43 protein-coding genes and 1 tRNA gene (2 of these 44 running past the window's edge) are annotated in these 57671 nt (G+C 61.2%); 20 read left to right on the top strand and 24 right to left on the bottom strand.

Annotated elements, in window-relative coordinates:
• From lon to A4R35_RS15475, 4 genes are all read right to left on the bottom strand, one after another.
• Window positions 1-1410, bottom strand: the 5' portion of a protein-coding gene (gene lon, locus A4R35_RS15490; protein ID WP_112430885.1) for an endopeptidase La. It extends 1242 nt beyond the left edge of the window; the window shows 1410 of its 2652 coding nt (coding positions 1-1410); the start codon lies at window positions 1408-1410; its stop codon lies off the left edge, out of view.
• A gap of 462 nt (window positions 1411-1872) precedes the next feature.
• Window positions 1873-3153, bottom strand: a complete 1281-nt coding sequence (gene clpX, locus A4R35_RS15485) for an ATP-dependent Clp protease ATP-binding subunit ClpX (RefSeq protein ID WP_112430883.1) — start codon at window positions 3151-3153, stop codon at window positions 1873-1875.
• Between the two features lie 51 nt (window positions 3154-3204).
• Window positions 3205-4680, bottom strand: coding sequence for a trigger factor (tig, locus tag A4R35_RS15480; RefSeq protein WP_112430881.1), 1476 nt, complete (start codon window positions 4678-4680; stop codon window positions 3205-3207).
• Window positions 4681-5329: 649 nt separating this feature from the next.
• A tRNA-Leu gene (locus A4R35_RS15475) sits at window positions 5330-5414 on the bottom strand.
• 307 nt (window positions 5415-5721) lie between these two features.
• On the opposite strand from A4R35_RS15475, the gene ppk1 reads away from it, so the two are divergent.
• Window positions 5722-7890, top strand: coding sequence for a polyphosphate kinase 1 (gene ppk1 / locus A4R35_RS15470; RefSeq protein ID WP_112434241.1), 2169 nt, complete (start codon window positions 5722-5724; stop codon window positions 7888-7890).
• Window positions 7891-7940: 50 nt separating this feature from the next.
• On the opposite strand, the gene A4R35_RS15465 is transcribed toward ppk1, so the two are convergent.
• Window positions 7941-8912 (bottom strand): class I SAM-dependent methyltransferase, encoded by a 972-nt coding sequence (locus tag A4R35_RS15465; protein WP_112430879.1) that lies wholly within the window; start codon window positions 8910-8912, stop codon window positions 7941-7943.
• A 7-nt stretch (window positions 8913-8919) separates the two neighbouring features.
• Window positions 8920-9768, bottom strand: coding sequence for a class I SAM-dependent methyltransferase (locus tag A4R35_RS15460; protein WP_112430877.1), 849 nt, complete (start codon window positions 9766-9768; stop codon window positions 8920-8922).
• A 416-nt stretch (window positions 9769-10184) separates the two neighbouring features.
• Here A4R35_RS15460 and A4R35_RS15455 point away from each other — a divergent pair, with 416 nt between their 5' ends.
• Window positions 10185-11078 carry a fumarylacetoacetate hydrolase family protein gene (locus A4R35_RS15455; RefSeq protein WP_112430875.1) on the top strand — a complete coding sequence of 298 codons (894 nt, stop codon included), beginning with the start codon at window positions 10185-10187 and terminating at the stop codon, window positions 11076-11078.
• A 166-nt stretch (window positions 11079-11244) separates the two neighbouring features.
• Window positions 11245-12690, top strand: a complete 1446-nt coding sequence (locus A4R35_RS15450) for an aldehyde dehydrogenase family protein (RefSeq protein ID WP_112434239.1) — start codon at window positions 11245-11247, stop codon at window positions 12688-12690.
• Window positions 12691-12790: 100 nt separating this feature from the next.
• On the opposite strand, the gene A4R35_RS15445 is transcribed toward A4R35_RS15450, so the two are convergent.
• From A4R35_RS15445 to A4R35_RS15430, 4 genes are all read right to left on the bottom strand, one after another.
• Window positions 12791-13465: a response regulator gene (locus tag A4R35_RS15445; RefSeq protein ID WP_112430873.1), complete on the bottom strand. Its 675-nt coding sequence runs from the start codon at window positions 13463-13465 to the stop codon at window positions 12791-12793.
• Window positions 13462-14760, bottom strand: a complete 1299-nt coding sequence (locus A4R35_RS15440; protein ID WP_189361876.1) for a GAF domain-containing sensor histidine kinase — start codon at window positions 14758-14760, stop codon at window positions 13462-13464. Before A4R35_RS15440 ends, A4R35_RS15445 begins: the two co-directional genes overlap by 4 nt.
• A gap of 348 nt (window positions 14761-15108) precedes the next feature.
• Complete coding sequence (locus A4R35_RS15435; RefSeq protein ID WP_112430869.1) at window positions 15109-15882, bottom strand: gamma-glutamyl-gamma-aminobutyrate hydrolase family protein; 774 nt, start codon at window positions 15880-15882, stop codon at window positions 15109-15111.
• Window positions 15883-16430: 548 nt separating this feature from the next.
• The gene (locus tag A4R35_RS15430; RefSeq protein WP_189361874.1) at window positions 16431-16880 is read right to left on the bottom strand and encodes an FtsB family cell division protein; all 450 of its coding nucleotides are present in this window, start codon (window positions 16878-16880) and stop codon (window positions 16431-16433) included.
• Between the two features lie 330 nt (window positions 16881-17210).
• Here A4R35_RS15430 and A4R35_RS15425 point away from each other — a divergent pair, with 330 nt between their 5' ends.
• Both A4R35_RS15425 and rho read left to right on the top strand, forming a co-directional pair.
• Complete coding sequence (locus A4R35_RS15425; protein ID WP_112430865.1) at window positions 17211-17720, top strand: hypothetical protein; 510 nt, start codon at window positions 17211-17213, stop codon at window positions 17718-17720.
• 685 nt (window positions 17721-18405) lie between these two features.
• Window positions 18406-19665: a transcription termination factor Rho gene (gene rho, locus A4R35_RS15420; RefSeq protein ID WP_112430863.1), complete on the top strand. Its 1260-nt coding sequence runs from the start codon at window positions 18406-18408 to the stop codon at window positions 19663-19665.
• Between the two features lie 1363 nt (window positions 19666-21028).
• On the opposite strand, the gene A4R35_RS15410 is transcribed toward rho, so the two are convergent.
• The gene (locus A4R35_RS15410) at window positions 21029-21613 is read right to left on the bottom strand and encodes a hypothetical protein (RefSeq protein WP_112430859.1); all 585 of its coding nucleotides are present in this window, start codon (window positions 21611-21613) and stop codon (window positions 21029-21031) included.
• Window positions 21585-21821 (bottom strand): FmdB family zinc ribbon protein, encoded by a 237-nt coding sequence (locus tag A4R35_RS15405; RefSeq protein WP_112430857.1) that lies wholly within the window; start codon window positions 21819-21821, stop codon window positions 21585-21587. The genes A4R35_RS15410 and A4R35_RS15405 overlap by 29 nt, the downstream gene beginning before the upstream one ends.
• Before the next feature lie 119 nt (window positions 21822-21940).
• Here A4R35_RS15405 and ychF point away from each other — a divergent pair, with 119 nt between their 5' ends.
• The gene (gene ychF / locus A4R35_RS15400; RefSeq protein ID WP_189361872.1) at window positions 21941-23113 is read left to right on the top strand and encodes a redox-regulated ATPase YchF; all 1173 of its coding nucleotides are present in this window, start codon (window positions 21941-21943) and stop codon (window positions 23111-23113) included.
• A gap of 74 nt (window positions 23114-23187) precedes the next feature.
• On the top strand, window positions 23188-24384 hold the full coding sequence (locus A4R35_RS15395) for a M20 metallopeptidase family protein (RefSeq protein WP_112430855.1): 1197 nt from the start codon (window positions 23188-23190) through the stop codon (window positions 24382-24384).
• Between the two features lie 103 nt (window positions 24385-24487).
• On the opposite strand, the gene A4R35_RS15390 is transcribed toward A4R35_RS15395, so the two are convergent.
• Window positions 24488-25837 (bottom strand): metallophosphoesterase family protein, encoded by a 1350-nt coding sequence (locus tag A4R35_RS15390; RefSeq protein WP_189361870.1) that lies wholly within the window; start codon window positions 25835-25837, stop codon window positions 24488-24490.
• A gap of 89 nt (window positions 25838-25926) precedes the next feature.
• Window positions 25927-26325: a hypothetical protein gene (locus tag A4R35_RS15385; RefSeq protein ID WP_112430852.1), complete on the bottom strand. Its 399-nt coding sequence runs from the start codon at window positions 26323-26325 to the stop codon at window positions 25927-25929.
• A gap of 390 nt (window positions 26326-26715) precedes the next feature.
• On the opposite strand from A4R35_RS15385, the gene A4R35_RS15380 reads away from it, so the two are divergent.
• Complete coding sequence (locus A4R35_RS15380) at window positions 26716-27267, top strand: hypothetical protein (protein ID WP_146747232.1); 552 nt, start codon at window positions 26716-26718, stop codon at window positions 27265-27267.
• Between the two features lie 7 nt (window positions 27268-27274).
• Here the strand turns inward: A4R35_RS15380 and A4R35_RS15375 are convergent, their stop codons facing one another.
• A complete protein-coding gene (locus tag A4R35_RS15375) occupies window positions 27275-27829 on the bottom strand; it encodes an O-acetyl-ADP-ribose deacetylase (RefSeq protein ID WP_112430848.1) in 555 nt (184 codons plus the stop codon).
• A 268-nt stretch (window positions 27830-28097) separates the two neighbouring features.
• Window positions 28098-28790, bottom strand: coding sequence for a Crp/Fnr family transcriptional regulator (locus A4R35_RS15370; RefSeq protein ID WP_112430846.1), 693 nt, complete (start codon window positions 28788-28790; stop codon window positions 28098-28100).
• Between the two features lie 179 nt (window positions 28791-28969).
• Between A4R35_RS15370 and A4R35_RS15365 the strand changes: the two genes are divergently transcribed.
• Both A4R35_RS15365 and A4R35_RS15360 read left to right on the top strand, forming a co-directional pair.
• Window positions 28970-29251, top strand: a complete 282-nt coding sequence (locus A4R35_RS15365) for a DUF2249 domain-containing protein (protein ID WP_223258354.1) — start codon at window positions 28970-28972, stop codon at window positions 29249-29251.
• Between the two features lie 25 nt (window positions 29252-29276).
• On the top strand, window positions 29277-30635 hold the full coding sequence (locus A4R35_RS15360) for a hypothetical protein (protein WP_112430842.1): 1359 nt from the start codon (window positions 29277-29279) through the stop codon (window positions 30633-30635).
• 46 nt (window positions 30636-30681) lie between these two features.
• Here the strand turns inward: A4R35_RS15360 and A4R35_RS15355 are convergent, their stop codons facing one another.
• The gene (locus A4R35_RS15355; protein WP_223258353.1) at window positions 30682-31014 is read right to left on the bottom strand and encodes a metal-sulfur cluster assembly factor; all 333 of its coding nucleotides are present in this window, start codon (window positions 31012-31014) and stop codon (window positions 30682-30684) included.
• Between the two features lie 392 nt (window positions 31015-31406).
• Here A4R35_RS15355 and A4R35_RS15350 point away from each other — a divergent pair, with 392 nt between their 5' ends.
• The 3 genes from A4R35_RS15350 to A4R35_RS15340 all read left to right on the top strand — a co-directional run bounded on the left by A4R35_RS15350 (window position 31407) and on the right by A4R35_RS15340 (window position 33682).
• Entirely contained in the window at window positions 31407-31649 is a 243-nt protein-coding gene (locus A4R35_RS15350; RefSeq protein WP_112430840.1) for a DUF2249 domain-containing protein, read from the top strand.
• Between the two features lie 81 nt (window positions 31650-31730).
• On the top strand, window positions 31731-32198 hold the full coding sequence (locus tag A4R35_RS15345) for a cupin domain-containing protein (protein WP_112430838.1): 468 nt from the start codon (window positions 31731-31733) through the stop codon (window positions 32196-32198).
• Complete coding sequence (locus tag A4R35_RS15340) at window positions 32198-33682, top strand: hypothetical protein (RefSeq protein ID WP_112430836.1); 1485 nt, start codon at window positions 32198-32200, stop codon at window positions 33680-33682. The genes A4R35_RS15345 and A4R35_RS15340 overlap by 1 nt, the downstream gene beginning before the upstream one ends.
• Window positions 33683-34017: 335 nt before the next feature.
• Here the strand turns inward: A4R35_RS15340 and A4R35_RS15335 are convergent, their stop codons facing one another.
• The 4 genes from A4R35_RS15335 to A4R35_RS15315 all read right to left on the bottom strand — a co-directional run bounded on the left by A4R35_RS15335 (window position 34018) and on the right by A4R35_RS15315 (window position 39083).
• Window positions 34018-34332, bottom strand: coding sequence for an HU family DNA-binding protein (locus tag A4R35_RS15335; RefSeq protein WP_112430834.1), 315 nt, complete (start codon window positions 34330-34332; stop codon window positions 34018-34020).
• Between the two features lie 258 nt (window positions 34333-34590).
• Window positions 34591-35667 (bottom strand): MBL fold metallo-hydrolase, encoded by a 1077-nt coding sequence (locus A4R35_RS15325; RefSeq protein WP_189361868.1) that lies wholly within the window; start codon window positions 35665-35667, stop codon window positions 34591-34593.
• A gap of 338 nt (window positions 35668-36005) precedes the next feature.
• Entirely contained in the window at window positions 36006-38105 is a 2100-nt protein-coding gene (locus A4R35_RS15320) for an MFS transporter (RefSeq protein WP_189361866.1), read from the bottom strand.
• A gap of 462 nt (window positions 38106-38567) precedes the next feature.
• Window positions 38568-39083 (bottom strand): hypothetical protein, encoded by a 516-nt coding sequence (locus A4R35_RS15315; protein WP_112430826.1) that lies wholly within the window; start codon window positions 39081-39083, stop codon window positions 38568-38570.
• Window positions 39084-39633: 550 nt separating this feature from the next.
• On the opposite strand from A4R35_RS15315, the gene A4R35_RS15310 reads away from it, so the two are divergent.
• Window positions 39634-40662 (top strand): ROK family protein, encoded by a 1029-nt coding sequence (locus A4R35_RS15310; RefSeq protein ID WP_189361864.1) that lies wholly within the window; start codon window positions 39634-39636, stop codon window positions 40660-40662.
• A 29-nt stretch (window positions 40663-40691) separates the two neighbouring features.
• A complete protein-coding gene (locus tag A4R35_RS15305; protein ID WP_189361862.1) occupies window positions 40692-41915 on the top strand; it encodes a protein kinase domain-containing protein in 1224 nt (407 codons plus the stop codon).
• A 205-nt stretch (window positions 41916-42120) separates the two neighbouring features.
• Here A4R35_RS15305 and A4R35_RS15300 read toward each other — a convergent pair whose 3' ends face one another.
• Entirely contained in the window at window positions 42121-43128 is a 1008-nt protein-coding gene (locus tag A4R35_RS15300) for an isoaspartyl peptidase/L-asparaginase family protein (protein WP_112430820.1), read from the bottom strand.
• A 284-nt stretch (window positions 43129-43412) separates the two neighbouring features.
• On the opposite strand from A4R35_RS15300, the gene A4R35_RS15295 reads away from it, so the two are divergent.
• Together A4R35_RS15295 and A4R35_RS15290 are read left to right on the top strand one after the other, a co-directional pair.
• On the top strand, window positions 43413-44594 hold the full coding sequence (locus A4R35_RS15295; protein WP_112430818.1) for a CaiB/BaiF CoA transferase family protein: 1182 nt from the start codon (window positions 43413-43415) through the stop codon (window positions 44592-44594).
• A gap of 178 nt (window positions 44595-44772) precedes the next feature.
• Window positions 44773-46065, top strand: coding sequence for a pyridoxal phosphate-dependent aminotransferase (locus A4R35_RS15290; RefSeq protein ID WP_112430816.1), 1293 nt, complete (start codon window positions 44773-44775; stop codon window positions 46063-46065).
• 54 nt (window positions 46066-46119) lie between these two features.
• On the opposite strand, the gene A4R35_RS15285 is transcribed toward A4R35_RS15290, so the two are convergent.
• Window positions 46120-46974 (bottom strand): class I SAM-dependent methyltransferase, encoded by an 855-nt coding sequence (locus A4R35_RS15285; RefSeq protein WP_112430814.1) that lies wholly within the window; start codon window positions 46972-46974, stop codon window positions 46120-46122.
• 276 nt (window positions 46975-47250) lie between these two features.
• On the opposite strand from A4R35_RS15285, the gene A4R35_RS15280 reads away from it, so the two are divergent.
• From A4R35_RS15280 to gyrB, 3 genes are all read left to right on the top strand, one after another.
• Window positions 47251-50286 (top strand): alpha-mannosidase, encoded by a 3036-nt coding sequence (locus A4R35_RS15280; RefSeq protein ID WP_112430812.1) that lies wholly within the window; start codon window positions 47251-47253, stop codon window positions 50284-50286.
• Between the two features lie 427 nt (window positions 50287-50713).
• A complete protein-coding gene (locus A4R35_RS15275) occupies window positions 50714-51337 on the top strand; it encodes a zinc ribbon domain-containing protein (protein WP_146747231.1) in 624 nt (207 codons plus the stop codon).
• A gap of 1391 nt (window positions 51338-52728) precedes the next feature.
• Window positions 52729-54744, top strand: coding sequence for a DNA topoisomerase (ATP-hydrolyzing) subunit B (gene gyrB / locus A4R35_RS15270; protein ID WP_112430808.1), 2016 nt, complete (start codon window positions 52729-52731; stop codon window positions 54742-54744).
• A 557-nt stretch (window positions 54745-55301) separates the two neighbouring features.
• Here gyrB and A4R35_RS15260 read toward each other — a convergent pair.
• Window positions 55302-57671: the 3' portion of an efflux RND transporter permease subunit gene (locus A4R35_RS15260; RefSeq protein ID WP_223258508.1), read on the bottom strand. The gene runs 834 nt beyond the window's last position; the window shows 2370 of its 3204 coding nt (coding positions 835-3204); its start codon lies off the right edge, out of view; it ends in the stop codon at window positions 55302-55304.

Genomic DNA, 57671 nt, shown 5'->3' with positions numbered 1-57671 from the left:
GTCCACGAACTGTGAGTTCTGCTCGGGATCAAGCACCTCTAGCAAGGCCGCCGCCGGGTCGCCGCGATACTCTGACGAGAGCTTGTCGATCTCATCAAGCAGAAAGACCGGATTGCGCACCCCTGCGGACTTCATCGACTGGATGATCCGCCCGGGCAGAGCGCCAACGTAGGTGCGGCGATGGCCCCGGATCTCAGCCTCATCATGCACCCCTCCCAGGGCAATGCGCACGAACTTGCGTCCCAGGGCGCGAGCAATCGACTGCCCCAAGGAGGTCTTGCCGACGCCGGGAGGGCCGATGAAGCAGAGAATCTGCCCCTGGCTGCCACGCTGGGGCTGGCCCTGCTCACTGGCGCGCTGCAGGCGCAGCTGGCGCACCGCCAGAAACTCAATGATGCGCTCCTTAATGCTCTCCAGGCCGTAGTGGTCCTCATCCAGAATGCGGCGCGTGCGCTCCAGATCGAAGCTATCCACCGTGCGCTCGTTCCAGGGCAAGGCAAGCATCCAGTCGATATACGAGCGGACTACGGCGATCTCTGCCGACTGGGGGGGCATATGCTCCAATCGATCGATCTCCTTGCGCACCTTGGCCGCCGCCTCGGGAGGCAGATTCTTCTGGCGCAAGCGCTCGCGCAGCTCGTCGGCCTCCGAAGGCGTCTCCATGCCCAGCTCCTCTTGAATGGCCCGCAACTGCTCGCGCAGATAGAACTCCTTCTGCGAGCGGTCGACCTGCGAGCGCACGCGATTGCGGATCACCGACTCCAGCTCCAGAATCTCGATCTCGTTGCCGATAAAGACACAGACCTTCTCTAAACGCGCCAGGGGATCGAAGGTCTCCAGAAGATCCTGCTGCTGGACGACATCGCTCACCACATGGGCGGCCAGCATATCGGCAAGACGAGCCGGTGACTTAATAGCCACAATCGAATTGATATCTTCGACTGAGAAGCGACGGTTGAGCTGGGCATAATGCTCGAAGAGGTTAGTGGCATGACGCACCAGAGCATCAGCCTGGGGACCCTGCACCTGCGGCTCAGGAGGGACCTCCACGCTCACCCGCATGAACGGCTCCAGATCCTGAAACTCCAACAGGCGCACACGGCGCAGGCCATTGAGCAGCACCTGCAGGCTCCCATCGGCCTGACGATGAACGGTGACAATTTCAACCAGAGCACCACAGCCATAGAGGTCCGCAGGCTGGGGATCTTCAATCTCCGACGAACGCTGCGCAACCGTGACCAGCATGCGGTCAGCACGTAACAGCGCCTCCTCGACAGCCCGCACCGACTTCTCGCGCGCAATCGCCAGGGACATACGCGTGCGCGGGAAGACAACCATGTTTTTGAGCGCTACCAGCGGATAGACCTCTATCGTCTCTGGCTCCACCGATGGGCGTTGCTGCTCATTCATGAGTTCCGCCTATCTACTATCTATTATTTCTCTTCTCTATATAGACTATAACAGGATAATTGTTGATTTTTTGCGAGAGCTTTCTCACAGAAGAGAAGCAAGCGGCTCAGCAATCAGACACATGGCAGCGAGCTATAGGCGGGCAGGAATGGACGGGCTGCGAGACCTCCCCAGAGGGGTCTCTGCCGCTTACCGGCTGCTTCCATCGCAGGCGGCCACTCCTGACAACTCCCACCATCGGCACAGCAGTCGGAGCGAGCGGGAGCGGCAACCAGAAGAGGCTACGCTCCAGCATCTCATCTCAGGCTTCAGGTCAGGGGCGGATCTTTCTTCTCCTGCCGCTATCACTTTCCAGCGCTTCCCTACAGTACCACTCTGGCCTTCTCCCTGTGCTTGACCGGGCCACCGCTCACCATCAAGCAGACAATTCGTCAAAGTTAGAGAAAAACAGATGAGTCTGCGTTATGCAGACTCATCCTCAGAATAGGCCGCAGAGCGCTCGCTGCGTGTCACAAGCAGCGGTTTATGCCGCTGGGCAATAACATCACCGTTAATGATCACCTTTTTGACATCGGCGCGCGAAGGGATCTCGTACATCACATCAAGGAGCACATCCTCGATAATGCTGCGCAGGCCACGCGCACCGGTCTTACGCTTCAGCGCACACTCCGCGGCAGCTTCGAGCGCATCTGGCGTAAAGACCAACTCAACGCGGTCGAGCTGGAAGATCTTCTGATACTGCTTTACAATCGCGTTCTTCGGCTCTGTCAGGATGCGGATCAGGGCCTCCTTATCCAGGTTATCGAGGGCCACCACCACGGGGAGTCGTCCGATAAACTCTGGGATCAGCCCGTACTTGAGCAGGTCTTCTGGAATGACCTGGGCAAGTACGGACTCCTGAGCGCGCTGCTCAGGCTCGGCCACCGTTTTCTTGAAGCCGATGGTGCGGTTGCTGCCCAGGCGCTGCTCGACAATCTTGTCGAGACCCTCGAAGGCGCCGCCGCAGATAAAGAGAATATTCGAAGTATTGATCTGAATAAAGTCCTGATGCGGGTGCTTACGGCCACCCTGGGGGGGCACATTAGCGATGGTGCCCTCGATAATCTTCAGGAGGGCTTGCTGCACACCTTCGCCGGAGACATCGCGCGTGATCGAGGGATTGTCAGACTTGCGGGCAATCTTGTCGATCTCATCGATGTAGACGATACCGCGTTCGGCTCGCGCTACATCGAAATCGGCAGCCTGGATCAGGCGCAGCAGAATGTTCTCCACATCCTCGCCCACGTAGCCAGCCTCGGTGAGGGCCGTGGCATCAGCGATGCAGAAGGGCACATCGAGGATTTTGGCCAGCGTCTGCGCCAGCAGGGTTTTACCGCAGCCGGTGGGGCCGATGAGCAGAATATTGCTCTTCCCCAGCTCCACGTCATCGATCTGCATGCCCACGCTAATGCGCTTATAGTGGTTATAGACGGCCACCGCCAGCGTCTTCTTGGCCCGTTCCTGCCCGATTACATACTGGCTCAATTGCTCATAGATCTTCTTCGGGGTAGGGATCTTCCCGGTCTGAAGACGCGGCTTGCTAAAGGTGGCCTGCTCCTCCTCGATGATCTCCCGGCACAGGTCAATGCACTCGTCGCAGATATAGACCCCTGACGGGCCGGCAATCAGCCGCTGAACCTGATCCTGGCTCTTGCCGCAAAAAGAGCAGCGATAGGTTGTACGAATATTCTTAGAGTTTGCCACGTCCGTTGTTACCTTTCCCTCAATTACGACGCTTGAGTCCTGGCTGGAGTCTTACGGCTGGCCTCCGGAGTCAGCCGGCGCCCCCGCGTCTTCTACTACTATTGTAGCAGGAGAGGAAGACGTCGCCTCGTCAGTCGGCCCGGCCCCCGGCTCCGACGCGGTGGCCTCTGGCTGAGCTGCGGTGGCCTCACTCTGCTGCGTCTCCTCTGGCTGCTGCGCTTGCTCTCCACTCTCCCCACCTTGCTGCTGCTCCGTCTCTTCCGCCGGACGTGTCGCCAGCTCCACCAGGCGCGAAAGCGCTTTTTCGCGCCGCAGCGTGATGATCAGCGCCCGCACCTGGGCCTCGCTGCGCTGCAGCGGCTGCCCCGCCTGGGCATACATGCGGAAAACGCCCTCCACTTCTTCCGGCGTAACCTCGATCCCCTCCCGCCTGGCAATCTCATCCAGGACCAGCTGCTGCTTGACGCGCCTCTCCGCATCCGGCTCCAGCTCCTTCATGTACTCCTCGCGGCTCTTGCGCATCAGCAGGAGATACTGATCGAGCGACATGCGCTGTCTCTCCAACATATGGGACAGCTCATGCAGCATGTCCTCGACCTCCTCCTTGACCAGGACCGGGTGGAGGACAATGTTGGACTGAGCCACCACGGCCTCCAGCACCTTATCGCGCAGCTCCTGGCGCTTCTGCCGCTCTTTGCGATCCTGGATAGCATCGCTGATGACCTTGCGCAGGTCCTCCAGGGTCTCGTACTGGCCGACGCGCGCGGCGAAGGCGTCGTCCAACTCGGGCAGCACCTTCTCCTCGACCTGACGAAGAGTCAGCTCATAGTGAGCCTCCTTGCCGGCCAGCTCCTCATTGCCATAGTCGGAGGGGATGGTCAGAGTGAAGCTCTTGCTCTCGCCGACCTGCATGCCAACAATTTGCTCATCCATGCCGGCGAAGAGACCGGGCCGATTCTCGGTCAGCTCGAAGGGATTCTCTTTGTAGTCGGAGATGGTGCGCCCCTCGACCGTCAGCTTGAGATCGACCGTGACGCGGTCCCCAATCTGGGCAGGGCGTTCGACCTTCTGCCAGCCAGCATACTGGTTGCGCAGCGCCTCCAGTTCCCGCTCAACCTCCTCTGATGTCACCATTACCTCTTCATCCTCAAAGTGCAACGAGCGGTAGTCACCCAACTCCACGGGAGTCAGGACGGGAACCTTCAGGCGGAAATGGTAAGGCTGCCCCATTTCAAACATGGGGGCATCCAGCTCTGGCTGCGCGAGCGGAGTAAGTTGGTGCTCCTGGAGCGCCTGGCGGTAGGCCTCGCTGATCAGGTCGTCAAGGCCTTCCTGATAAATGTACTCCTTGCCTAACTTACGCTCAAGCAAGGAGCGGGGAGCTTTGCCCCGACGAAACCCTTGAATATCAACCTGCTGCACCAGCTTACGATAAGCCTTATCCGAAGCCTTCTCCACCTCTTCCCAGGTGAGATCTACATCGAGGATGGCTTCGCTGGTCGGTAATTTCTCAACTGTGACCTTCACTGTTCCTCCAACACAAGCATCATCATCGTACGTACGTGCCGCCTGGCATGTCGCCTACTTGCCTGTCTCACTGACTGGCTGAGCGGTGTGATCTGATGTGACGACACAGGGCACAACAGAACAAGGCGCGACAGACAAATCTGGTCTTACAGCGATCGGCACAGGACTATCCCGCTATGCCACTCCTCGTCTGCATCCAGCGGGCCGCTGAGCAAGCTACTTGCTCAACGCGCTCGCTTCCAAGCTTCGGCGAGCTGTCTCCTCTGGCCAACCTGCACTGCACCCTCTGCTTTCCAGCAACCTCCGCCCGCCACCTGGAATGCAACCTGCCTCGCTTCTTCACCCGCCAGGACGACAAAACGGGAACCGCAGCGGGAAGTGGCGCTCAGGGGAGCCTGTTGGTAGCTTGTTGTCTTGCGCGGGCCTGCTGAGCAGGCAAGCTCACTGGGCTGATCAGCCACCCGGCCTCTAGTGAGAGAGTTTCCTCTCCTCCACCTTCGGGCCTGAGATAAAGCCTGCCTACCCGCCAGCCTTCATGCCGTTTGCTTGCTTTGCCTTGTCCTGTCCGTGCCACCGCAAGCAGGCGCTCCGCTCCGCTGGCGAATGGAAGGAGCCACCCCCGCTGCAGGTGACTCCGGGACCTTTGTGATGGTGGGCGGTGAGAGACTCGAACTCTCACGGTTTGCACCAACGGATCCTAAGTCCGTCCTGTCTACCAGTTTCAGCAACCGCCCATGTTGGCCTTGCAGCGTTTCCACGCTGCCAGCCGTCGTGCTTCAGGGGTGCTGCTCCTCGCTCCCACACCCCTGCTGTCTGGTAAGGGGATGAAACGCTCTCACCTGAGTGATGATACATCAGGGGGGCTATCAGTGTCAAGGTGAGCACTTCCTCCGGCCAAAGAGGGGGAGCACCAGGTTAGTCAGGGCAGGGCGTGAAGGCTGTGGCAGGCCGGGATCTTGCTCTCTCGCTGGACAATACGTGCTATCATAAAGCTAAGGAGACGCCTGCCAGGCTAAGGTGCAGAGGTCAGCTGAAGAGAGCATGGAGCAGCCGCCGCATTCCCCATCTACCTCGTCCTCGATGGACCTGGAACGACCCGATCTCTATATCAATCGCGAGTTGAGTTGGATCGAGTTTAATCGTCGCGTCTTTGAGGAGGCCCAGGATAGTCGCCATCCTCTGCTGGAGCGGGTAAAGTTTTTGTCTATTTTTGATACGAATCTCGACGAGTTCATGATGATCCGCGTGGCAGGGCTGAAGGATAAGGTAGCCGCCCGCGCGACAACTCCCAGTCCCGACGGGCTGAGCGCTGAGGCGCAGCTGCGCGAGGTGCGCCGGCGCCTGGCCCCCCTGGTGCAGGAGGTACGTCGCTACTGGCGTCAGGAGTTGCTGCCACGTCTGGCAGAGCAACATATCTATATTCTTGACTATGAGCAGCTCGATGAGGAGCAGCGCGCCGCCCTGGCCGAGTATTTCGAGTATGAGATCTTTCCGGTGCTGACGCCGCTGGCGGTCGATCCCGGCCATCCTTTCCCCCATATCTCGAACCGCAGTCTGAATCTGGCCGTGGTCATTAACGATGCCGTTCACGGCGAGCGCTTCGCGCGTGTGAAGGTCCCGCCGCGTCTCCCTCGCTTTATTCAGGTGCCATTGCCCCTGCAGGCCCGGACGGCTCCAGGTGTGCAACCGGTGGCCTTTGTCTGGATCGAGCAGGTCATTGCCGCTCACTTGAGCCGCCTCTTCCCCGGAATCGATGTCTGGGAGTCGTACCCGTTCCGCGTCTTGCGCGATGCCGATATCGAGCTGCAGGAGGACGAGGCCTCGGATTTGTTAGAGGATGTGGAGAAAAGCGTCCGTGAGCGCCGCTTTGGGTCGGTGGTCGATCTGGCAGTCAATCCGTCGATGCCGCCGCGCATCCGCAGCCTGTTGCTCGATAATCTGGAGATCGAGGCCTCGGATCTCACAGTGATCGATGGCCCGCTCGGCATGGGCGATCTGATGGAGTTGCATGCACTCAATCGTCCCGATCTGAAAGATCCACCATTTACTCCGCGTGTGCCTCGCTTGCTCTCGAAGTATTGTGGTGACCTTTTTGCAGCGATCCGTGAGCAGGATCTGCTGCTGCATCGCCCCTACGATAGCTTCGGAGTGGTGGTGGACTTTATTCGTGCCGCGGCCACTGATCCCCAGGTCTTGGCCATTAAGCAGACGCTCTATCGCGTGGGGACGAATTCGCCTGTGGTGCATGCTTTGCTGGAGGCGGTTGAGCATGGGAAGCAGGTGGCCACGCTGGTGGAGCTGAAGGCCCGCTTCGATGAGGAGAATAATATTGAGTGGGCGCGGGCGCTGGAACGGGCCGGCGTTCATGTGGTCTATGGCTTGATCGGTTTGAAGACACATGCAAAGGTGGCGCTGGTGGTGCGCCGCGAACCCGATGGGCTGCGCCGCTATGTCCATCTGAGTACGGGAAACTATAACGCCCTGACGGCCCGTACTTACGAGGATTTCTGCTTGCTGACTTGTGATCCGGTGATTGGGGCCGATATCTCGGATCTCTTCAATTCGTTGACGGGCTACTCGCGTCTGAATGCCTACCGTAAGTTACTGGTGGCCCCCGTCAGTCTGCGTCGCGGCATTCTGGAGCGCATCGAGCGGGAGATTCGTCTGCGGCGCGAGTACGGCTACGGCTTGCTGATCTTTAAGTTGAATGCCCTGGTCGACCCGGAGATCATTTACAAGCTCTATGAGGCTTCTCAGGCCGGGGTGCAGATAGAGCTGATTGTGCGTGGTATCTGCTGCCTGCGGCCTGGCATCCCGGGGATCAGCGAGAATATTCGTGTGCGCAGTATCGTAGGCCGCTTTCTGGAACACAGTCGCATCTTCTACTTCTACAATGGCGGGGCCGAGGAGTTGTTTCTCGGCAGCGCCGATATGATGCAGCGCAATTTGAATAATCGGGTAGAGACGCTGTTCCCTATCGAAGATCCCCATCTGCGTCAGGCCATTCGCGAGCGGGTGCTGGAGATCCTGCTGGCCGATACGGTCAATGCCCGTGAGCTGCTGCCCGATGGGACCTACACCCGGATTCGCCCACAGCCGGGGGAGCCGCCGCTGGATTGCCAGGCCTGGTTTCTGCGCCATCCTTTGCTGGAGGAGGACGATAACGATGAGGCTGGCCCGACAATTAGTGCGCTGCCTTCGGGCGCGTAGCTCCGTTCTGCAGCTCCGGCGCTTCCATTTGCTCTTCCCCGTTATTAGATTTACTCCTCCTGACGCCGGCCATAGGCCGAGATGATGACGCCCCACCCGCAGAGGTCGGGGGCCTGCAGCTCATGCTCAGCCTGCTCAAGCAGGGTCGCCAGCTCTGGCGGGCTGATCAGTCCCTGTTGAATGATCAGCGGAGCCGCCAGGCGGACTTCGGTCAGGCTTTGTTGCAGGAACAGAGCGCTGATCGCTCCAGCAGGATCGGCGCTTCCGGCCTCGCCGTCCTGCAGTGTGCCTGACTGCCGCCCCAGGTCAGCGATATGGACATCGTAGGCTACCTCCTGCAGGCCCGCCGCGAGGAGCATGCCATAGAGGCGGCTGGCGATGCCGAAGCTGAGTCCGCTTTCGTCCAGGGCATGGCCAAGCCGGTACCAGCAGCGGTTGAAGAGCTGACGCAGCTTGAGAAAAGCGCTGCTGCTACTGTCGCAGAGTTCAATTTCGACCAGGGTGAGCCAACCGCGGGGGCGCAGGATACGCCGACATTCCGTCAGGAGGGCCGGCCAGGCACTGGCGCTCATAAAGCGGGCACAGGCGCGCATGTGCAGGAAGTCAAAGGAGCTTTCGGCCAGTGGAAAGGGACGGGTGAAGTCCATCTGACGAAATTCAAGCTGGCTGAGACCAGCACGGTTGCGCCGGGCCTGCGCCCGCTGCAGCAGGCGCCGATCGAGATCAACTCCACAGATGAAAAGCTGCGGATAGCGCCGGGCCAGGGCAAAGACCCACTCACCGCTGCCACAGCCCAGGTCAAGGACCCGCTCTACGCCCTCGATGTCAATACTCTCGGGAAAGAGACGTCCGCCTTGCATTTGCAGCAGATAGCGATGACGAATGCTTTCTTCATGCACTTCCACAGGAAGGTCAGCAGGAACCGCGGGAGCGGATGCCCGCCGGCGTCTGGTACCGCTCTGCCGCGTCTGCCGCTCTTGGAGGCCACTTGGCTGGCCTTTGTCCATAAATGACTGGCTCATGACAGCTCTATCGCTTTCGCGCTGTCACCGAGATGAGGGCGCCAGAGGCACAAAAGGCTTCGGCGTCGAGATCGCGCTCCGCCTCGGTGAGGAGCGTGGCATAGGTGACCTCATCACAGCCGCCCTGCTCCAGGACGAGGGCCTTCTGCAGGGCCAGATCCTGAAGCAGGCGCCGAGAGCAGGCCCGGCCCGCAGGATTGTTCCAGCCGCCCAGGTCTACAGGATAGAGCCGATAGCGCACCTGTCCAAATCCTTGCTGCCGCAGGAGATGGCACAGGTGAACGCCGCAGTCGACGAACAGACCCCCACCCCCTTCCTCGACGCTGGCAAAACTGTAGCCCAGCCCTTGCCAGGCGGCAGCAGCCAGGGAACGGAGAGACTGGTAGGCGGCGCTGGAAGAGGGGCCAATGAGAAAGGCCACAATGTTGATCTGACCACGGGGGCGCAACACGCGTCGACACTCGTGCAATAAGGCTGGCCAGGCTGTAGGACGCAACAGCGGCCCCATGAGGAAGAGATGCACCAGATCAAAGAAGTCGGCGGAGAAGGGAATGGCTCCGCTGAGATCAATCTCAGCGATGCTCAGCCGTCGCAGGGTGGCCAGATCAAGCTGTCGCCAGCAAGCAGCCAGTGCCTGGGGACTGGCAAAGAGGGCCACAACACTGATGGACGGATGAGCACGCGCCAGCGCTGGCGCCCAGGCCAGATCGCCGTAGCTCAGGTGCAGGACCCGCTTGAGACGCCTGACATCGATCTCCGGTGGCAAGAGACCGTGTTGTGCACGATACAGATGCTGCAGCTCCTCTAGTTCTGGAATACTGTATGAGAGTTGTTCCCCAGCATGGGTGCGATCCATCACGTACTGCCCTCTGCCCCAACCTGTGCGCACTCAGTAGATTATCGCGCCGTCTGCGAGCAAGTCCGACCCGCTGGCCGTAGCGCTACGCTCTCTCGCCTTCTTTGATCTCTGGCACGAGTCCGGTCGCCTCACAGGCCGCTTCCCGGCTGGCTGGCGGCACGAACAAGGATCTGGTGGCGCAGTGCCCTCATCCCTGTTCAAGCGGCAGCTGAACAATAATGTACTTTATAAATATGCATTGATAATGACGAGCGAGCCATTCCTCAGTAACAGGGAGTCAGCGTCGGAGGAACGAGCGAATTTGCTGCTCGGCAGAGGTTGACAGGCTGGCTCACGGGGGCTATATGGTTAGAAGATGCACTTTCGATGGAGCTTCCGCATCGCTACCACGGGCAAGGACAAGGAGCATAGCCATGCAGATCATTCGTTACCGCGCCGCGGACGGTCGCGAGCGGGTGGGGCTGCTCACTGATGAGGGCACAGTGCGGGCCTTTCCCGAGGGCGGGCAGCGTCTCTCTGACCTCTGGACCCTACGCACCACCGAGCTACGCGCCCTCCTGAGCGCGGTAGCTGCGCGCGCCGAGCCAGTAGAGGCCAGGCCACCCTGGCTCGCACCGATTGACGGAGAGAGCGAAGTCTGGGCGGCAGGGGTCACTTACAAACGCTCCGAGGAGGCAAGGCGCGAAGAGAGCGCCACGCCTGACATCTATGCGCGTGTCTACGCAGCAGCGCGTCCCGAGTTATTCTTCAAGGCCAACCCGCGGCGGGTAGCTGGTCCCGAGGCAGCCATCGCCGTGCGTGCCGATTCCGACTGGGACGTACCCGAGCCGGAGCTAACACTCGTCATCAATGCCCACGGAGAGATCGTCGGCTACACCATCGGCAACGATGTTAGTTCCCGCAGCATCGAAGGAGAGAACCCCCTTTATCTTCCCCAGGCCAAGGTCTATGCCGGCAGCTGTGCCCTTGGTCCGGCCATCGTCCCGGCCTGGGAGATCTCCGACCCTTACTCCTTGAGTATCGAGCTGACCATTGAGCGCAACGGTCAGCTCTGCTGGCAGGGACGCAGCTCGACCGCTGACCTGCGGCGCCGCCTGGAAGAGCTGGTTGCCTATCTTTTCCGCGAGGATGAGTTTCCCGCTGGCGTCTTTCTTTGCAGCGGCACCGCGCTGGTGCCAGAGCGACCATTTAGCTTGCAGGCCGGTGATGTGGTCAGCATCGCGATCACAGGTCTTGGAAGGCTGCGCAACCGGGTAGTGCGTGGCAAACAGGCCCTGAAAGCGGCGAGCGGAGGCCAGTGCTGCTGATCCTCCAGGAGTGCCTGGCAATGAGATGGGCGAGGGAGGCGCCGATCTCACCCCGGCCCTGGCCGTCGCTGCCCAGACAGAGACCAGCGTTACTGGCGAAACAGGCCTGGGGTTCTGTGCCTGTCTTGACTTGATGAGCAGAGATAGAGGAAGGAGTGGACTCTCTATGACCGTTGAACTGCGCTCGTATATCGGCGGCGCCTGGCGCGATGGCGTGCGCTTGAGTGACGATCTGAACCCGGCCCACCCGAGCGAGGTGGTGGCGCGGACTGCGCTGGCAGGGGCGGAGCTGGCGGCTGAGGCGGTGCAGGCCGCGCGCTCGGCCTTTGCCGCCTGGCGGGCAACACCAGCGCCGGCGCGGGGCGACATCCTGCGCAAGGCCGCTGAGCTGCTGGAGGAGCGCGTCGAGAGCGTTGGGCGCGATCTGACACGCGAGGAGGGCAAGACGCTGGCTGAGGCCATTGGCGAAACCAGGCGCGCGGTCTCTATTCTACGCTACTACGCGGGGCAGACCCTGGAGCCAGATGGCGAGACCTATCCGAGCAGCTCGCGCGTGACCTTTCTCTATGCCCGTCGCGAGCCGGTCGGGGTGGTCAGCGTGATTACACCCTGGAACTTTCCGATTGCCATCCCTGCCTGGAAGATCGCCCCGGCCCTGGCCTATGGCAACACCGTGGTCTGGAAGCCCGCCGAATTGGTACCTCTGACGGCGGTGCACCTGGTCCAGGCTTTGCTCGATGCTGGCCTGCCGCCTGGTGTGCTCAACCTGGTTCTTGGCAAAGGCTCCGAGGTGGGTGATATCCTGGTGACCCACCCAGAGGTCGATGCCATCACCTTCACCGGCTCGAATGTCGTTGGTCGAGCCTTGCAGCATAAGGCCATCGAGCACGGAAAAAAAGTACAACTGGAGATGGGTGGAAAGAATCCGGCGGTGGTGCTGGCGGACGCCAATCTCGACGTCGCTGTCGAGCAGGTCGCACGCGGCGCGTTCCTGAGCGCGGGACAAAAGTGCACGGCTACCAGCCGTGTGATCGTTGAGCGGGCCATCCTGCCAGAGTTTCAGGAGCGCCTGGCGGCCCTGGCCCAGAGCTGGAAACTTGGCGATCCGCTGGAGCCAGACACGCGCGTCGGTCCCCTGGTCTCCGAGGACCAGCTGCAGAAGGTCAGCGGCTATCTGCAGCTAGCGCGCCGCGAAGGTGGGCGTTTCCTGGCTGGCGGCGAGGCCACAACGATCAATGGCGAGGGCTATTACGTGCGGCCCAGCATTGTCACCGACCTCGACCAGGGCAGCCATGTTGCCCAGGAGGAGATCTTCGGCCCTGTGGCCGCCCTCCTGCCCGCCGCCTCTTTCGAGGAGGCAGTGGCTCTGGCGAACGCCACGCCCTTCGGCCTATCGGCCAGTCTCTTTACGAACAACCTTTCGCTGGCGCTGCGCTTCGCCTCCGAGATCCAGGCTGGCGTCGTCAAGATCAATCAGGAGTCGGCGGGCCTGGAGTTCCAGGTGCCCTTCGGCGGAATGAAAGATAGTTCATCCGGCTCTCGTGAGCAGGGGAAAGCGGCACGCGAGTTCTTCACACAGTGGAAGACCGTCTATATCGACCAGCTGCCCTGAGCCTCCCCTCCTGAGCTGAGCAGAGCAGAGCGGGCCTCGACCGCCATCCTCAACCAGTCGGTATGGCTGGCTGGCTGGCTCGCTCGCTCCCTCGCTCAGGTTAGCGCCAGGAGGGATCACCCTGCAGGGTGATCAGGCCACGCTGAGCGGCCAGGGCCACCGCCTCGGTGCGATTGGTGGCCCCCAGTTTGTTCATAATCGAACTGACGTGAAACTTGGCGGTGCGTTCGCTAATAACGAGGCGGGCGGCGATCTCTTTGTTGGGCATGCCCTGGGCCAGCAAGCGCAAGACCTCCAACTCACGTTCGGTCAGTGGCTCGTAGGGATAGGAAGCTGTCTGCGATCCACCGCCCTGCTGGCCAATCTGACGCAGCAATTTTGAGGCGACCACTGGCTGCAGGAGAGAGCCGCCCTCCATTGCCACGCGAATGGCCTGGAAAATCTCTTCGCGCGGCGCCCCTTTGAGCAGATAGCCTCTGGCCCCGGCCCGCACGGCGTGCAGAATCCGCTCATCATTATCGAAAGCCGTAAAGACGATCACTCGCGGCTTCGGTTCCAACTCAAGCAAGTGGCGAATAGCCTCGACGCCGTCCAATACCGGCATTTCAAGATCAAGCAGGACGATGTCCGGGTGCGTTTCACGGGCCTGGGCGATTGTCTCTTCACCGTTGGCGGCTTCGGCCACCACAGTTAGATCCGGCTGCGTCTCCAGCACAGCCCGCAAGCCCTCGCGCACAATCGGATGGTCATCAGCAAGCAAGATGCGAATCGTCATAGCCAGGGGGACCTTTCTTGCTCCTGCCCTTGGTAGGGGAGATAGACGCTAATGGAGGTGCCAGCGCCCGGCAGGCTTTCAATGGAGATCTGGGCGCCGAGTAAGCGAGCCCGCTCGCTCATGCCAGTCAGACCGAAATGACCCTCGCGCGTATACTCGCGGGCGCGGTCGGGATCAAAGCCGCACCCATCATCCTGTACCTGGAGCATAATCATCTTATCACGCACCGCCAGAGTGAGCGTAATCTGCTCGGCAGCGGCATGTCTCAGCGCGTTGGAGAGAGCCTCCTGAGCGATGCGATAGAGGCCGGCCTCGCAATGAGGTGAGAGCGGAGGGAAGCGGCCAGGCTCCTCGCCTGGTCCCGATGGCGGCTCATAGCGATACTGCAGCCGGGCCTCGCTCTCGGCCTGCAAGCGCTTGACCAACAGAGCGAGAGCCTCGGGCAGGGTATGATCCTGCAGCGGGGCGGCCCGCAGATCCATTACCGAGCGACGCGCCTCCTCCAGATTGCTGCGCGCCAGAGCCAGGGCGCGGCGAATGGCCACCTGGGCCCGTTCGGGCTGCGTCGGGAGCAAAGCATCGGCGGTCTCTAACTGCAAAGCGATTGCTGCCAGGCCCTGAGCCAGCGTATCGTGAATCTCCCGCGCCAGGCGGTTACGCTCCTCGATAGTGGCCAGGCGGGCCGCGGCGCGCGTATGCTCGGCAGAGAGGCGTGCACGCTGAATAGCCAGACCAATCTGATCGCCGATAATATGCAATAATTGCAGCTCTGACGAATGCAGCTCGCGCCAGTCCTCGCTGGCCACATTCAGCACCCCCAGCGGCACCTCTCCAACATGGATCGGGACGCTGGCATGGAAGCGCAGGCCCCAGGAAGAGGGATCGCCCTCGCGCTCAGCGTTGCGCAAGCGACTGCAGCGCAGCACATTGATATTGGCCGCGCTGGCCAGATTGCCGCCTAGAAAGGTATCCAGACAGAGGCAGCGCCCGGTCATCCGCTCGGGGTGGTCAGCCAGGTAAGGGGGCAAGGACTGCGCAGCGGCAAGAAACGGCCTCCCCTCCCTGTCAAGCAGCCAGACCCAACCTGTCTTGAGGCCCAGCAGACGAGTGACCTGACTCAAGACCTCCTGCAAAGCCTCACGCACGTCCACTTTGCGATTGAGCTGGCCAGCAATGGTGTAGAGGATCGCCAGCTCGCGGTTACTGCCAAGCAAAGAGGCAGCCTCTTCCTGGCCCTCATCCGCTGCGGCAAGATCTCCATTGGCTGAAGTGTGGTATCGTTCAGAATCCATCATGCTTTCACTTGACCGGCTGATGCAGTACAGACCACCGCCCGGTCCAGTCGCGAGCAGCGTGGGCCTGCCGCTGTACGGCGGCGTGCCTGGCCCCTCCATCCACAGACAAGTATAAATAAATCACTGAGGACCAGAGGCTCTTTTTTAGTATATCACACCGCTTCAGCGCGGGCAGATTGAGCTGAGCAGCCGAGAGAGAAGGCGCACGGGCGCGTGCACGCCTGCAAGCAAAAGGCACGCCGGCCCGTTGCCACGCGCTCCTCTTCCAGGGGTAGGGAAAAGGGGCCGCAACAGCAGGCCGGCGCCGGGGTTGCCAGGGAAAGGTGTCTGGAGTCACGCGGCCCTGATTCAAGCCGCCCCGACCGGTAAGGACAGGGCGCGCTGAGGCTGAGGCACTGCTTCGCGAAGACCACAAGCCTGGATGAAAGCCGAGAAAACACGCGCACAGGCCGGAACCTGACGATAGATCTCCTCGGGATGGCACTGCAAGGCCACGACGAAGCGCCTGGTTGGCACCTCAATCGCCTCTACCACCCCATCCTCAGCACGCGCAGCGACCTGCACTCCCTTGCCAGGCTCCTTGACCGCCTGATGGTGAATGCTATTGGCCCAAAACTCTCGCTCACCCGTGATGGCCGCCAGGCAAGTACCCGGCTCGATGAGTACCCGATGGACCACCTGGCTGCGGGGCCGATCCTGATTCATATGACGCAGACTGCCTGCATATTGGCTCTCTAAATCCTGATAGAGCGTCCCTCCTAGAGCCACATTGAGCAATTGCATCCCGCGACAAATGCCCAAAATCGGCTTCTCCTCCTGCAGCGCCCAATGGGCCAGCGTCAGCTCAAACTCATCGAGGGAGGGATCAGTGTCGCCGAGGCGCGGATGCGGCTCCTCGCCATAGCGACGAGGCTGAATATCCTGTCCCCCGGGCAGGAGCAAGCCGTCGAGGTGAGCCAGCAGCGCCTCCAGAGTGGAGAGATCATGAACAAGCGGGATAAGCACAGGAACGCCCCCGGCATCCTCAATGGCATGAACATATGCCCGGTTATTGCCGTAGATCGGGCGTTGAGAGCCATGCCGATAAGCCGGATGGCACGGAATGCCGATCAAAGGACGCATGGTCTTAACAGCCTTTCATATAAGATTTCGCGTATGAATAATGAGCGCTATAAAAACAGAAGAAGCGGAACGCTTGTGATGCGTTCCGCTTCAGAGGAGATGCCAGATACTACACAACGAAACGCATCGCTGCGCAACCAAGCTGACGAAGCTCCAGCGTTACACGCTGAAGCCCGCTAATAAGCATAAGCATCTCCATAAGGCTCATAAATGCGCAAAAAGTCCGCGAAGCAAAAGCTAGAGAACGCGGACACTGCGGGTAGGAGACGCTCACGTGGTCGTCAGCGATGGCACGTTTCACGTTGTCTACCTCAAAAGACTAACAATGTTGTCGGCTTGTTACTGAAGATAGTCTATTCTTATTATAGGCAAGACGTCAAGCCTGTTGCGTCGCACTATTACTTCTATGCTATCGGGCTATGGCATCTGGCAGCCTGGGCCGCAGAGGCAGTCCGGGCTACCAGATGCCCGCCTCGCCTGAGCCAAGCTTTTGCTGGACTCAGCTCGGGGACAGCAGAGCGAGGTTGAGCGCTGAGCACGCCTCACCACTAACTGCCGAAGAGGATCGCCCACCACTGGGACCAGAAGCCGCCGCTGGAAGCGGGTGGCGCCGGACGTGGCCTGGTTGGTGGCTGGCTGGACGGAGGACTGACAATCACCACGCGATGCTCGCCGGGCCGCACATATCCCAGGCTCTGGCGCGCCTCGCTTTCAATGACGAAGGGGTCCTTGTAGTAGTCGACCAACTTCTGCAGCTGATCATGGCGAGCCAGCGTCTGCTCATACTGAGCGCGGGCGGCGGCCTCCTGCTCCAGCAAGCGACTATTCGACCAGGCCTGGGCGATCGAGCCGAGCAGGAGCGAGAGACTGATCAGGGCGGTGACCCAGATCAGGCCACGCGTGAAGAGCACGTTTCGTCGCGCCCGGCTGGCTCCACTTCCCCCGCCGAAGCCAACCGCCGCTGTCACACTGGAACCGCTGCCATCTTGTCGGGGCATTAGTCGTCTTCTTCTCCTTGGTGTGTACTGCATGATTGCCTACCTTCTTTCCGGACGGATGCCTGGAAAGTTGCTTATTGCCTCATAACGAGACGCATCTGCAGTGATGCTCTCTGGCAAAAAACTGCTGACGATGCTCGGGCCAGAAGGTATGCTATGTAGAAATAATACATGATCTTACGCTCACGCGCCCCGCAGGAGGAAGAATCAGGAGGCAGGCGCAAGCAAACATTGAGGTGAGCGGGTCAGACAGGCCGGCCCGGCCATTGGGAGTACCCTGCTATACTGGACACACAAGCAGAATCATATCGTCGAGGAGGATCAGCGGCCATGCTGCTATCTGCGCTAGCCCCTGGAGATCAGGCCCCCGCCCGCGCTCGCTCGCTTGCCGAAGTCTCGCCGCAGCGCGATCTGTCTCCTTGCCTGGACTACATCTGGCAGACCTACTTTGCCGATATTCCGCGCGTCAATGAAGTGCAGATCGCCTATTGCCAGCCCTGGAAGCGCCGCCTGGGGCTAATCCGCCTCTCGGAAGAGAGCGGTATCACCTTTATTGGCATCAATCTCCTCTTACAGCATGAGCTTGTCCCAGAGCAGGTCTTGCTCATTACCATCGCCCACGAGCTGGCTCACTATGCCCACGGTTTTGGTTCGCCCCTGCCACGCCGCTATCGCCATCCACATGCTTATAATGTGGTCAACGATGAATTGGATCGGCGCGGCCTGCACGAAGCGCGCCGCCTCTGCGATGAGTGGATTGACAACCAGTGGTTTGCGTTTTATGATATGGCCCAGCAATCCGGTTGGATAGAGGCCCGGGGCAGGCCTCAACGGCGCTAAGCCTCAGCGGGCCTGGCTGCCCCGCCGCCGACTCCGATCAAGTAATCGATCGATCAAGGGCATGTGAAGCGAGCCGGATCGCTCTGATCCGCGAGGCGCTTGCCTTCCTGGGAGGTTAATCGTTCCTATCTGTTGGCTTCCTTTGTTTGCTCGCTTGCTTGCTCAGCTCACGCGTCGATGCACGCGCTCGCCAGTGAGCCAGCCAGTCAGCCAGTCAACGAACGGGCGCGCCTCGCTTTGTCCGCTTCAGTCGCAGCTCTCACTGACTTACGTGCAGGCAGGCCCGTCCGCCGCTCCGCTCTGATTCCGCCTCTGGTCTGCCCCCAGCCAGGAGAGGCAGGCACCAGACCAGCCAGCCAGGCGGGCAAAGAGGGGCAGAAGCGGACTGCAGTGGGCAAAAACCAGGGTTAGGGCAGTTGACATTGCTTTGCGCCTGTGGTATAGTGAAGCTGACTCCCCGGACCAGAACCTCCCGGGTCGTCGATCCGTTTCCGGGTCCTGCAACCAAACCAAACAAGCATTACTTCAGCACAGCAAGCGTACGGTCACCACCTGTTCACGGGTTTCAGAGACGGAAGCCTGTTATGTACCTGTTCCCACCAGCAGCCTTTATGAAATCTAGGTTCAACCAGAAAGGAGAGGGGGCGTGTTCTTTCCCAAAAGGACATAATTCGCCCAACGCAACGTGAACATCGCTGAGCTAGAGACCAAAACGATCGCAGAGTTGCGCGAGATCGCTCGCGACCTCGAACTTTCCGGCTACACAACCCTCAAAAAACAAGACCTCATTTTCCGGCTTCTTCAGCAGCATACCGAGCAGCAGGGCAACATCTTTAGCGCCGGCGTGCTCGAAATTGTGGAGGATGGCTTCGGCTTCCTGCGCCAGGAGCGCTTCTTGCCGGGAAACATGGACGTCTATGTTTCCCAGTCGCAGATCCGCCGCTTCGGCCTGCGCACCGGCGATATGGTGACCGGTCAGGTGCGCCCGCCGAAGGATAACGAGAAGTACTACGGCCTGCTGCGCGTGGAGGCGATCAATGGCATGAACCCGGAAGATGCGAAACGGCGTCCCCACTTCGATAACCTGACGCCCATCTTCCCCCGCGAGATGTTCGATCTGGAAACCGGTCCAACGAACATCGCCGGTCGCCTCATCAACCTGGTCGCCCCCATCGGTCGCGGTCAGCGTGGTCTGATCGTCTCTCCTCCCAAAGCCGGCAAAACGATGCTCCTGAAGGCCATCGCCAACTCGATCACCGAGAAGTACGACGATGTCCATCTGATGGTGGCCCTCATCGGTGAGCGCCCTGAAGAGGTAACGGATATGAAGCGCTCGGTAAAGGCCGAGGTGATCAGCTCGACCTTCGATGAGCCAACTGAGGCCCATACCCGCGTGGCCGAAATGGTGCTGGAGCGCGCCAAACGCCTGGTCGAGGGCGGGCGCGATGTGGTGGTCTTGCTCGATAGCATCACTCGCCTCAGCCGCGCCTATAACCTGGCTGTTCAGCCCAGTGGCCGTACGCTCACTGGCGGACTTGATCCCAGCGCCCTTTTCCCGCCCAAGCGCTTCTTCGGCGCCGCTCGTAAGGTCGAGGAGGGTGGTAGCCTGACAATTATCGCTACGGCTCTGATCGATACCGGTAGCCGCATGGACGATGTGATCTATGAGGAGTTCAAAGGCACCGGTAACATGGAGCTGATCCTCAATCGTAAACTGGCTGAGCGACGGGTCTTCCCAGCCATCGATATCAGCCTCTCCGGCACGCGCCGCGAGGATCTCCTGCTCGATGAGAAGACGCTGCGCGCCGTCGTGCTGATGCGCAGAATGTTCTCAACGTTGGCCGAGCAGCGCGGTCTGGAGGCGATGGAGGCTCTGCTACAGCATATGGCTAAGACGCAGAATAATATGGAGTTCCTGGCTACGCTGAATAAGAGTATCTTGTAGAGAAGCTCGATCAGAGATTGGCATTCACGTTCCTGCTTCTCTCTGCCGGCTGGTCACTTCAGCCTCGTCGGCTTTCGTTCGCCTGTCCGCTTCGTTAGCGTCGCTACGGCGTTGCGCTGTGGCAGTGTGGGCAGTGTGGGCACTGTGGGCACTGTGGCGCTGTCGCATCGTCGCACGGCTTGGCTCCTGGCCCCCTCAACAGTGTCCCTTCTGTTCTGACTGGGCCGCCCGCTCGGTCTCTTTTCTCCACTCCTTTTCCTTCGCCCGCGACGAAGCGAGGCCGCTCGACAGGTTCGACCCCGGCAGGCAGGCTTCGGCTGGTAGTCGCAGCCCCTCGCAGGCGCTCCTATCACGGGGTGGGGTCTTCTCTCGGCTCTCGACCTGGCCTTCGACCAGGGCCGCCTCCCACCCATTGCCTCTTGCTCTCCGCCAGCCCGCTCGCCAGCAAGCGGGAGGTAGCAGAACGAGCAACGAACGTGAGCGCAGAGGCGGCTCCTAAAAGGAGAAGAAGACGTGAAACAGGCCAGGTGCTCCTTCCGCTCGTCCGCTGACAGGTGGCTCCGGCTTCGCAACTAAGGGAGCGCAACTAAGAATCAGGCCAGTAAGGCGGCACTCCCAGGTTGCCCGCGGTCTGTACCGCAGCATCAGGGCGCCGCTGGTTGCCGATTGAGCCGCCGAGGACGATGCTCGTGATGCCCCAGAGAGGAGGCTGGCCTCGCTTACTCAGGCGGGTTCGTCGCCGCGCCGGCTGTTCGCGGCTGCTACGCGCCAGTCCGGCTCGGTCAGCTCAACCCAAGATCAGCCTGGCTTGCTCCAGGCAGTGGGCCAGTAGGAGGCCTCCCTCTTCAGAAGATGGTCATCTTGTTCGAGGTCGCTGTTTCTGCTTGCTTTCTTTGCCTATGCTTTTGCTGGTTGATGGTGACAGGGAACCACCGCCTCCTGGTCCCCCAAGCGCCAGGGCTCCGCTCCTTCGGGAGAGCAGCGCACCGGGCTGTTCGCGGGCGGTAGCGCCATCTCTGTGGCAACGCTACCAGGGGCACCTGGCTCTCCGGCCTGCAATTGCAGACTACGACCAGCCAGCGCGTGCCAGGCCAGGATCAAGCAAGGGGTGGTTGTATCTCTCCTGTGAACAGGGGGCTGACCGTGGCAGAAAAAAAGCGCGGCGGGCTGCTTTTCCCGCGCAGCGCTCTTTTTTTATCCCCTCGTTTGGCTGCCGTGAGAGAGACCGAGGCTTCTCCTCTGGTCAAGCGGCGAGGGCACCTGTTTCCAGCGCTTGCCAATAGTTTCCTGTGCCTGGCTGCCGATCCTGCTCTGCTTCTGCTCTCGCCCGGCGCACGGGAATGGATGGGCGACAGAGGGGCCGCTAGAGGGTTACCCGTCGACCGCCCGCCGGCATAGTGAAGCGCAGGAAGCCGCCTTGAGCCAGGCGCGAGCAGACCACGGCGACGGTGTAGAGCGCCAGCAGGGCGACAGCGGTGCGCAGTTCATAGAGGCCGAACTCACTCAGGGTGAGATGCGCCTCACCGCTGGCGAAGAAGCGCCAGAGAGCTGGACCTTGCTGCACTCCTCCAAGAGCGTTGACGGCCAACCCGAGCGTGAGCGAGATCACCAGGTCGATCAGGAAACAGAGGCCTGCCAGGAGCGGCCCAAGCAGCCAGAAACGCCGGCTCATGCGCTCACGCCTGGTCGACTGGATGCGATAGGTTGCCCAGATAGGGCCACCCAGGTACTGCAGGAAGAGAAAGAGGAGGGGCAGCAGCACAAACAACCAGCCAGGGAAGACCTGCGGGCTGATCAAGGCCCCCAGGCGTCCAAGCGTGTAGATCACTATCGCTTCGATGATGCCGCGTCGATAGCTGGTCTTGAAGAAGAGACGCGACTCCTTCTTCTGCGGCCTCTGCTGAGTTGGAGAAGAGGTGTCAGTGGCAGCCACAGCTCCCACCACCACAGCTGCAGCTCCCGCCAGCGCCGCCGGAGAACTCTTCCAGGCCTACAGCCGATGCCGCCCCGACGCGCTGCGTGGCGAAAACCGAGAGCAGACGCCTGACGTTCTCGCTCCCGCACTGGGCACAGGCCACGTCGTCGGCCTGCTCATGGCTGACCAGGAGTTCGAACTGGGATTTGCAATCACTGCAGCGATATTCGTACAATGGCATGAGAAGCGACCTCCGCGTTGTTGCACAAAGAGAGAGGAGCAATCAAGAATGCCACTCCTAATTGTAAGGGAGGGTTGAATAAGCGTCAAGAATAGCTGGTCAGGAGGGGTTTGTTCGCTATGGCTCTGAGAATAGGCATCGTCGGTCTGCCTCAGAGTGGCAAGACGTCGCTTTTTAATGCTCTGACGGGCGCCCAGGCGCCTATTAGTGGCTACGCGACCAGGACGGTGCAGGCCAATACGGCTGTGGTTCAGGTGCCCGATCCGCGGTTGAAGCCGCTGGCAGAGATTTTTAAGCCCAAGAAGGTAACCTATGCCACGGTGGAGTTTGTGGATGTGGCCGGTATGGGTCAGCAGGATGAGGAGGCCCGTAAGGGAGGTCTGAGCGCCGAGTTTCTGGGACATATCCGCAATGCCGACGCACTGGCCATTGTGCTGCGCACCTTTGCTAATGAAAATGTGCCTCACCCGCTCGGAAGCATCGATCCGCTGCGCGATCTGGAGCAGCTCGATAACGAGCTGGCCCTGACCGATCTGGCGACTGTCGAGCGCCGCAGCGAGCGCACGGCCAAGGCGGCCAAATCAGGTGAGAAGAAATATCAGCAAGAGCTGGATCTGCTGGCTCGCTTGCAGGAGGCGCTGAGCAACGGGATACCGGTGCGCCGTCTGGAGCTGAATGCGCAGGAAGAGGCTCTTGTCAAAGAGTTGTTCCTGTTGACGATGAAGCCGCGCATGTATGTGCTGAACGTGAGCGAGGATGTGCTCGCCGAGGCCGCGACCTTGTTGGAGCAGATCCACCAGGGGGCTGAGCCAGCAGTGGAAAGCCTGGCCGGCGAGCTGCGCGGTGTGGCGGCGGTGGCGCTGCGGGCACGCTCTGAGGAGGCCGAGACGGTGGCGGTCTCCGCCCGCCTGGAGGCGGAGCTGAGCGAGCTGGCGCCCGAGGAGGCCGCCGAGTATCTGGCTTCGCTCGGCCTGCCAAAGCTGGGAGCGGAGCGCGTGATCCAGGTCGGCTATCGCTTGCTGAATTTGATTACGTTCCTGACGGTCGGCGAGGATGAGGTACGCGCCTGGACAGTGACGAAAGGTGCGAAGGCCCCCGAGGCCGCTGGCAAGATTCATTCGGACATCGAGCGCGGCTTTATTCGCGCCGAGATCACCCACTTCGATGACTTTATGGCCTGCGGTGGCTCTTTCGCCGCAGCGGCTCGTAAGGGCCTGCAGCGGCTCGAAGGCAAGGATTATGTGATACAGGACGGCGATATCGCTCACTTCCGCTTCAATGTGGGGCGCTGAAGTGAGCGCTGGCCTGACCCGGCTCTGCCCCACCGCTCGCAGGCCCTGTCAGTTCTTCTGCCTGGAGGAAGAGTATGGCTTTTGCTGAGCAAGATACTTTGAAATCGGAAATCGATGAGATGGTGCCGGATATCGTGGCCCTGCGGCGCGATCTGCACCAGCATCCTGAGCTGGCTTTTGAGGAGGTGCGCACTGCCGAGATCGTGGCAGGGCGCCTGCGCGCGCTCGGTTTGGAGGTGCAGACGGGTATCGCTCAGACCGGTGTGGTCGGCCTGCTACGCGGGACCGCCGGTGAGGGCGGTCGCACGCTGGCGATCCGCGCCGATATGGATGCGCTGCCTATTCATGAATTGAACGAGGTCGACTATCGCTCAACGGTCGATGGCAAGATGCACGCCTGTGGCCACGATGGCCATGTCTCGATTGCGCTGGCGGTGGCGACGCTCTTGAGCCGGCACCGCGATCAACTGAAGGGGGCGGTCAAGTTTGTCTTTCAACCGGCAGAGGAGGTGATCGGAGGGGCGGCGCCAATGGTGCAGGCCGGGGTCATGCAGGGCGTGGACGGGGTGATTGGCCTGCACCTCTTTAGCGGCCACCCGGTCGGACGCGTGGGAGTGCGTAGCGGCCCGATTTTCGCCGCCGCCGACCGCCTGGAGCTGCACATCAAGGGCAAGGGCGGTCATGCCGCCATGCCCGAGGGAGCAATCGATCCGGTGGTGACCGCCGCTCAGATTATTCTGGCGCTCCAGACCTTGATCAGCCGTGAGACCTCGCCCTTTGAGCGGGCGGTCTTGACCATTGCCAGTGTTCACGCTGGTTCGGCTTTCAATATCATTCCCGAGGAGGTGGTGCTACAGGGGACACTGCGTACCTTCGACGAGGGATATCGCCAGCGCATCATTGCCCGCCTGCGCGAGATGGCGCAGAGCATTGCCGCCGCTCATCGAGCGACCTGCGAGGTCGAGGTCGCCGATGGCTGCCTGGCCTGTGTCAATGATCCGGCTATGACCGAGGTGGTGCTCCGTGCGGCGGAGGCTGCCGCCGGACCGGAGCGCGTCGATAGCGACGAGCGCGTGATGACGACCGGCAGCGATGATATGGCCTATTTTCTGCATGCTGTGCCCGGCTGCTACTTTATTGTGGGAGCCCGCAATGAGGCTAAGGGTGCTGTCTACCCTCACCATCATCCGCGCTTCAATATCGATGAGGAGGCCCTGCCGGTGGCTGTGGAGGTACTGACGCGGGCCGCGCTCGACTATCTGCATCCCTGACACCTCGAGGTGAGTCGCTCTCGGGAGCATCACCAATACTCAACGTAGCGCTTTCGGCACCTGGTAGCGTGCAGAGAGCCGAGCGCTGGTCGAGCCGAGCAGGCTAGCGAGCTGGCTCGCCGCCGCTCAGCAGCTCTGCACGCTTCTCCCGTAAGTAGTGCGCCAGAACGGCGGGGTCCTCTTTCTGCAAAGCTCGCTCCTTCAGCTCGGCCAGTACCTGCCCCCAGGCTTCTTTCGCCGGTAGATAACGGCTATCGTGTCCGAGTAGCTCGGCGAAGATGCGCCGCTCCAGTTCATGCCAGGTGGAGCGATCGCGCCCGTCCAGTCCTTCGCCGTCGAGTAGATAGTCTCGGTCGCTGGTGTTGTTCTCGACACGGGCATGCAGGGGCTGAAAAGCGGAGCGCAGCAGTTCCTCCAGGCGCTGAAGATCGAGGGCATCGGCGTCAAAAGCCAGGGTTCCCACAAGCTGGACCTGCACGACGGGGCGCTGGCACTGGTCAGCCCCTGCGTAACGCGGCCCTTCGCGCTGACAGAACTCGGCGAGCCGGGCGTAGATGGCTTCGGGGGTCGGCAGGCCGTCGACGCGCAGGTCATAGCGGACAAAGGGGCGGCGGCTGTTGACCAGATGAGTGGCCCGATGATAGCAGGGGCGCTCTGCTGTCCCGCCTGGCTGGGCCTTGCCAGTGTCGATTTCGACAAAGTAGTAGCCTCGTTCCTGCCACTGAGCCTCTTCGGCGCTCCAGGTCTCAGGTGAGCCGGGGTTATAGATCCAGCTTTCAAATTCGTAGGGCTTGTGGATGTGCCCCAGGGCCACATAATCAATGTAGGGGCGCAGGCGCTGAAAGTGGCTCAGCGAGGGCAGTCCCTGTAGACGTGGTACTACTCCTTCGATGCCAGTGTGCATTACGAGCAGGCGATATTCAGGGCCAGCAGCCTCTTCGTGGGCATGCTCGGCAGCCAGGGCTTCGGCCAGCCCTTCCAAACAGCGCAGGGTCGCAGAGCCCTGCCAGGGCAAACCGTAGACCCGCAGCTGTCCCTCTAGCAGATCGACATGCGAGCCAAGCATGGTTTGCCTGCTCCAGGGAGCGATGACCGGCGCGCCTCCACGCATCTGCGGCGCCAGCAGGGTTAAATAGCCTTGATGGCAGAGGAATTGCAGCCAGGAGACGCCATCGCGGTAGTAGCTGCGGTCGTGATTGCCTTCGACAGCAATCACCGGTATCTTGCGCTCGCGCAGACGCCGCAGCCCCTCGATGGCCTGGAGCAGGGTGCGGGCATCGATGGAGCGCTTATTGAAGAGGTCGCCCGCAATCACGACAAAATCAACCTGACGCCGAACCGCCTCGTCCATGATCTCCCAAAAAGCTCGGGCAAAGTCGTTGAAGCGCTCGCCGACGCCGTATTGCTCGTATCCCAGATGAATATCGGCGACATGAATGAAAGATGCTCGCACGCTGATGACTCCTCCCCAGTCTGCTTGCTCGTTTTCTATGCCGTTGCCCCTCACCAGGTGGTCCTGAAGAACCGCAGCTTCAGGCCAGATCAGGCAGGCCCGGTCATCATGGCTCGAATGGCCGCCGCGACGAGCACGAGGGTGGCAATGCTGAAGATGAGCACATCGCGCCGGACGTTTTTGCCGCTGGAGCTATAGGTGAGGGCCACAGGTAGGATGAAGACGACAATGGCTCCGTAGACATAATGGAGCCAGTAGAGGCCCGTGCCGGTTCCAGGACGCAGCCCCATGATGACCATGATGATTCCGAGCAGGCCCTGCAGGGCCGCGACGCAGCCCGTCACAATCAGGGCAATGCGCCAGGCCGGATTGAGGGTCTCGGTCCTCTTGGTGAAGAAGAGGACGAAGCCCCAGATGGTTGTGATCGCGCCTGTCGCCAGGACCAGAAACTGGTTCCAATAGTGGAGTGTGATGAAAACCTGTGCCATTGTATGCCTAGCGCAACCGTTGGGTCACCACACCAGGCTCTGCGGCGCCGGGGGCCGGGCCGGCCAGCCTGACGAAGCCACCAGTGGTTGCATCCTTTCAATAAGCTTCTTGTTGTGATAGTGCAAAGTGGACGGGGAGACTCAACTCGCCCTAACTATAGCGCGTCTGGCCCGGGAAAAACAAGAGCGAAGCTGAGTCTGAGTCAATGATGGGAACTTCTGAGCAGCGCGTGCGTCTCTTTGTTAGCAGGGATCTTGTCCCTCCCTGCCGAAGAGCGACTGGGAAAAGATGGGGGGACCTCCCCCAAGGGTGCCTTTGTATGTATGTAGATAGGGTAGCCAAGGAGGCGATGGAGGATGGTGAGCATCCACTGCCCAAACAAGAGATCTTTGCCAGCCAGAGCCTGGTTGACCAGGCTCCGCCGTCTGGGCTGGGCCATGATGCTGCTGCTGCTCGCTGCCTGCACCAGCACGGCCCAGGCTACCGCTGGGACCGCCAGCAATGGGCCGCACCAGAACCAGCCGGGCAGGCCGGCCACTTCTGCCGTTGCGACTCCCCAGTCACCACAGTCTCTCAATTGCGGCAGCATTCACGGCGTCGGCTCTCAGGGCAGCAGTCCGCGTGGCGAGAACCCGCTTCCCGCAGAGGCCTGTTTGCTCCAGGCTTTCCTTCACTGCCAGCCGGCCCGGCTGGACTATACCCGCATCGAGGTCGACAGCGGCTTCATCCATCATTTTCGCCTTGAGCTCCAGCAGGGGCACTGCCTGCTCAGCGACGCTACAGCCATTTTTATCGCTCCCTCGCCCCCACGTCCAGCGGCCAGCTATAGCTGTCGCGCGGTGACAATGGAACGCGGTCGCTATCGCGTTGTCGGCTGCGGCGCTGAGGGCGATATTCTCCTGCCCACGCGCTCAGCCTCAGCGACGAGCGCAGAGAGCTGAAGCCGCTTCACTGCTGAGCGGGCAGCAGCGCAGCAAGGGCCCGGGCATAGGCTCTATAAGCCTCTTCTCCATAGAGCACCAGCATGACGCGCTTGAGCGAGGTCGGCTTCTGTACGTGAGCAATGATTGTACGCAGGGCAATGGGTGCAGCCTCGTCCAGCGGATAGCCATAGGCGCCAGTGCTGAGCGAGGGGAAGGCAATGCTCTGCAGGCCGTATTGCTCAGCCAGATCGAGACAGCGTTGATAAGCGCTGGCCAGCAGACGCGGAGCATCGCGATCAACGCCATAGATGGGGCCAACGGCGTGAAAGACGTATTTAGCGCGCAGTCGCCCTGCCGTCGTGACCACGGCGCTGCCGGTAGGACAGCCGCCAATCTTGCGGCATTCTTCCATGATCTGCGGGCCGCCGGCGCGATGGATGGCTCCATCAACTCCTCCGCCTCCAGCCAGGGCTGAGTTGGCGGCGTTCACAATGGCATCCGCCTCTACCTCGACAATGTTGCCCTGCATCAGGGCGAGCGTCACCCCGTTGATGGTCCGCGTTTCACGTTGCTCTAGCATGCGGTCACCCCTTCTCTGGTGCTGCCAGTGGACGAGAGTTTGGTCGATCAGATCTGGTAACAGGCCAGCCCTGTCTTGCCAGGAGAGGAGCACGCTCCAACTCTGCATCGTGTCGCCGGGCCTGGCCTCCCTTATCCATTGTGGCGGATGCCAGCCAGTCTTGACAAGCACTGGCACAGTGGTCCGGCCAGGGAGCTGGAGCACTTAATGAAGCGGCCCGGAAGGGTTGACTGCCTGCGCTTCTCTCTTCGCCAGCGAGTCGAGGAGCTTACAAGGCTGGCATCAATCCAGGGCCGCCGGCCAGGAGCTGCAGGCGCTCCTGGTTGAGAATGTGTACACGCCCCTGCCGAACGGAGATCGCCCCGGCAGCCTCCAGCTCTCTGAGGGCGCGCCCAACGACCTCGCGTGCCGTGCCCGCGATGGCGGCCATCTCCTGCTGGGTCAGGCGGCGGACCTGACGGCCCTCAGCCAGGGCCTGCTCTTGTTCCAAGAGGATGCGCGCTACTCGCGCCGTGACGTGGCGGAACGAGAGGTCTTCAACCAGGCCCACCAGGTGGCGTAGAGCCAGCGCCAGGGCGGCGATTACCCCCTCTGCCACCGCAGGCCGCTCGCTGATCAGTCGACGTAGCTCTTCGCGGCTAATGCTATAGACGGTACTCGGTTCCAGGGCGGCTACACTCGCGGGATTGGGGCCGCCATCCAGTGCTGGCACGTCGTTGAAGGTAGAACCAGCGCTGATCAGGCGCAAGACCTGCTCTTTGCCTTCGGGCGAGAGCTTGAAAACCTTAACCAGCCCGCTCTGCACATAATACAGCGCGCCGCCGCGATCTCCTTCCATGATGATCAACTCACCGCGTTCGTAGCGCCGCTCCCTGGTGACCGTGGCCACGCGCTTCAGGTCCTCGCTCCCCAAGGCGGCGAACATTGGTATGCGGCGTACCGCCTCAATATCGATTGTCATCTTCTCCTCACCATTCGCTGCCAGCCAAAGAAAGCCAACTCAGTGCCGTGTTTGCCAGATGCGACAAAAGTTACGGTGACAGCCTATCCTGAGCTGTACACTACAGAATTGTAGCGCCGATTGACGAAGCAAGTAAATGGAAGATGCCCGGCAATCTTACCGGGCTGGAAAGGAGGCTTATGGACCTGGACCAGGAAGAGGCCCGGATCTGGCGCGAGCAGGCGACGGCCCTGCTGGACGTGCGCCCTGATCTGGAACGCGGCGATGAACCTTTTGTGCGGATCATGGAGGCGGCTACGCCGCTGAAGAGAGGTGAAACGCTGGTGATTGTGGCCCCTTTTGAGCCAGTACCGCTCTACGGCGTGCTCGGCGGACGCGGCTTCAGCCACGAGACGCTCTGTCTGGCTCCCAATGAATGGGTGGTCCGCTTCACGCGCCAGGAGATCCCCACAGGACAATAAGCACGTAGCAAGGCAGGTGATAACGATGATGCCAATGGCCGGCGGACCCCCTGGAGCAGACGACCGCCCGCGCGCCTTCAGGATTACCGACCAGCAGGCCGGTGGATTGTCCGGGATGATGGGGCGGCGCGGTGTGCCGCTCGGCATACCCCTGCCCTTTCTGGTTACAGGTATCTGTCTGGCTGCTCTGGCCGGCCTTTTGTCACCATTCGTACTGCCCGAGGCTCTCATCAACCGCGGTCTGCCCCACGTCCTGGCCCTTGTCCACACGATGACGCTCGGCTGGCTGACGATGACCATCCTGGGAGCCTCGCAGCAGCTCACGCCGGTGATTGCCGTCACGCCCCTGCATATCAAAGCTCTGACTCCAGTGGTCTACCCTCTCTACTTGGCCGGGGTGTTGGTATTGCTGGGCGGCTTCTGGTTCTTTCTTCCCGGGCTGCTTGTGCTCGGGGGTTCACTGGTCATCGTGGCAGTGCTCTGCTATGTGGCCATCCTGGCAACAACCTTGCTCCAGGCTAGCAAGCGCCCGCTGACGGTCTTCTATCTCTTCGCCGCCTTGCTCTATCTTGGCCTGGTCGTTGCGCTCGGCCTGACAGCAGCGCTCAATTTCATCTACGGCTTTCTAGGTCTGGGGGCGCTGCTGGTCCTGCCGATTCACGTGACTCTGGGTGTGGCCGGCTGGCTGACGAATATGCTGGTAGGCGTCTCCTACACGCTGGTGCGTCTCTTCGCGCTGGTGCACGATCACAATGATCGTTTGGGCTGGGTCGTGCTGGGATTGCTGAATCTGGGGATCATTGGGCTGGCCCTCGGCCTGCTGGGGCAGGCAAGCTGGCTGCTACTAGCGGGGGCGATGCTGCTCACACTCAGCGTCTGGCTCTTTGGCTGGGATTACTGGCTCATGCTGCGCCGGCGGCGGAGGCGACCGCTGGACGTGACCCAGTATCACAGTAGTGCAGCCCTCATCTGGCTGCTAGCTGCAGCAACAGCCCTGCCTATCCTGATCGCGATCGGGAGCGCATTGCCAGCCTGGCCTGTGGCCCTCGTGTTCTGCCTGCTCGTCGGCTGGAGCGGGCAGAGCATAGTCGGCTATCTCTACAAGATCGTTCCCTTTCTCGTCTGGCACAGTCGCTATGGACCGCTGGTCGGCCATCAGAAGGTGCCGCTGATGCGCGAGCTGATCCACGAGCGCCTGGCCTGGGCTAGCTTCTGGCTGCTCAACGGGGGACTGGTATTGTTGTTGCCCGCTGTGTTCCTCGTCTGGGATGGCCTGCTGCGCCTGGGCGCGGTCCTGATCGGGGCGAGCCTGGTAGGAGCAGCCGCCAACGTACTCGGCGTGGTGCGCCACCTGGAATGGAAGCTGAGCACGTTGCTCAGCTAGCCCTCGACAGGCACGCCTGTTGGAAGCAGCCTGGTGCCTCAACCGGTCAGGCCAGCCCCAGCAGGCGTCTTCCTTCGGGGGTCAGGCGCTCGGGTGTCCAGCGCGGTTCCCAGACCAGTTCAATCTCGCCGCCCATCAGCTCAGGAATATGGGCCAGCGCCGCCCCAACACCGTCCGCCAGCGACTCATGCATGGGACAGCCGGGCGTGGTGAGCGTCATGCGGATCGTCACAAAGCCGTCCGGCGTCAACTGAATGCCGTAGATCAAACCGAGATCGACAAGATTGACCCCCAGCTCGGGATCATCCACGCTGCGCAGAGCGTCGTAAATCTCCCGCTTGACCCGTTCAATTGTCCTCTCATCAAGCATCGTTGCCATCAGCCCCTTTCGTGCTCAGCTCTTGCAGCAGAGAGAGCGTCTACAGAGAGGCACTGCTCCGCCTCCTCTCCCACACGGGACGAGGCCCGCCCAGGAAAGGGGGCAGAGCAGCAAGCAGTGGCTCACCGTCACCTCACGGGCAAGTATAGCGTGCAGGAGGGCAGCTAAGCTGCGACAAAAGTCACGGTATTTGCGTGGCCAGGCTGCCATACTTAGAGGCAGAAGAGAGAGGGTAGCCTGTTCGGCCAGGGGGCATAGTCCCACAGTCCAGATGCTCCCGGCAGGACAGCTGGCCTTCTGTCTCCCAAGGACGAGCAACTCCGTCCCTGGCTCGTGCTAGCCAGAGCGATCGTCGCCTTTTTGTAGATACATCAGGAGGAAGAAGTTCAAGCATGAGTAACAACGTTAGTGAAACGCTCGACGTGCGTACGATCATACCCCGTGAGCGTCATCCGCTCATCTTCAACCGCCTGGAGGCGCTCCAACCAGGCAGCGCACTGCGCCTGATCAACGACCACGATCCCGCCCCTTTGCGCTATCAATTGATGGCGGAATATCCAGAGGCTTTCGACTGGATACCGGAGCAACAGGGGCCAGAGGAGTGGATCATTCGCATTGTCAAGCGTGCTGGCTGATCTCCCTCTGAATTACCGATTGACAGCAGAGACGATCACCGGGAGGATAGCCTAAGCAAGAGAAGGAGGCATCCAGACAGTATGGAGCAGCAGGAGCAGACCAACACCAGCCCGTCAAGTCATGCCGCCGAGGAGCCAGAGGCCGCCAGTCATTTCAGGGTCTTCGATCTGGCCTCCTCAGCAACTTTCCGCCGCGAGGGACCAGCGGTGCGAGTGCTCTGGGAAAGCACCACGGCGCGCCTGCTGCTGCTCGCCCTGCAGGAGGGGCAGCAGCTAGACGAGCACCGCACGAGCTATCAAGCCTTTATTCAGGTCATCAGCGGACATCTCATATTCAAGCTGGAGCACGAGCGCATCAGTATGCGAGCGGGAACACTGCTCCATCTGGAGCCGCGCGTGGCTCACAGCGTTGAAGCGCTACAGGATAGCCTCTTCCTGATCACCCTGATCGCGGCCAGCACAGAAGGCATGATAGCCAAGGCCGTCGCACCCGCTGCCGAGGAGCTTGCCAGCGAGCCGCAGCGCAGGCCAGGAGGAGGTGAGGGCTGATGTCCGCGGCAGAGGCTACCTCTTCGGCGAGTGCCGCCAATGCGGGCAGAGAGCGCGAGCGACCGCAAGAGCCGTTTAAGCTTGTCTCTCCGGTGTTGCGCGCCTCCCTCCTCATCGGCAGCGGCGGCGGGTTCTTGCTGGCTGCCGTACTCACGGTGACCCAGGCCCTGCACCTCGCCCTTGCGACCTGGTGGAGCGCCCTGGTGCAGGCGCATGGCCATCTCCAGCTCTATGGCTGGGCGGCGCTCTTTGTCATCGGCGTCTCCTTCCACTTCCTGCCACGTCTGCGCGGCACGGCCCTCCCGCTACCGCGGCTGGTGCCCTGGATTCTCGGTCTGCAGACTGGTGGCCTGCTCCTGCGCGCTCTGGCCCAGCCGCTGCTTACCCTGACCGGTCCTGTCCCTCTCCTCTGGAGGCTGGCGCTTGTGGTGAGCGGCGGCAGCGAGGGACTGGCTTTGTTGCTGGCCGCTGCTGAATATCTCCTCCTCTTGCGGCATGGTCCGGCTTTGAGCACGCGTAAAGCCTTTTCAGGGATCGCTCCCTTTATCAGCCTGGCCGCGCTCGCCCTGGCGGTGGCGGCCATCCTGAATCTGGTCAATATGCTGCAGGCGGCTACCCAGAGCGGCCTTGCGCCCCAGCCTGGCGACGACCTTAACGTCAGCCTCGGCCTCTTCGGCTTCCTCATCTCCTTTGCCCTGGCCGTCTCTGCTCAGTCGCTTCCCATGTACGCCGGGTTGGAAGCATTTCCGCGACCTATTCTCTGGCCGCTGGCCGGCGGCTATGGGCTTGGCCTGCTCCTCTTCTGTCTGGGCCTGAGCCTCGCCAAGGGAGCCGAGGTGACTGCCGCTTCGACCGCCTGGCCGCTTCGTTTCCTTGAAGGGCCTGGCCTGCTACTGCTGGGCGGCGTCATCGCCGGCTTTGTCACTATCTTTATCAACATGATGCGCCGACGCGGACGGCTACCGGCCCACGTCGCAGCCCTTTCTCCCTCACCAGAAGCCCTGGCACACTCCTATCGCCGTCACACCGCCCGGCAAAGCCAGGCTTACGGCCCCTTTGTTGCCCTGATTGCCAGCGCCTATCTCTGGGCCTTCTTCTCGGCTCTCCTGCTGATCAGCGCAGGTCTCATCCTGCTTTGGGGCAGCCCGCTCCCCTTCAGTCTTGATGTGCCGCGCCACGGCCTGGCAATGGGCTTCATCACCCTGCTCATCTGCGGCATCGCTCCGCGTATGATCCCGGGTTTCTCCGGCGGCACGATCACCTCGCCCCGGCTGGTGGCGGCCACTCTCTGGCTCGGCAACCTGGCCACCGCCCTGCGTGTTTTCCCCCTGCTCCTGGCCTCACCGCTGGGGAGCCTCTGGTCCGGCAGCTCCCTGCTCTTGAGCCTGCTCTTTGCCCTGTCGGGTCCATCAGGACTGGCTACAGTCGTCTGCCTGGCCTGCAATCTCTGGCCAGCCCTGCGCAGCAGGGGAGGGAAGAGTTGAACAGCGCTCGTCTGGCGACGGTAAAGGGAAACAGGGACAGAGAGAGCAAGATGAACCAGCGGAGCAGAGAGCGAGTCAGGGCCTAAGCCTGAGTTAAGCAAAGGGGATGGAAGGGGAGGCCCGGCACACAGCGGAGAAAGGCAGGGCCGAGAGCAAACGAGCGATCAATCAGTCAAGTGAGTAAACAGCAGCCCCGTGGCCTGCACGAGGAGGAGCAAGGTCGATTGGGGCGATAGGCGCTCTCGCTCACCCCTCTCCCCGCTCCAGCGAGGGCGTGCCAGGGGCTAGGGACCCAGTGGCAGTGAGGAGAAGAGACGCACTACGAGCGACTACAGCTATTTCTTGCTCTGTACAGCTTCGTTCAGCTCCTTACCGGCGGAGAAGCGCACGCGGTTCTTTGCAGGCACCTGAATGGTCTTGCCATCGCGCGGATTGACCCCCTTGCGCGGCGCACTCTTGCGTACCTTAAAGGAGCCGAAGCCAACCAGGCGGACCTCATCGCCGGACTTGAGAGCGTCGCGAATCACGTCCAGCGTCGTTTCCAGAATGATACCCGCCTGCTTCTGAGAGATATCGGCCTTCTGAGCGATGCGCTTGGCCAATTCCTGACGGCCAATCGTCGCAACTTCCTTCTTCTTCGCTGTTGCCATGGAGACCTCCTTACAACACAACTGTCGATGCAAGGCCGCTCCCGGTCTCGGCCCCGAAGACGCCGGGCCAGTCAAGCGGCATGACAACCTCACTGCCAAATAGAATATAGCACGCACTTTTCCGAAATACAAGCGGCTCGTCAAGCTTCAGAGCTAGGTTGTGAAGCTGAATCAGCCTGGGAAGCCAATTCATAGCGAGCGAACAAGTAAAAAATTGGCTCCCCAGGCGGGTTGACAGCTCTACCATAGCCAAAATTTTTAAACAGCAGCGTACAGAATCAAGCCATCATCTGTACGCTCCTGCCTGACATATCCCCCAAGACGCAGGTGCTCTAAGTGAGAGAGGATCTCGGCCACTGCCATCCGACGCGACTCGTCGTTCTTGAGGCGGGAGCCAAAAACCTGCTCGGCGAGCTGATAGGCGTGCTGGGGACGCCGACCGAGCAGCGACAAAATCTCCAGTTCGCGCTGAGCGTGATGCCTGATCAGCTCGCGCACGCGGCGTGCCAGATGGCGGAATGGCTCGCCATGACCCGGAAGTACCAGGCTCGCCGGGAGATGACGCACCTTCTCCAGCGACTGAATGTAGTCCCCCAGTGGATTGGCCCGATTGTACTCCGAATAGAGGCCGATATTGGGCGTGATGCGTGGCAGTACATGGTCGGCGGCCAGCAAGAGACCATCGCGCTCGCGGAAGAGCACAATATGGCCGTCCGAATGACCGGGCGTCCAGATGACGCGGTAGCGCTCCCCAACCAGGGTAATCTCAGCTCCATCTTCGACGTGGGTAATAGCCTCCGCCGGCGGGACGCGAATGACAAAGTTCATCACCTCCGGTGGCAGCTGTGAGCTGACTGTCGGTTCCAGCGGCGGCATTCCATGCGGCCTGAAAAACTGATTCGCCAGAGCGAAGGAGCGCTGATGACCACTACGATCGCTCTGGCCATCCCGCCACATCGCCTGCATAATGGCGGCATCGATGGGATGCATATAGACCGTGGCGCCGCTCTGCTCCTGCAATTCTGCCGACAGGCCAACATGGTCGGGATGATGGTGCGAGAGCACTAAAGCCCGCAACTCCCGTAGCTGCAAGCCGGCACGCTCCAGCCCCTCAGTCAGGACGGCACGGGCCTCGGGCGTTCCCATCGCTGCATCGACCAGGGCCCAGCCATCACGGCCCACCAGGGCATAGACGTTGACCGTGCGCAGAGGAAAAGGAATGGGCACAGTGATCTTCCAGACGCCACTCACAACCTCCTGGGCTCCCGGCGTCAGCTCGGCGGGATGCCTGGGGCGCTCATCAGCCGTGGCACGGTTCTTCTTATCGTCACTCAAGAGAGTCACCTTCACTCGCTACTCTCTCCAGCCGGGCAGATCGCTAGCAGCTTCACACCCTCGCCTGTCCTATACAACCCTCCCCTGCTTCTTCTGGCCCTCTGCCCCACGACCGGAGACTTGAATAGAGGGACAAACAGAGACAGAAACGCTCAATCTCCATGAGAGAGTGCCCACCGGCTGGTCAGGATCAGAGGCTCGCCGGAGCGCCAGTCCGCCTGGCGGGCCATTGCTCACGCCGGTGGCCTTATTTGTGATTGTAGGCGCCGCCTTACGGTTGTGTCAACCGAAAGCCAGAGGCGTCTTGCCAGCAAGAGCGCACGTCCAGGCCTTGCTCGCTAGATGCGCGTGCTCGGCGCTGCTCCATCAGAGCTGCCGTAGAGGTGTAGCAGTTCGGAGCGCGACATCCAGACCTCCTGGGGATAGCGGCCATAGGTAGTGCCGCGTGCGAGACGGGCTCGCCCCTGCGGATGATAGAGCAGCAACAGGCCGGTCATAAAAATGCGATCAGCCCGGCTCCACAGATTACGCGGTCTCTCTCGCAAGCTGAAGCCCAGGCGAGGGGCTGCCTGGCCTAAGAGAGTCACACCATAGACCGCGCGTACCTCCGCACAGGCCGGCGTCTGCAACCAGGCAGCCAGGGCGCACAGATCGGCGCGCATCATGCGCAGCAGCTCCCAGGGAGAACTCCGCAGAGCGACATCGCGCAGGCGACGATTGGCAAAGTGTAGCTCCATCAGCCGATCGCCGTGGTCGATGCGCGTTCCATCGGGCAGAACAAGAGGGCGCCGACCATGATAGCGCGTGAGACGGGCCTGAAACAGACCATAGGGGGCAGCAGGCACTGGCTGAATCCTCAGCACAGCGAGCGACAACTTCTCCCAAAAGGTCCAGAAGCGCATGATCCCCCGCGCCTCGCCAGCGTGCGTCTCACGCGCCAGCGACCAGAGAGGATTGACACGCTGCCGCCGCCGCTGACCCTGCCGGGTGGGATGCGTCCCCGCTGAGATGGCAGCCGTGGATAGAGCCGGAGTCGACGCCATCAGCATGCTCTCGTCTCCGCCAGGGACCCGCTCCTCAGCCCCCCCACCCGGCGGCTCCGGGAAGAGACGCTGCTGGCGCTGCTCGCGCACACGCAGCACCAGGATTGCCCCGAGCAGGAGAAAGAGAGCGGCCAGAGCGAAGACCAGGCGATAGCCCAGGGCTGTCTGATCCTGACCAGCGGCCATACTGATGACCAGGCTACCAAGCAAGGGGGCCAGCGTCAGAGGCAGGTTCGATGAGGCGCCCCATAGACCCAGATCCTTGGCGGCCACCTCTAGCGAAGGCAGGGCATCGATCGCCAGGGCCCAGTCAACGCTGGTATAGGCACCGTAGCCGAGACCAAAGAGCAGGCCCAACGGCCAGAGCGGCAGCGCTGCTGGCGCCACCACGAAGGCCAGGGCCGGCAGCCCCATTACCAATGTCGCCAGGCAAACGAGCGGCGCCCGGCGAAAGCGATCCGAGAGCATACCCAGACCCAGCGTACTGAGCAAGGCACCGACCAGAGCCAGCGTGGCCACAGCAGCCGTCTGTTGAACAAAATTGGAGACATGCGCCACATTGGCAAAGTAGTACTCGATGAAGGTCATGAATAAGTACAGGCCCATCATGACGCAGAAGCGCGTCAAGAAGACAATGGTAAAATTGGAGCTGCGCCAGGGTGCGATCCAGTTGTCGACCAGCCAGCGGCGCAGCTCCTCCCAGGAGCGAAGTCGGCTTTTGGCCTGGGCCGCCGGATGATAGGACATCTCATGCACCCCAAAGGCAGTCACCAGAATGCCAAGCAGCATAACCAGATCGGTTATCACGTAATAAATCAGCGCTCCTCGTACAATCAGAGGAGCGCCGAGCGATCCCAGACTCACCCCTCCGAGGAGCCAGGCCGCCAGACCCAGGCTGCCGACATTGCCCAGAATGGTCATCAGGCCCATGTAGCCAGAAGCCTCGCCGCGCTGATCCTCTGGCACCAGGTCGGGCAGTAAGCCCTGATAGGCCGCCCAGACAACGTTGCTGGCGAACTGGAAGAGTGCCAGCCCAACCACCAACAGGGCTACGTTTATGGCGCCCGCTAACAGGAGGGCGCTCACCAGCGTCAACACTCCGCCGACCACGATATAGGGCCGCCGTCTGCCAAAGGAACTGCTGGTGTGATCAGAAAGCAGGCCCACAATGGGCGGCACGATCAACGAAAAAAAAGCCCCCATCGCTGACAGCCAGCCCAGAAAGGTAGCCTGCTCAGCGTTGCCAACCTGGCCCGGAGCCACAAACAGGAGAATCTGCGTCGGGATCACAATCGGCAAGAGGGCGGCTGATTGGATGTTGAGTCCGAGCCAGAGGAAGCTGAGGACCAGTTGCTCACGAACTGTCAGATGATGCTGAGAGATACGTGCATCCATACAGAAGACCGCCTTTATGTCCTGCTGCACCGCTGCGAGGAGAGCGGTTCGTGCTTTTATTATACTACCTGGCCGCCTGCCTGCGTTCAGCAGGGAACCAACCGCTCCCATGCCTACCAGGTTGAAGACAAGACAATACTCTCAAGCCACTGATCGACGGCAGTCAGGACCTGGCAGTGACCGCTAATCGCCATCTCGCCACCTCACAAGCTGGCCTATCATGCTATAGCTTCCAGCTCATCATCACCAGTTTCAAGGTGCTCAGCCTGTGAATCAACCCGTGAACCATAAAGAGCCAGCAGTCAGCCCGACCTGCCCGGAGTGCCCGGAGGCGCCGACCAGGCCGGGGCGGGGTCAAAGACAGCAAGCAAGCAAGCAAGCAACGTTAGCTAGAGAGCACCACAGAGAGGAGAGGCCCCTCTGGACCGAGTCACTCACTCACTTACTCACTTACTCACTTACTCACTCATGGACTCTAGCGCTCTCCCAGCGGCAGTCGGCGGGCTTCAACTGCTGTACAAGGGCCGCCAGCCCATCGAGATCATCAACGTCGTCGCGGTAGACCACCCAGGCCCGTACCGGCTGGCCGGCGTTCTCCCCCTGGCCGTCAGGGCTCGGACGGCGGTAAAGCGCCAGGCTAATACGCGTGCCATTGGGGAAAAACTCCTCCTTGACACGCGCCAGCTCCTCCCAGCGCAGCACTACCGTCTCGCCGCGCTGGCTGCGCTTCACGATCTCCTCTGCGCTCACGGTGATCGTAAAGGGTTGCGGGGCAATAATCCAGAGATAATAGATAAAGCCCGCAATAAAGAGTAAAGCCGCAATAGTACTGCCGACAGCCGACAGGCCCTCGTGCAAAGCAATCAGCAGTACCGCCAGCGTAATCGCCAGCAACGCCACGATTGTGACTGCTCGCTTCATAGGGCTGAGGCCTCGCCCAACAAAGGTACGCGGCTCAGCCAGCGAAGATGAGACCATCGCCCTCCCTCGCAGATTGCCGAAATGCTGAGGCCGGCATCATCCCCCAGCCTTGCTGCTGGCAGCTGATGCCCATCCAGATTCTGGACCAATTGTAGCGGTCAGTCTCCCTCTGATGCAAGCAAGAGGTCAGGCAGCTGTCGTAGCAAGCAGGCGTCTGAGAAGGCCGAGAAGGGCTGGCCAGCTGAGGTGAGACAGCCATCCTAACGTACTTTGCGTGAGGCATTTCTTATGATATACTGAAGCCGCTGTCTCGTTCATCTAGAGAGTACTGCCTGTAACAAGGGAGTAATCAGAATTCCTGGAATGGCCCACCCCGCTGGCGGGCAGGGCGAGGCAGCGCCAGGGCGTGAGTAGGAAAGCAACGGAAGCAGGACAGCAACAGTGCAGGCGAGCTGCCCAGTCCGGTCTAGCCCAATCCAACCCAGGCGAGACAAGCGCCGAAGTAGAGACCGACCAATCCTCTCTGTCTTGCTTTGTGCTGTTCTGTTTTGTGCTTGCCCTGCCCACACCGGCAGCACCAGGCAAGCCCGCAAGAGGAGACAGGAGCGTGTCTACAGAACGCAGCAGCCAGACGCCACGGTCCACCGGTAAGCTGTTGGCCACCCAGGGCTATGTAGTGGGTATTGAGATCAGCGGTAGCGGCACGCGACAATCAGTGGCCCTGGCTGATCTGGATGGCAACATTCTCTACCAGCTGCGCCGCCCTCTGGAGTATATTCCCGATACGACAACCCTGCTTCAGCTGCTGGAGGCCATGCTTGGGGAGGTGTTGGACCCCGAACACCTGCGCGATGGGCGCGTGCTGCGCGTAGGTGTCGCCGTTGGCGGGCCAGTCGACGCTTCACAAGGGATCGTGCGGACGCTCTACCATGCGCATGGTTGGGATAATTTTCCGCTGCAGGACTACCTGGCCGAACGCCTGAACGTCCCTTGCATCATCGACAATAACGCCAATGCTGCCGCTCTGGCAGAGGTGCTTTACGGGGCCGGCATTGGGGAGCGAGTGGCCCTCTACGTCGGGCTGGGTCGTGGAATTGGCGGCGGCCTGATCGTCAATGGCCGGATCTACCACGGAGTGACCTCGACGGCGGGCGAGATCGGCCATTTGCTCGTGATGCAGAATGGGCCGAAATGCTCGTGCGGCGGCTACGGCCACCTGGAAGCTATCGCCTCCGCGCAGGCGATCGTTCGCACGATGATCGGTCGCGCCGTCGAGCACCCCGCGACATTAGCGGCCATCCAGCGCCTTACCGAGGGCAGGGCCGAGCGCATCACAGTGGGGCAGATCTTTCAACTGGCCGCAGAGGGTGATGAGGTGGCTCGCTGCCTGATCGACGAGGTGCTGACCTATCTGGCCTTCGCTCTGGCCAATATCGTTCATCTTGTCAATCCCGGTATGATCATCTTAGGCGGGTCGGTTGCGCTCGTGGGGGAACCCCTGATCGCCCCCCTGCGCGAGCGTCTGCGCGCGCTCTGTCTGCCCGCAGCCAGCCAGCATCTGCGCATCGTTCAGGGCAAGCTGGGCCCCCAGGCGAGCCTTGTCGGAGCAGTGACGCTGGCTCTCCAGGATCTGTAATCGCTTTGATTGATAAAGAGGCATCGATTGTGGAAACAGGCCGGGTCATTTGCAGGCGTTACCTGCTGCGACGCTTGATTAAGCAGGGACCTTTTTGCACCGTCTATCAGGGCCTGGACCAGGTCCTGCAGCGCCCTGTCGCTGTCAAGGCGGTGCCCCCGTCGCAGGTGTCTGTCTATCGCACCGCCCTGCGCATGACAGCTCAGTTTTCCCACCCGCACATTGTGGGCCTCTATGATCTCGTTGGCGAGGGCGACCAGTTCTATGTGGTCCAGGAGTACGTCGAGGGTGAGGACTTCGCCGCCCTTCTGCAACGCCAGCTCTCTCCTCTTGAGGTGATCGAGCTTGGCAGTCAGCTCTGCCAGGCCCTGGTCTATGCTGCCAGCGGTACCCGCCGCGTCTGCCACGGCGATCTGACCCCCTCAGCCATTCTGCGCGATCGGCAGGGCTTTCTGCGCGTCAACAATTTCGCCCTCCCCAGCGATCTCGCCTATTTCAATGCCTGGAGCGTGGTCGGCGCCGCCGGCATCGTGCTCTCCGACCAGGAATTGCCTTGGGGCCAGGCAAGTGAGGGCCGCCTCGACGATGATACCCGCGCCGTCGGCCTCTTGCTCTATCAGTTGCTGGCAGGACGACCCGCCGGCGCGACCAGCGTCGAGCCGCCTCCCGATGGGCGCCTGCGCTTCCTGCGCGCCATTCCTCCAGAGCTGTGCGATCTCGTCGCCCGCGCAATCATGCGTGACCATCCTCAGCATATCAATAGACCCGAAGCTCTCTATATGGAGCTGAAAGCACTGGGCGAGGCTCTGGAAACCGCCGTACCTGCCTCGGTCGCGGTAGGCGCACCGGCGGTGGAAGAGAGCGCCGTCGCCCGCCCCTTCACTCCCGCTCCGCTGCTGCCGGAAACTGACGGCCAGTCTCTTCCGTCGCTACCTGGCGGTGAAGGTGGGCGGCGCCTCTCCTCCTTCGCTTCCTCCACGCCTTCCGCGGGCCTCCACCCGGGTTCCGCTCTGGAGCTGTCACCAGCTTCGCCAACCGTCGCCGACAGCTCGCTGAAGGTGACCCCTGCTCAGCCCCAAGCTCCCGTCTATCCCTACGCCGGCACGCCACCTTCAACCCACTTCAGGCCAGAGGCGGAGCCAGGCCAGGAACAACAACAGATCCCCTTCCTGCTGCTGCTGGTCTGCGGTCTGGTGATCTTTGCCTGCTTCTTTGCCCTGGGCTTCTTCTTAAGCACACTCCTGCTGCACTAGAGACGACCAAGAAAAAGCTCCTGACGGCGGGGCGAGCGGGTGAGTCAGGATCAGGGGGAGAGTACGGAGAAGGCGAGGTGGTTTCCCAGGCTGCCGCCTTTTGGCCTCGCCCCGGCTGGTCAGCCAGCCGAGGCCGGCCAGCCGGCTCTGGAGAGGGCGAGACGTTTCGCGCGTTCGTCTCCTCTTAACTTACTTGCTTGCTGGTTTAAACCCCACAAACTGGTTGATCCATCCCAGAACAGCGATAGGCGTAGGCCATCTGCGGACTGTTGTGGGCCAGCCCAACCTGTCCCGCCGCATCGACAATAATTAAGCCCCCTTTACCGCTGGCTTTGGCACTCAAGACAGAGATGGCTGCCTGAGCCGCAGCCTCGGCGCTGGCCCCCAGGGCGACAAAGTCGGCAGCGCGCCGTGCCAGCAACAGGCGTACGAAGTCCTCACCCTGACCCGTGCAGGAGACCGCCGCATGCTCATCGGCGTAGAAGCCGCAGCCGACGAGGGGGGTATCACCGACGCGCCCGGGATACTTTTGAAAGATGCCCCCCGTAGAGGTGGCCGCAGCCAGCAGCCCTGACTCATCGAGGGCCACCGCTCCCACCGTTCCATGTCGCTCTTCGTCCACGTGGATGCTGGTCGCGCCGACCTGGAGGCGATAATAGGGAGGCTCCCCCTCGTCTGAGGCAAACATCGTTGTGGCCACTTCCAAACGGTAGAAAGGCGGCTCATCCTCACCATCCTCGTCCGCCTGGTTCGCGACACCCCGTTGCCCCTCGCGCCAGCGGCGATACTGATAGTCGGTCAACAGCTCTTCAGTACGGCAGAGCGGAATCCCCTGCTCCAGGGCAAACTGCTGGGCCCCATGCCCAACAAGCAGCACATGCGGACTCTCCAGCACACGCCGCGCCAGCACGATCGGATTCTTGACGCCTTCAACAGCAGCAACAGCTCCCACCTGCAGGGTGCGCCCTTCCATGATGCCTGCATCTAGCTCGATCCGGCCATCTTGTGTCAGGGTGGCTCCCGTGCCGGCATTATAGACCGGATTATCTTCCAGGGCCCGCACTGCCGCTTCAACCGCATCAAGAGCTGAGCCTCCTTGCTCCAGAATGCGCCATCCCAGCTCAGCTGCTTCCCGGCAGCCGGCTTGTGCGACCGCGGCCCGCTCGTCGGGGATCGAGCCGGCTCCTCCATGAACAACAATGGCGATAGGCATCTACTCCTGTGCTCCTCATTTCCAACAGATTCATGGCTCTGAGTGCATTGTATCACGCAGCGCCCTTCAGCTTCGCCCCTCCAGGCCGCAGAGGCTATGTACGTCACGGCTAGCCAGACAGCCACCGCTAGAGGAAGAGGGGAGGATTGACAGCGCTGACTAATCCTGCTATAACATAGCGAACACTGTCGCTCATCAATCGTTTCCAGCCGACAGGACAGACAGCGTTTGTCAAGCAACCTGGACGGACCAGGAGTTCCCACACTGCAGTAAGGAGAGCAGGCATGACCCAGCCTCTGAGCGGCATCCGTGTACTCGACCTCTCCCGCCTCTTGCCTGGAGGCTACGCCTCGCAATTGTTGGCCGACTTTGGGGCCGATGTCATCAAGGTTGAAGAGCCTGGCAGCGGCGATTATGGACGGCACATGCCCCCCTACGGTCCCAGCGGTATGGGCCTGGCCTTTCTAGCGGTCAATCGCAACAAGCGCAGCCTGACACTTAATCTCAAATCCGAGGAGGGCCGGTCTATTTTCCTGCGCCTGGTACGCAGCGCCGATGTCCTGCTGGAGAGCTTCCGCCCCGGCGTCATGGCGCGTCTGGGCCTGGGCTACGAGCAGCTACGCGAGATTCGCCCCGAGCTGATCTACTGCGCCATTAGCGGCTACGGCCAGGACGGCCCCTACAGCCAGCGCGCCGGCCACGATCTGAATTATCTTGGCTATGCCGGGCTGCTGCACTACAACCGCGATCAGCAGGGAAGGCCGGTCATGCCCCCGACCCAGCTGGCTGATCTGGCCGGCGGTGGCCTGATGGCGGTGATCGGCATCCTCACAGCCCTCATTGGGCGCAGCCAGACCGGCCAGGGGCGCCTGGTCGATGTCTCCATGACAGAGGGAGCAATGGCGCTGCTGCCCCTGGCCATTAGCGGCTATCTGACAACGGGCCAGGCCCCACAACCGGGACACTCTCCCCTCGACGGTGGCCTGCCCTGCTACAATATTTATGAGACAAGAGATGGTGGCTATATTACCCTGGCCGCCCTCGAACCGAAATTCTGGCACGCCTTCTGCACTCGCATCGGCCATCTGGAGCTACTGCCTTTCCATACTCCTGTCGGGCCCGAGGAGCGCAAACAGGCGATCGCCATTCTGCAAAGCATTTTCAAAACCAAGACACGCGATGAGTGGCTGGCCGAGCTGGCCGATCTCGACGCCTGCGTCGGGCCGCTCTACTCCCTGGAAGAGGCGCTCAGTGACCCCCACGCACAGGCTCGCGGCGTCGCCCACTTGAGCGCAATCGCCGGTGAAACGCTCGGCACCCTGCGCCCCTTCCCGCGCCTCTCCGACACTTCCCCGGAAGAGCGCTACCAGCCGCCACAACTGGGTGAGCACAGCGCCGCAATTCTGAGCGAGCTGGGCTACAGCCAGGAAGAGATCGCTGCCTTCCGCGCGCGGGGTATCGTCTGAGGATCAACAGCCAGCGCTCCCAGACCCTGGTTCCCCCGAAGGAGGCAACGAGCAGCCAGGAGAGAGAGAGAGAGAGACCGGGGCGGGCGGCAGAGAGTAAGCTACCAGACAGGCAGGCGAACGGTGGACAGACAGCCCGGTCCATGTGATACAATAAGGGAGTGAGAGAACCACAGATATGCAACAAGGGACCTCAGAGGGAAGAGAGGAGCCAGACCAGGGCCTTTGGCAGCGCCTGCCGCCTAATCCCCTCGCCGCGCTACGCCAGGTCGCTGAGGAACAAGAGCGGGCAGGTCAGGCACTGCTCCGTCTAGAGATCGGCGAGCCGAGCTTCCGCACCCCGCCGCACATCATCGCAGCCGCCCTTGCCTCCCTGCAGGAAGAAGCCCAAACTTACGGGCCATCCTGCGGTTGGCCGTGGCTGCGCGAGCTACTGGCGGAGAAGATCAGGCGCGTCAATGGCTACGAGGTCTCACCGGCCAATATCGGAGTGACCGTCGGCGGAACGGGGGCTGTCCAGTTAGCCCTGCTGGCGACCGTTGGCGAGGGTGACGAGGTACTGCTGCCCAATCCCGGCTGGCCCCACTACTATCGCCAGCTGGCCATTACAGGCGCCAGGCCCGTGCCCTACCCGCTTGATCCGGCAAGCGGCTGGCTACCGGACTTGCCCGAGCTGGAGCGTCGGGTCAGCGCACGCACGCGCCTGCTGATTGTCAACAGCCCTGGCAACCCCACCGGGGCCGTCTTCCCGCGGGAAGTAGTGGCCGCTCTCCTGGACTTCGCCCGGCGCCATCGACTGTTGCTGCTCTCAGATGAATGCTACGATGAGCTTGTTTTTGAAGGAGAGCATGTCAGCCCCGCTACGCTGCTGACACCAGCGGAGCGCGAGCGGGGAATATTCATCGGCGTCTATAGCTTTTCAAAAACATATGCCATGACTGGCTGGCGCATCGGCTATCTGGTCGCGAGCCAGACTCTCATGCGCAGCCTCAGCCAGGTGCTTGACGCCAGCTATACCAGCCTGCCACTGGCAACCCAGCGCGCCGCGGCAGCAGCCTTGAGCGGACCACAGGACTGTGTCGCCCAGATGCGCTCCGCCTACCGCCAGCGCCGCGATCGCGCGGTTGCTCTGCTAAAGCGCTACGGGCGCTACGAATACACGCCACATGGCGCCTTCTATATCCTGGTCAATATCGCCAGCAAGCGAGACGGCAGGCAGCACAGCAACGGTAGCGACAGCGCGCCGTCCAGCGCCTTCGCACTGGAACTGCTCCGCCGCCGGAACGTGCTGGTCGTACCAGGAAGCCTCTTCGGCTCCAGAACCGTGAACCACGTACGCGTCTCACTGGGAGCAGAGGAGGAGACCATCGAGCAGGGCCTCAGCACCATCTGTGAGCTGTGCGAGGAGGAGGAGCACGCGCCAGGAGTCGGCGAGGCGCGCGAGCACAGCGAGGAGTTGGGACAACACTAAGCAAGAGAGAATCAGAGCGCACTAGGGTCCGGCGGGCAGCCTGCCTCCTCAGCGTTACTTATAGGCCACCACGCCAAACGCCTCCTGACGCGGCACCACCCGCGCAAAGCCAGCTTCCTGCAAACGGCGGGTCACTCCCCGTAAGGTGCTGCTACCCGCCCGGCTCTGCAGGTCGCCAACATAATGGAAGAGGCGCCCCCCTCCGCGGAGCACCCGATACAGCTCGCGATAAAAGGCACCCGAGTAGAGTTCGCCAGCCAGGTCGAAGGCCGGCGGATCATGGATAATGCGCGAAAAGTACTGATCGGGGAAGGTCGGCACCAGCTCGCTGGCATCGCCAAGCATGCGGCGGATCTTCGGATGATGGAAGAGATCCTGGGACCAGGGATTGAAGCGAGCCACCTCCTGGACCGCAGGATCAAGCTCGATGGTAATCACTTCGTCAGCATGACGGGCCGCTTCAATGGCGGTATAACCCAGGCCAGTGGCTGTGTCCAGCACGCGCCCACCGATGGGCGCCAGCGTGCGCATCTTGAGGCGCGTGTCCTCCAGCGGATCGACCTCCTTGACACGGTGCATGACAAAGCCAGCGATCAGCAGGCTGGGCGCCCCCTGCGTCGGATAGAGACTACAGGGGCGATTGGTCACCGACGAGAAGGTCTGGATGGCCCGCACGGAACCATGCTCCAACAGGAAACAGCTATTGAGAGCAGATGCGATGCGCTCAACATCATCCCAACGCAACAGTTCGCCCGAAGGGAAAAGCACCCCCTCTTCGGTGAGGGCAACCGTCACTTGGGAGAGGCCCAGGTCCGGCGAGAGTTCCCATTGCCGCCTCCCCTCTCGACGAGCCTGCAAAAGAGGGGCAACCTGGACGTGTGATAAGACAACGTGTAGGCTGGTGACCACAGGTCGCAGTTCCTCGATTTTGAATGGTAGGTGTTAGCGCGAAGATTATATATGGGAGCAAGCTTCAATGCAAGGGGGCCATTTTGACTAACTAAGAGTCTTACTTTGAGGGGCATTTATTGCCATCCGGGTAGACAGCGAGTATAATATCTTTCAACATTTATTGTACCTGCATCGGTAATCGCCGTCTGCTAGCAGGCTCCCCACCAGGCCATGCAGGTGGTAAATGCACAGCAATAAATCGATAAAAGATGGAAACATAACAAGGGAAAACGTATGAGTGGGCAACTCAGCATCATTCTGGTGCCACATACCCATTGGGACCGCGAGTGGTATCTGACCTTCCAGCAGTTTCGCATCCGACTGGTGCAAACCATAGACAAACTGCTGAATATCATGGAACATGACGCAGCATTCAAGCACTTCATGCTCGATGGGCAAACGATCGTGCTTGAAGACTATCTGGAAGTGCGACCGGAGCAGGAGGAGCGTCTCAAGCAATACATTGCCGAGGGACGCATTCTCATCGGTCCCTGGTACCTCCAGCCCGATGAGTTTCTGGTCAGTGGCGAGTCGCTGATACGCAATCTGCAGACGGGTCTGAAGCAAGCCGCGCGTTTCGGGGAGCCTATGCGCGTTGGCTACTTGCCTGATTGCTTCGGTCATATTGCCCAGATGCCACAGATTCTGCAGGGCTTCGGCATTGACAGCGCGGTTCTCTGGCGAGGTGTGGGCGATGAGGTCAGAGAAAGTGAATTCTACTGGGAGGCGCCAGATGGCACCAGGGTTCTGGTGATCTACCTGCCCGAAGGCTACGGCAATGCGCGCCTGATGCCCCTGACTCCTGATGCCTTCATCACGCGGCTGGAGATGGTGGTCTCGCAGCTACTCGACCGTACCCCGACCACGACGGACACGCTGCTCTTGATGAACGGCTCCGACCATTTGGAGCCGCAGCAGGGCCTGCCAGCAACCATCGAGGCAGCCAACAAGCTCCTGGGGAACGCCTCGCGCTCGGCTCACAGCAATCATCATCAGTATGAAGGTATTCATATCCAGATTGGGACGATTCCCCAGTACATCGAGCAGGTGCGTCGGCGCATCGAGCAGCAGCAGCGCCAGCTTCGTCTCCTCCAGGGTGAGCTGCGCAGTAGCCGCTATGCTCATCTGCTCCCTGCTGTCCTTTCGACACGCATGTGGATCAAGCAGCAGAATACTGCGCAGGAGCATCTGTTGCAGCACTGGGTTGAGCCACTGACGCTCTGGGCCTGGAAGCTCGGCGATGACTACCCGCGTGGTCTGGTGAACCTGGCCTGGAAATACCTGCTGCAGAACCAGCCGCACGATAGCATCTGTGGCTGCAGCATCGATCAGGTCCATCGCGAGAATAGTGTTCGCTTTGCGCAGTGTCAGCAGATCGGCGAGGCCCTGGTTAGCCGGGCCTTGCAGCGAATCACCGAGAGCATGCGGACGCTGCCGCCGCAGCCGCTGGCCGGTCACGGGCAGACGTCTTTCCCGATCGTGGTCTTTAATATGGGTCCCGGGCCACGCAATGCGGCAGCCTCCGTCGAGATCCATATCGCTGAGTCGTTGCAGCGCGCAGTCCTCGTCGACGAGCATGGGCGGGCTTTGCCTTTCCGGGTGCTGGGCGAGCATCGTCGGCGCATCGGCAGCCAGACGATTCAACGTCAGGCGCTGGCCCGGATGCAAGCCGTGGGCACCTTTGACCGCCCTGGCCAGTTCCTGGCGCTGACCCATGATACTATCAGGATTGCGATGGGTATCCCCGACGACCCCGATGAGATCGTTGATCTGCGCGTGCTGCCTGCCGCTACCCCTGACCTGCGCCGCATCGAAATCGCCCTGGCGCCCTCCAATCTGCTCAAAGGCGACCGTGAGCGCTTGCTCGCCAGCGAGCAGGAGGTGCTGCAGCTGCTTCAGCGCGAGGAGATCAAGGCGCTGGAGTTCGAGGTCTTTGAGCTGGTGCAGCAGAAGGTCGAGTTCCTGGCCAGCGAGCTGCCGCCTTACGGAGCGAAAACCTACTGGCTCTATCCGGCGGTCCAGCCCGACCAGGTTCCGCCGCTGGAGCATGCCACGCTGCACTGCTCTCCCCAGTCGATCGAGAATGAGTTTTACCGCGTCGAGGTGGATGACGAGCTTGGTACGCTGACAGTGACCGACAAGGAGACGGGCGCCGTCTTCCGCGGCCTGCATCGCTTTGTCGACGGCGGCGACGTCGGTGACCTGTATACCTACTGTCCGCCCACACACGATACGCTGATCAGCACACCGGCCCAGCCGCCCCGTATTGAGCTGCTGAGCGCTGGTCCGGTGCGCGCCGCTCTGCGTATCAGCTCGATCTGGCGCCTGCCGGCGACCTGCAGCGATAGTCGCGATAGGCGCGGCGAGGGCTTCGTCGACTGCCCGATCACTAGCGAGATCTCGCTCTACCCCGGGGTGCGCCGCATCGATATCCACACGACAGTGGAGAACAATGCGCGCGATCACCGTCTGCGAGTGCTATTCCCGATCCCTTATACAATAGAAAGGGTAGCCGCCGAGGGAACGTTTGAGGTGCGTCTGCGTCCGGTGACAGCTCCTCGCCCGGAGAACGTCAGCGAGTGGGCCGAGACACCCGTCAATACCTTCCCGCAGAAGCGCTTCGTCGACCTCAGCGATGGCCAGATCGGCCTGGCGGTCCTCAACCGCGGCCTGCCGGAATATGAGGTTGTGCAGGGCGGGCCGGGCCTGGCGCCGGGACAGATGGCGCTGGCCCTGACCTTGCTGCGCTGCGTTGAGTGGCTCTCTCGCGACGATCTCTCAACGCGCCAGGGTCCCGCCGGCCCTATGTACTATACACCGGAGGCTCAGTGTCCTGGACGCCACGAATTCGACTACGCGCTGGTACCCCATCGCGGCACGTGGGAAGCCGAGGACGGCCTGGTGGTGCGCGAGGCCCAGGCCCTCAATCTGCCCGTCCGCGCCACGGTGACCAGCCAGCACGACGGCCAGCTTCCGGCCAGCACCTCACTGGTCGAGGTCTCGCCCCCCGAGCTGGTGGTCAGCGCCATCAAGCGCTCGCTCGATGACCAGGGCTGGGTGGTGCGCGTCTACAATCCGCTCGACCACGAGGTCGAGGCGACTTTCCAGCCCGGTCTTGCCGCCAGTCAGGCATTTGTGGCAAACTTACTGGAGGAACCGCACGAGCAGCTTGGATGGCAGGGGAGTCAGGATAGCTCATCGCTGCAGGACACACCTCCTATCCGGCGACAGCTGCGCGCCGGGGAGATCGTGACGCTGCTGTTTCGTTAGATCGTTCTTCTGTGAGTCTTTACTCAGCATCGATAACCTGTTAGCTCTTCCAGACCCAGGCCCCACTGAGGGTGAGGCTGCTTCTCGCTGGGGTGGGGCCTCGTCTTGCTCAGGCTTCTGCCCTGTCCTCTGCTCTTCTGAGGCAACGGTCGATGGCTGAGCAAGCAAGGCCTGTCAGGCTTCAAGGCAAGGTGTAACGGGCAAGACTGCGACGGGGCGGACCCGGAGAGAGCGCCGCGCTGATCAGCGCACGCGCGACCACCCCCACTCCACCCCGCCCCACCCCGCCACGCCACGGGACCCTTGCCCCCCCGACAGGCCAGCCAGGGGGGTACTGGAAGTCCTGGAAGGAGCAACATTCAACCGGGGATGTCCGTTGTAATTGTGTGTACTGAGCTATGTCTATTCTGAAAGGGGCCTTCATCCTGTGAACGCGCAATCTCTTAGCCTTATTCTCGGAGCTACGCCCAGTGGGGGCGGCCTGCTAACCACCCTGCAGAACGCATTGGGGCTTATTATTAGTTTTTTTCTTGCTTTCTTCTTCGTTTTCTGGATAAGCTTGATCATCTGGACATTCCGCGATATTCGCGCCCGCTCCCAAGATCTGGCCACACAGGTTATCGCCACTCTGCTGGTGGCGGTCTTTAACGTGGGCGGGTTGTTGATCTACCTGATCTTGCGCCCTCGCCAGACGCTGGCAGAGATCTACGAGCGCCAGCTGGAAGAGGAGTCGCTGCTGGCTGAGATGACAGAGCGCCAGACATGCACGAACTGCCACGCTCGCGTGGAGTCGGATTTTCAGATCTGTCCTTCCTGTGGACAGAAGCTTAAGCGGCCTTGTCCCAAGTGTGAGCGTCTCCTTGAGCTGCGCTGGTCGTTCTGCCCTTACTGCGCTACTAATCTGATGGCCATGCCTATGCAGGGCATGCCTAGCGTTCCCGGCGTCTCCGGTGTGCCCGGCGTTCCGTCGATGCCAGGCGTAGCCGGGATGCCCGCCAACCAGCCACCAGGCGTTCCCATGAGCGGGCCGCTCGGCGGTAATCGCTTCTAGCCAGCCTTGGCTCTTAGCTTCCGCAACTTGCTTACTCTGCCTTGCTGGCTGTTTTGGCTGACTGAGTGAGGTGAGCCAGTGAGTAGGGGCGTGATCGAGCGCATGAGTAAGCAACTGGCCGACTGTAACAGCTGAGAAGACGATGGACTGGCCAGGCCAGACCTTGGCCGCCCGGCTGTGTTACTCTGTCGTCTTTCTGCGCTGTCTGGCACCTTTCCCCTTGCACGGTGAGCGCTGCGCTGGCTCCCAGGCACTAGCTCGGTATTCTCTGCTCTGTTGCAGGCCACAGTGACCGGCGATGGGCCGCCTGCCCGGTTTGCTGACCTGGTCAGACGGCTCTTGTCTTGTCTTGTCTCATTCAACCCTCTCTGAATCGCTGACCGGTCTGTTGCCTGGCCTGCACACATAGCCAGGGAGATTTGAGCTGGCCGCTCGCTGTGTGCTTTTTCTCTTGTTGGGTTGTTCGCTTCGCCCAAATGCTTGCCTTCCTGCCCGGACCCGCAGATGCCTACTGCTGCCCGGTCCAGGCCAGGTATGGCGCCTGGAAAGAGGTGGCGCCTCTAGTCACCAACGCCAGGCAGTCTATGAGGATGAGAGTTTGAGCTGGCTGGTTGAGATGACGGGCTGACTGAGAGACAGGACAGGTCGGCGCGGCAGCAGATGGTACCCGCTTTAGCTCTACCAGTGGTCAATCTGTCCGTCTTTGATTGGCCCAAAGGCCTGCATGTGATATAATAAGAGAGACACCAAAGGGTAACTTCGTTACCACATTGGCTTCTCTCTTTCAGAAAGAATAGATAAGCAGCATAGCAGCTGAGATCTTTTCCTCACAGAGCCTGTCTCCTCGCCCTGCTCAGCACGCAGGTGCTTGAGACCGCCAGGCGCACGCATTCCAGACGATGCGCAATCGAGGGTCGGAAGGCACTGGCCATGTCTTAGCCCGGTAGACCAGAGAGGAGCGGGGGTAAGGCATCAAAGCAAGCGAAGCGAGCAGTAAGGTTTTTGACGAGTGTTGCCTGTCCGTCTCTCTGTCCAGCCTGGGTGGAAACTACCACTGTGGCTTTGGCGAGTGAGCAAGCGAGCAAGCAGGTGAATGGGCAAAGAGAGGCTGTGCGCCTCTGCTCTGAGGCTGTAGCCAGGTTGCTCAGACAGGTAGACAGACAAGCAAGCGGACAGACAGTGAGATAGGCCGCGAGAACAGACCAGCCCGCCTCTCCGGCGATGAGCTGGGCTGAGGTGATCAGGTCTGTCAGAGGAAAACTCGGCGCCGGCCAGCGATACGCCGGCTCGCGCGAGTCTACAGGCTGCGATAGCTATGAGGGCGAGAGCGGCCTCTTCGCTCTTTTTCTATAAATAGAAGGCTGTTAGCGCTAAAGGAACGTGCAGACCCTATGGCAAAAGCAAGAGAATCTCTGGCAGTAACGGCTGAGCAGGTAGCTGGTGATGGCGCTCTCCCGAAGGAGAAACTCAATGGCTCCAGGGTAGCGCCGCGTGGTAGTGTCAGCAATGGGGACTATAGCGAGCAGCATATCCAGATTCTGGAGGGCCTGGAGGCGGTGCGCGTCCGACCTGGAATGTACATCGGGTCGACAGATCAGCGCGGCCTTCACCACCTGATCTATGAGGTGGTCGACAACAGCGTCGATGAGGCGATGGCCGGGTTCGCCGATACGGTAACGGTCACCATCCACGCCGATGAGTCGGTGACGATCGAGGACAATGGGCGCGGTATTCCTGTGGAAAAACATCACCAGCGCCCGGACATGTCGACGCTAGAGGTGGTGATGACGATCCTGCACGCCGGGGGCAAGTTCGGCAGCGGGGTCTATCAGTTCAGCAGCGGCCTGCACGGCGTGGGTGTCTCGGTTGTCAATGCGCTTTCGGAATGGTGCGAGGTGGAGGTGAAGCGCGATGGACATCGCTATCGCCAGCGCTACGAGCGTGGCATCGCCGTCACTCCTGTCGAGGATCTGGGACCAGCTGAGGGCCACGGCACCAAGACCACCTTCCTCCCCGATCTCCAGGTGATGGAGACCCGCGACTACAACTTCGATATCCTGGCCCAGCGCTTCCGCGAGATCGCTTATCTCAACCGCGGCTTGACGATCTCCCTTCGCGACGAGCGCAGCGATCGCGAGGTCACTTTCTACTTCGAAGGGGGCCTCGTTTCGTTCGTTCGCTACCTCAATAAGAACCGCAACTGCCTGCAAAGCCGTCCCGTCAGTATCGTACGCGAGGTCGACCAGGTGAAGGTCGAGATCGCGCTCCAGTATAACGATAGCTGGAATACAACGGAGTTCTCTTTCGCTAACGGCATCAACACGGTGGACGGGGGTATGCACATCACTGGCTTCCGCAGCGCCTTGACGCGCACGCTCAACGACTACGCCCGTAAGATGGGCTTCCTTAAGGAGAAGGAGAGCAATCTGACCGGCGAGGACGTGCGCCAGGGCCTGACAGCGGTGGTCAGCGTGAAGCTGCCGAACCCCCAGTTCGAGGCGCAGACCAAGGCCAAGCTGAATAACGCTGAGGTGCGCCCAATCGTCGAAGCGGTGACAGCGGAAATGCTCTCGGTCTACCTGGAGGAGACGCCCGCGGAGGCACGCGCGATCATCGAGAAGTGCTTGACCTCGGCTCGCGCCCGTGAGGCGGCTCGCGCAGCCCGCGAGCTGGTTCAGCGTAAGAATGCCCTCGATACGACTCTCCCCGGGAAACTGGCCGACTGTACTGAGCGCCGTCCCGATCGCTGTGAGCTGTACCTTGTTGAGGGCGATTCCGCCGGCGGCTCCGCCAAGCAAGGCCGCGATCGCCATTTCCAGGCCATCCTCCCTCTGCGCGGCAAAATTCTCAATGTGGAGCGGGCCCGTCTGCAGAAGATGCTCGAAAACGAGGAGGTTAAGAATATTATCACAGCCATCGGCGTGGGTATCGGCGAATCTTTCGATAAGTCGAAGCTGCGCTATGGACGCATTGTGATTATGTGCGACGCCGATGTCGATGGCGCCCATATTCGTACACTCCTCCTGACCTTCTTCTTCCGCTATATGGAACCGCTGATTACGGACGGTCATCTCTACATCGCTCAGCCACCTCTCTACCACGTGAAGATGGGCAAGGAGGTGCGTTACGCCTATTCCGACGAGGAGCGGGATGCTCTGATCGCTGAATATAAGGCGAAGCATAACGGGAAAGAGCCAGAGGTCGGGCGCTACAAAGGTTTGGGCGAGATGAATCCCGAGACGCTCTGGGAGACGACGATGGACCCGGCCCGCCGCACAATTCTGAAGGTGACGATCGAGGAGGCGGTGGAGGCCGATCGCGTTTTCAATATGCTGATGGGCGATGAAGTGGCACCCCGTAAGCGTTTTATCGAAAGCCACGCCAAAAATGCTGAGCTGGATATCTAGCCTTTAGGAACCTGCCGGACAGATTACACCCAATCGTTGAGTCGCTCTCTCCCTCGCTGACCAGCCTCTCCCGGCTGGCGAGGGAGAGACATGGTATTGCTGCCCGCGCTCTTGCTATTTTCTTCCCTTTTCTCTTTTCAACGCCTTGCCCTCTCTCCTTTTCCCTACCCTACCCAGGCGCCCCTGAGCGCTTCTAGCCTGTTGAGACTGTCAGCTAGCTCAGCCGATGGCAGAGAAGCACCTGTCCCTTGTCCCCGAGTAAGCAGCGGTTTCTGGCAGACAGGCAGGCCACCCGCTCCCTTCGCCTGGCGAGGGAGAGGCAGCTCCAGCTCCCCGGCGGTGCGGCGTGGCACGGCACGGCACGGCACGGCACGGCACGGCCCGGCCCGGCACGGCACGGCACGGCACGGCACGGCACGGCACGGCACGGCACGGCACGGCCCGGCCCGGCCCGGCCCGGCACGGCCCCGCCAGGCCAAAAAGCCAGAGGAGACCAGAGTCAGGCTGGTCTCCTCGCTTTGAGGTCTCGCTGCTCCAGGCAGTGCTGTGCCCGGTGACTAGTGGGTGGCTATGGCCTCGGTGCGTTCGCCTCCCCCAGTGGTGGGCGGCGCTGGCCGCCTGGTGAAGCGCTCCTTGATATCCTCAACCAGTACATAGAGAGTGGGAACAAGGAGCAGCGTGAGCATGGTTGAGGAGGTCAGGCCGCCAATGACGACGATGGCTAGATCGCCCGAGATGAGCAGGCTGTCGCCGCCACCGATGCCCAGAGCCATCGGGATTAAGGCCATGATCGTGGCAAGCGCTGTCATCAAGATGGGACGCAGGCGTCGCCGTCCACCCTCCACGACTGCTGCGCGCGCATCCAGCCCTCGCGCCCGATATTGGTTCACCAGATCGATCAGGACGATGGCGTTAGTGACCACAATACCGATCAGCATCAGGAAGCCAAAGAGGGAGGAGATGCCGATCGGCGTGCGCGTAATGGCTGCCAGGATCAGCGAGCCAACGCCCGCAAAGGGAATGGAGATCAGCAGGATCAGCGGCTGCACCAGGCTGCGGAAGGTAGCCACCATGACGATGTAGACCAGAGGAATGGCTACCAGCAGGACAAAGTAGAACTGCTGCAGAGCCTGATTTTGCAGCGAGGTGTTGGTGCCCAGGCTGGCACTGGCCCCATTCGGCAAATGGAGGCTGTTGATGCGCTTCTCGACATCGTGGGTCACGGCTCCCACGTTATCGATGGTGGCGGTCAGGGTAATGGTGGCCGTGCGCGTGCCGTTCAGATGCGAGATCTGGGTCGGCCCATTGACCTGGCTGACGGTGGCAATGTCCCCGAGACGAATGCTGCCCGAGCCGGTCGGTAGCTGGAGATCACGTAGCTGCTGCAGGCTGGTTGGCGCTGTCCCCAGCTTGAGGTCGACATCCTGTTGTACCCCGTTGAGCGTCACATGGGTGACCGTGGTGCCACTATAGACCATCTGCAGCAGCTGCCCCACCTGGACCGCAGTGAGACCGTGGGCCAGGGCCTTGGTGGGATCGACATGAACGTCAATCAGGGGGACCGCCGAGGAGAGGTCGCTGCTGACGTCGGTGGTGTTGGGCGTATTGGCGACTGCATCGTAGACCTGCTGGGCCGCCTGGCGCAGCGTGGTCTCGTCAGGAGCCTGGACGGTGATATCGACGATGTTACTGTTGCTGGTCTGCAGGAAGGTAAAGGTGCCAACCCCCTGCAGTGTCTTGAGACGGTCACGGACGGTCTGCTGCACCCGATCAAGGTCGGTGCTCGATTTGACGGTGACGGTATAGGTGGCACTGTTGCCGTTCGAGCTACCCGGGCCGAGGTTGAGCAGAGAGCTGCCGCCTCCGCCGATGGTTACCTGATAAGCCTGGATATCAGGGATAGTGCTGAGCACGTTTTCAACAGGCCGCGCGGCTGCGTCGATGCGGCTCAGACTGGCCGTCGGGTCAAGCTTCTGGCTAAAGCGGAAGGAGGTCGCTCCCTGGTTGCCGAAGACATTGACTGGTAGCAGCGGGAAGAGCGCGCAGCTGCCAAGGAAGAGCAGCAGGGCCACCACGAGGGTAATGGCCCGGTGATGGGTGACCCAGCGCACCAGCGGAACATAGCCCCGCTCCAGGAAGCTCGGCTTTTCCTGGGGGAGCGCACGCTCGCTCTGAGTCTTCTCCGCAGGACTCTTGAGAAACCAGTAGGCCAGCACAGGGATGATGGTCAGGGCCACCAGCAGCGAGGCCAGGAGAGCCACCGTGACCGAGAAGGCCAGTGGGTGGGCATACTCGCCAACGATGTCACCAATAAAGGCCAGCGGCAGAAAGACACAGACAGTGGTCAGGGTCGAAGCTGTGACAGCTGTCGCCACCTCTTTGACTCCGGCGAGAACAGCCGTGCGCTTGTCCTCTCCTCCCCTCAGATGGCGATAGATATTTTCAAGAACAACAATGGAGTCGTCGACAACTCGCCCGACAGCAATGGTTAAGCCTGAGAGAGTCAGCAGGTTGAGCGAGTAGTTCCCCACCCAGAGGCCGATCAGGGCGATCACAATCGAGAGCGGGATCGAGATCGCAGTGACCAGGGTGGAGCGCACGGAGAGCAAGAAGATGAGAATGACGACGACGGCAAAGAGCGCACCGAGCAGCCCTTCGCGAGCCAGGTCGCGGACCGACTCCTGAATGTAGGGGGCCTGGTCGCTAACGACGGTAATACGAGCGTTATAGCCTAGCTTGCGCTCCAGGTCAGGGATCTGGTTGTTGACTTCTTGCGAGATGGTGACCGCGTTGCCGTCGTTGGTCTTGGTGATCGAGATACCCAGGCTGGGCTGGCCATTCGTACGCGTGAGGGTAGTCGAGGGGGCGAGATCTTCTTTGACCGTGGCCACATCGCCAAGCTTGATCGGCTTCAGGGTGACACCCGC

The sequence above is a fragment of the Thermogemmatispora tikiterensis genome (assembly GCF_003268475.1).
Taxonomy (GTDB): Bacteria; Chloroflexota; Ktedonobacteria; order Ktedonobacterales; family Ktedonobacteraceae; genus Thermogemmatispora; species Thermogemmatispora tikiterensis.
Note: the sequence above shows the minus strand (reverse complement) of the source record. Positions and strands in the feature narration are given on the sequence as shown.

Bases quoted from the DNA above. Each gene is read 5' to 3' on its own strand.
- A4R35_RS15360 (WP_112430842.1), top strand. From the start codon at position 29,277: ATGATGCCAATGGCCGGCGGACCCCCTGGAGCAGACGACCGCCCGCGC.
- A4R35_RS15280 (WP_112430812.1), top strand. From the start codon at position 47,251: ATGAGTGGGCAACTCAGCATCATTCTGGTGCCACATACCCATTGGGAC.
- A4R35_RS15450 (WP_112434239.1), top strand. From the start codon at position 11,245: ATGACCGTTGAACTGCGCTCGTATATCGGCGGCGCCTGGCGCGATGGC.
- A4R35_RS15445 (WP_112430873.1), bottom strand. From the start codon at position 13,465: ATGACGATTCGCATCTTGCTTGCTGATGACCATCCGATTGTGCGCGAG.
- A4R35_RS15460 (WP_112430877.1), bottom strand. From the start codon at position 9,768: ATGGATCGCACCCATGCTGGGGAACAACTCTCATACAGTATTCCAGAA.
- A4R35_RS15300 (WP_112430820.1), bottom strand. From the start codon at position 43,128: ATGCCTATCGCCATTGTTGTTCATGGAGGAGCCGGCTCGATCCCCGAC.
- A4R35_RS15350 (WP_112430840.1), top strand. From the start codon at position 31,407: ATGAGTAACAACGTTAGTGAAACGCTCGACGTGCGTACGATCATACCC.
- A4R35_RS15375 (WP_112430848.1), bottom strand. From the start codon at position 27,829: ATGCTAGAGCAACGTGAAACGCGGACCATCAACGGGGTGACGCTCGCC.
- A4R35_RS15430 (WP_189361874.1), bottom strand. From the start codon at position 16,880: ATGCCCCGACAAGATGGCAGCGGTTCCAGTGTGACAGCGGCGGTTGGC.
- A4R35_RS15290 (WP_112430816.1), top strand. From the start codon at position 44,773: ATGCAACAAGGGACCTCAGAGGGAAGAGAGGAGCCAGACCAGGGCCTT.
- A4R35_RS15465 (WP_112430879.1), bottom strand. From the start codon at position 8,912: ATGAGCCAGTCATTTATGGACAAAGGCCAGCCAAGTGGCCTCCAAGAG.
- A4R35_RS15440 (WP_189361876.1), bottom strand. From the start codon at position 14,760: ATGATGGATTCTGAACGATACCACACTTCAGCCAATGGAGATCTTGCC.
- A4R35_RS15370 (WP_112430846.1), bottom strand. From the start codon at position 28,790: ATGACAATCGATATTGAGGCGGTACGCCGCATACCAATGTTCGCCGCC.
- A4R35_RS15435 (WP_112430869.1), bottom strand. From the start codon at position 15,882: ATGCGTCCTTTGATCGGCATTCCGTGCCATCCGGCTTATCGGCATGGC.
- A4R35_RS15340 (WP_112430836.1), top strand. From the start codon at position 32,198: ATGTCCGCGGCAGAGGCTACCTCTTCGGCGAGTGCCGCCAATGCGGGC.
- A4R35_RS15365 (WP_223258354.1), top strand. From the start codon at position 28,970: ATGGACCTGGACCAGGAAGAGGCCCGGATCTGGCGCGAGCAGGCGACG.
- A4R35_RS15425 (WP_112430865.1), top strand. From the start codon at position 17,211: ATGCTGCTATCTGCGCTAGCCCCTGGAGATCAGGCCCCCGCCCGCGCT.
- A4R35_RS15405 (WP_112430857.1), bottom strand. From the start codon at position 21,821: ATGCCATTGTACGAATATCGCTGCAGTGATTGCAAATCCCAGTTCGAA.
- A4R35_RS15385 (WP_112430852.1), bottom strand. From the start codon at position 26,325: ATGGCACAGGTTTTCATCACACTCCACTATTGGAACCAGTTTCTGGTC.
- A4R35_RS15295 (WP_112430818.1), top strand. From the start codon at position 43,413: ATGACCCAGCCTCTGAGCGGCATCCGTGTACTCGACCTCTCCCGCCTC.
- A4R35_RS15355 (WP_223258353.1), bottom strand. From the start codon at position 31,014: ATGGCAACGATGCTTGATGAGAGGACAATTGAACGGGTCAAGCGGGAG.
- A4R35_RS15315 (WP_112430826.1), bottom strand. From the start codon at position 39,083: ATGGTCTCATCTTCGCTGGCTGAGCCGCGTACCTTTGTTGGGCGAGGC.
- gyrB (WP_112430808.1), top strand. From the start codon at position 52,729: ATGGCAAAAGCAAGAGAATCTCTGGCAGTAACGGCTGAGCAGGTAGCT.
- A4R35_RS15345 (WP_112430838.1), top strand. From the start codon at position 31,731: ATGGAGCAGCAGGAGCAGACCAACACCAGCCCGTCAAGTCATGCCGCC.
- A4R35_RS15455 (WP_112430875.1), top strand. From the start codon at position 10,185: ATGCAGATCATTCGTTACCGCGCCGCGGACGGTCGCGAGCGGGTGGGG.
- A4R35_RS15320 (WP_189361866.1), bottom strand. From the start codon at position 38,105: ATGGATGCACGTATCTCTCAGCATCATCTGACAGTTCGTGAGCAACTG.
- ychF (WP_189361872.1), top strand. From the start codon at position 21,941: ATGGCTCTGAGAATAGGCATCGTCGGTCTGCCTCAGAGTGGCAAGACG.
- ppk1 (WP_112434241.1), top strand. From the start codon at position 5,722: ATGGAGCAGCCGCCGCATTCCCCATCTACCTCGTCCTCGATGGACCTG.
- A4R35_RS15395 (WP_112430855.1), top strand. From the start codon at position 23,188: ATGGCTTTTGCTGAGCAAGATACTTTGAAATCGGAAATCGATGAGATG.
- A4R35_RS15335 (WP_112430834.1), bottom strand. From the start codon at position 34,332: ATGGCAACAGCGAAGAAGAAGGAAGTTGCGACGATTGGCCGTCAGGAA.